This is a genomic window from Bradyrhizobium sp. cir1 (genome assembly GCF_014198245.1).
Classification (GTDB): Bacteria; Pseudomonadota; Alphaproteobacteria; order Rhizobiales; family Xanthobacteraceae; genus Bradyrhizobium.
Window position 1 is genome coordinate 168,174 of record NZ_JACIHE010000005.1, and the last position, 57,671, is coordinate 225,844.

The following is a 57,671-nucleotide window of genomic DNA, read 5'->3' on the forward strand; positions in this document are numbered from 1 at the left end:
ATTTCAGCGCCAGTCTCAACACGCCGGTGAAGGAGCTGGAAGCAACCGACTGGCCCCCGTTCCGCGAGGTGCTGGCGCATTCGCGTAGCGCCCTTATGGTCGGCCATGTCACGCTCACCGCCGTCGATCCCGATCGTGCTGCCTCGCATTCCAAGCGCGTTGTCGATGGGATTATCCGCGGCAAATGGGGTTACCAGGGCATCGTGATGACCGACGATCTCGTGATGGGCGCGATCTACCAGAACGACGTCTGCAAGGCCGTGGTCGAAGCGATCAATGCCGGCGTCGATTTGCTGCTGGTCGCCTATGACGGCGCGCAGTTCTACCTGGTTTTCGCCTGCGCCCTGGAGGGATCGCGGCAGGGCAGGCTCGACGCGGCGATGTTGCATGCGAGCGCGGCGCGGCTGGAGCGTGGCTTTCCGACCGCGCAGGCGCGCGTCTCATCAGGTGCAATCAGCGTCGCGCGTCGGAACTAGCTTTTCGCGAACTGGCGGTAGTCCGGCTCGCGGTGAAACCAGAATTCGTAGCCGCTCACGCTCTTCTGCATCGCGACGTCGTGGATCGGCTGGTTGAGCGGGATGACGGGAACGTCGCGCATGCAGAGCGCGATGAAATCCTTCACGCATCTGTCGTATTCCGCGGCATCCGTGGTGAAGCGCGCCTTGTCGATCAGCGCGTCCATCTCCTTGTTCTGATAGGAGGAGATGTTGAAGATCGAGTTGCGGCCGTGGAAGTTCCAGTAGAAGTAATATTCGGGATAATCCAGCCAGCCGCTGAAGCGGTTGAGCGCGAGCGGCAGCTCCTTCTTGTTCAGCGTCGTGCGCCAGTTCGCGCCGGGGATCTTTTCGATTCCCGCCTTGATGCCGATCTTGGCGAGGTTCTCCTGGATCAGGATCGCAGTCGGCTCGCCGACGGTGGCCGTGCCCGTGTCCAGCGACAGCGTCGTCTCCAGACCGGATTCGAAACCTGCTTCCTTCAGCAAGGCCTTGGCCTTGTCGATATCGGTGACATAGGGAAATGGCTGCGGCCAGACCGGTTTTGCGACTTCCGACGCTCCGCCGTACATGGGAACGGCGCGGCCGAAGAAGGCGCTGGTCTGGATCTGCTCGTAGGGCATCGCCCAGGCGATGGCCTGACGCAGTTTTGCATTGTCGAACGGCGGCTTCGCCGTGTTCAGCGCCACGTACCAGAGCGCGTTCGGGATCGGCACGCCCGAGACCTTGACCTTGCCTTCCTTGATGATCTGCTCGAAATCACGCGGTGCAAAGCCGCTGGAAATATCCGCATCTCCCCGCTCCAGCATGGCGCGGCGGGTGCCGGCGGAGGGGACGTCGCGCGCGATGACGCGCCGGACCTTCGGCAGCGGTCCGCTCTTCCAGTCGTCGAACCGCGTCAGCACGGTCTCGCTGCCAGGCTTCCAGCTCTCGATCTTGTAGGCGCCGCCGCCGGCCTCGTTGTTCTTCAGCCAAGCCAGCGCCCACGGGTCTTCTGCCGTCGCGTTCTTCTTCGCCAGCTCGGAGTTGATGATGAAGGGCACGACGACGGCGACGTTGAACAGCAGCATCTTGTCCTTGCGGACATAGTCGATGCGGAAGGTGTACTCGTCGACCACCACGAACTGCTCGGGCTTCTCCAGCGATCCCGCCGACATCTGGAAGGTCGGGAAGCCGCCAACCTTCACGGCGCGGTCGAACGACCATTTGACGTCCTTGGCGGTAACCGGCGTGCCGTCGTGAAATTTTGCGTCCTTGCGAAGCCTGAAGGTGCAGGACATGCCGTCAGCCGCGACCTCCCAGCTCTCGGCGAGCTCAGGCGCGAGTTTTTCTCGGTCGTACGACGTCGTCCCATCGGGCAGCGTCTTGGAGGCGTAGGTCAGCAGTCGGTCGTAGCAATTCCAGGACAGGCCGTTCACGGTCTGGTTGGAGCCGACGCCCTGCATGTCCAGCGAATTCGGCCCGAGCTCCTGCACCACCAGCAGTGTCTCCGCGCGGCTCTGCGCCCAGGCGAGACGTGGAGCAAATGCTGCCGTACCGGCGGCGCCGAGGCCGCCAAGTACCACGTCGCGCCGGGTCATATTATGGGGTGCATCGCTCATCGCCGCCTCCGTCAGAGAATTTCCTGATATCGAGAGGCAAGGCGTATGCCATCGGCGCGCTTCAAGGTGTCAGATGCCCTGCGCGACCGCGCTACGGCGTCACCGCGCCGCGTGCGACCGCGCGTGGGGCGGTCAATTCCTTCCAGGTCGAATTTGCCACATGCACCGGCGAGAAGGCGGGACGTTCGACGTAACGGCCATCGCCGGCCTCGGCGCGCAGATCGCCGTCCTTCCAGACGATACGGCCGCGCGAGAGCGTCGCGGTCGGTCCGCCCGTGCAGGCAAAGCCTTCGAACACGTTGTAATCGATCCGGCTCATCTGCCGCTTCGCGCTGATCGTCTTGCTCGCCTTGGGATCCCACACCACGACATCGGCATCCGAGCCGACGGCAACGGCGCCCTTGCGCGGATAGATGTTGAGGATGCGGGCGATGTTCGCCGAGGTCACCGCGACGAATTCTTCCTTGGTCAGCCTCCCCGTGGCGACGCCCGCGGTCCACAACAGTGCGAGCCGGTCTTCGAGGCCGCCGGTGCCGTTCGGGATCTTCGTGAAATCGTCGAGGCCGAACCGCTTCTGCTCCGTGGTGAAGGCGCAATGGTCGGTCGCGACCACCTGGAGCGAGCCGGCTTGCAGGCCGGCCCACAGGCTGTCCTGATGCGACTTGTCGCGGAACGGCGGCGACATCACGCGCTGTGCGGAATGGTCCCAGTCCTTGTTCTGGTATTCGCCGGCATCGAGCAGCAGATGCTGGATCAGCGGCTCGCCATAGACCCGTTTTCCCGCAGCCCGCGCGCGGGCGATCGCCTCGTGCGCCTCGCGGCAGCTGGTGTGCACGATATAGACCGGCGTGCCGGTCATGTCGGCGATCATGATGGCGCGGTTGGTGGCTTCGCCCTCGACCTCCGGCGGCCGTGAATAGGCGTGGCCTTCCGGGCCAGTGACGCCGCGCGCGATCAGCGCCTCCTGCATCAAGGCGACGACGTCGCCGTTCTCTGCATGCACCACCGGCATCGCGCCGAGATGGGCGCAGCGCGCGAACGAGTTGTAGAGCTCGTCATCGTTCACCATCAGCGCGCCCTTGTAGGCCATGAAATGCTTGAAGGTGTTGATGCCGTAGGTTTTGACCACGGTCTCCATCTCGTCATAGATCTGCTTCGACCACGACGTCACCGCCATGTGGAAGCCGTAGTCGCTGGCCGCCTTCTCGGATTTGTGCCGCCACTCCTGATAGGCCGCGAGCATGGACTGGCCCGGATCGGGCAGGCAGAAATCGACCACCATGGTGGTGCCGCCGACGAGCGCAGCCTTCGTTCCCGATTCGAAATCGTCGGCGGTCACCGTGCCCATGAACGGCATTTCGAGATGGGTGTGCGGATCGATCCCGCCCGGGATGACGTAGGCGCCGCCGGCATCGACGATCTCGGTGCCTGCCGGCGCCTCGATCGACGGGCCCACCGCGACGATGATCTCGCCGTCGATCAGCACGTCCGCGCGCCGCGAATGATCGTGATTGACGACGGTGCCGCCGCGGATGAGGAGGGGCATGAGAGGCTCCGGGGAAAGGTGAGGGAGGCGTTTCGCCGTAAAGGCTAAGCGCACCACTCGCGATGCGACAGGCGAAATTTTAGTCAGCCCGCGCGCGCGACCAGCCCGTCGATCATCGCGCGGACGAGGCCTGCGATCTCCTTGCGCAGCGCCGGCAGGGGCACGGCGACCAGCTTCTGCTCCAGCCCCAACGCCACCATGCCATGCACGGCCGAGAACAGGCTGCGCGCGGTGATGCTCAGCTCCTCCTGGCTGCGCTTGGGAAACAGCAGCGCCAGCGGATGATAGATGTGGCGGAAAAGCTGCAGCTGGTCGTTGACGGACCAGTCGGGGAGGATCTTGTTGGCCGCCATGCGGTGCTCGAACAGCGCACGCCAGAGCTCCAGGTTTTCGGCGGCGAAATCGCAATAGGCGATGGCGATGCGGACCAGCGTCTCCTGTGGCGAAGGTTCACCCGCGCTTTCCGCCGCGCTGAGCGCTTCGTCGAGGCGATGCAGCGTGCGTGAGCCGACCCGCAGGACGAGCTCGTCCACGTCGGTGACGAGATTGTAGACTGCGCCATTGGCGCAGCCGATCTCGCGGGCGAGATCCCGGGTTTTCAGGCCCGCCAGCCCGCGGCTCGCGATCATCTGCTCCGCCGCCTGGATCAGCTCTACCCGCAATTTCTCTCGACGTTCCAAGGTCTTAGTCATCCGCCGACCAAATTTTTGAGCATCGCTCAAATATTTATTGAACGATGTTCAAGATTCCTGCTACAAAGGATCTGTGAGCAACGCTCATAACAGGGAGCTGCAGATGTTCAAGACCGTCGTGACACTTTTCCGCGGCAGCGTGGCCGCCGCGGGTGAGGAGCTGGAGGACCGTACCGCCCTGCTGATCCTCGACCAGCAGATGCGCGATGCCGCCGCCGCCCTCGAGCGCAGCAAGCGCACGCTGGCGCTGGCGATTGCGCAGGACCAGCAGGAGGGCCGCAAGCTCGAGGCGACCCTGGCCCGCATCACCGATCTCGAGACCCGCGCAGTTGCCGCGCTCGACGGTGGCCGCGAGGATCTCGCCAAGGAAGCGGCCGAGGCGATCGCAGGCCTCGAAGCCGATCGTGATGCGGCGATGACAGCACGCGCGTTGTTCGCGACCGAGATCGCCCGGCTGAAGCGGCACGTGACCAACGCGCAGGCCCGCATCACCGAGCTCGATCGCGGCCGGCGCCTCGCCCGTGCCTCGGAAGCGGTGCGCTCGCTCCGCCGCAGCGGCATCGAGGCGGCGCGTCCCTACGAATCCACGCTGCCGGATGCCGACAGCACCTTGAGGCGCTTGCGGGAGCGCCAGCTGGAAGCCCAGGCCGCCGATGACGCGCTGGTCGAGCTCGATGCGGCGACCGGACCGCTCGCCACCGCCGAGCGACTCGCCGAGCAGGGCTTCGGCCCCCGGCTCAAGACGACAGCGGACGACGTGCTGGCGCGGCTGAAGTCCAGGCGCACTCAGACGGCCTGAACCCAGATCCATCATCATTCGAACCAACAGGAGACCATCATGAACCAGAACGGCCAACCGCATAGCAGCGCCTGGGTCACCTTCACCTACGTGTCCTTCGCAGCCTCCGCCTTCCTCATCGCCATCGGCATCTTCTTCCTGCCGATCGACCTCTGGATGAAGGGCTATCTCGCCATGGGCATCGTGATGCTGATCCAGACCTGCATCACGCTGACCAAGACCGTGCGCGACAATCACGAGAGCAGCCGGCTGGTGAACCGCATCGAGGATGCCAAAGCCGAGCGGCTGCTGATGGAGGTTTCCAAGGCGGCTTGAAGGCAGAATGTCTGGAAGAAGCGCAACGGTCTGCAATCTGACGCGGTGGGTGCCGGAGCATCCACCGCGCGCCTGATCCGCATATCGCGCCTGCGAAATGCAACCGAGCCATGACGGATCGTGCGGGCGTGCGGCCTTGCGCGGCGGCGCCGGCCGACGCACTCTCGTCCGGGCGGTGCGAAGAACGCCGCCAATAAGATTGCGCGAGGAAGCTCTATGGCGGCGACGCGGATCGACTGCGATATCCATCCGGCGGTTGGCGGCACGCGCACGACGCTGCTTCCCTATCTCAGCGACCACTGGAAAGAGCAGGTGGTGAGCCGCGCCATCGACGGGCTCGATCTCACCTCCTATCCGCCGAGCATGCCCCTTTCGGGCCGCGCCGACTGGCGGCCGGCGGGTGGTTCCAAGCCCGGCTCCGATCTCGCCATGGTGCAGAAGGGCGCGTTCGATCAGCTGGGTGCCAGCCACGCCATCCTCAACGTGCTCTACGGCGCACAGGCCGTGTTCGACGCTTACATGGCGGCCGACTTCTGCAGGGCCATCAACGACTGGATCGCCGCCGAGTGGCTGTCGCGCGATCCCCGCCTGCGTGCGTCCATCGTGGTGCCGATGCAGGCGCCGGATCTGGCGATCGAGGAGATCGAGCGCCGCGCCGGCGATCACCGCTTCGTCTCCATCCTGGTGCTGGCGCAGGGTGAGACGCTCCTGGGGCGGCGGCATTTCTGGCCGGTCTATCAGCTCGCCGAAAAATACAAGCTGCCGCTCGCAATCCATGCCGGCACGCAATACCGGCAAGCGCCGAGCTCGGCCGGCTGGCCGTCGCATCGCTATGAATATTACTTCGTCGAAGCGCAGGCGTTTCAGGCGCAGATCCTCAGCCTGATCTACGAGGGCGTGTTCGGCAAATTTCCTGATCTGAAGGTCGTGCTGATGGAGTCGGGCGTCAGCTGGCTGCCGGCCTTCATGTGGCGCGCCAACAAGACCTGGCGCGGCGTGCGGGTCGAAGTGCCCTGGGTCGAGCGCGAGCCGGCCGCGATCATTCGCGAAAATTTCCGCGTCACCATGCAGCCGTTCGATGCACCGGGCGATGCGACAAGCGTCGAGGAGATCATCGACCAGATCGGCTCGGAAAAGATGTTTCTGTTCGCGTCCGACTATCCGCACTGGCAGTTCGACGGCGACGATCCGATCCCGCCGAACCTGCCGAAGAGCTTGATCGCGAAGATGTGCGTCGACAATCCGCTGGAGACGTTTCCGCGGCTCAAACTGAATGCTTGAGCCATGTTGATGAGATCCGAATTCGAAGCCGCATCGCTGGTGCCACACCTCTCCCGATGGGGAGAGGTGAAACGACTGTCCAAAGAGCTTGGAGGTTCGCATGAGTGAGGTCATTGACCGTCCGCTGCGTGACGATGAGAAGCCCGCCGCATCAAAGCTCCGCATCGTGGATTGCGACGTGCATCCAAGCCTGCACTCGGTCGATGACCTCAACGCGTTCCTGCCGAAGCGCTGGCAGCAGCATCTGAGAGAATACGGCAGCCATCTGCGCACGCCCTATCTCTTCACCACGCCCTATCCACGCTCCTCGCCGCTGATCGCGCGGCGTGACGCATGGCCGCCGACCGGCGGGCCGCCGGGCTCCGATCTCGCCTTCATGCAGAAGCAGCATCTCGATCCGCTCGACGTCGAGTTCGGCATCCTGCAGGTGCTCGACCTTTTTATCTTCTCGCAGCAGAATCTCGAATTCGGCGCCGCGATCCAGCGCGCCATCAACGATTGGCAGCTGGCGTTCTGGTCGCATCGCGATCCGCGCCTGAAGGCGTCGATCCTGGTCGGGCAGGACGGCACGGATCTCGCCATCGCCGAGATCGAGCGCTGCGGCAGGATCGGCGAGTACATCCAGATCAACGTCTCGCCGCGCGCCAACGAGCCGCTCGGCCGGCGTCGCTACTGGCCGATCTACGAGCGTGCGCAGGCGCTGGACCTGCCGCTCGGCATCCATGTCGGCGGCTATGGCGGGCACGCGCCGACCGGCGGTGGCTGGCCATCTTATTATGTCGAAGAGCACCAGTCGAATGCGCACACCATCGCGGCGCAGCTTGCGAGCCTCGTCATCGAAGGCGTGCCGGAACGCTTTCCGAAGCTGAAGATCGTTTTCATCGAGGGTGGTTTCGGCTGGATCCCCTCGGCGGTGTGGCGCATGGACCAGCATTTCGAACGCTTCCGCAGCGAGGTGCCGCATCTCAAGCGCAAGCCGTCGGAATATGTCCGCGAGCATTTCTGGTTCACGACGCAGCCGATCGACGAGCCGGACGAGGCACGGCATCTGCGGTCGCTGATCGAATGGGTCGGCGTCGACCGTCTGCTGTTCTCGTCGGACTATCCGCACTGGGACTTTGACGACCCGCGCTTCGCCTTCAAGACGCCGCTGACCGAGGCCGAGCGGAAGAAGATCTTCAGCACCAATGCACGTGCGGTCTACAAGTTCTGAGACCCGCATGGCCCGTCACATCGTCGCCACCACCTCGGAGATTCCGCCCGGCGGCAACAAGGTCGTCGATATCGCCGGCCGCGACATCGTCGTGTTCCACGTCAATGGCGAGTTCTTCGCGCTGTTGAACCGCTGCCCGCATGAAGGCGCGCCGCTGGAGAAGGCGGCCTGCGTGGCGCGGCTGACCTCGCCCGAGCCAGGAGTCTATGAGCGCTCACGCGTCGGTGAGATGCTGCGCTGTCCCTGGCACGGCTGGGAGTTCGACATGCGCAACGGCCAGTCCTGGTTCGATCCGCAACGTGTCAAGATTCGGTCCTATCCGGTCGCGGTGGAGCGCGGCGAGGAACTGCAGAAGGGCCCATATGTTGCCGAGACGTTTCCGGTGCATGTCGAAGACAGCTACGTGATTGTCGAGGTCTGAGATCGCACGCGGTCCGGGGCATTCGCGTAGCCAATGAGCCCGGAATCTCGAGATTCCGGGTTCGATGCTGCGAATCGCCCCGGAATGACGCGTTGATGGGTCCGCGATCCTCATCACGCATTGAGATTTCAACGCAGGTGCGATATGGCTCTCGCGCTTTCAGAGGCGGAGACGAGCTTTGTCGAAACAATCCCTGCGTGAAGAGGCCGAGCGCCTGATCCGCGAATCGATGGAAAAGAAGACCATCGTCGTCAAGCAGGGCACGACCCGTATCGAGGCCGTCTGCGGCAAGTGCGGCGCGCCGAACCGGGTGCAGGCGGAAAAAGGCCAGACCCGCGTCAAGTTCGCCTGCAAGAACTGCGGACACCAGCAAGAGACGCTGTAGGTGTCCTAACCTCTCCCCGTAAGAACGGGGCGAGGGGGCGAGAGAGCGGTGCTGCACACTTATTCCCCCTTCACGAACCTCGCGAACGCATCCGCATAGTCCGGGTGCCAGCGCGAGAGCGGCGGGCGGTTCTCGACGATGTCGCCCGCGGCCCAGAGCATGCGCTTTTCGTCCAGCGCGCGCGGCACGTCGTTGTCCGGGCACAGGATGTAGAAATCGCCGGCCTCCAGACGGGTCAGCATGAAGTCCACGGTTTGCTCTGCCGTCCAGGCGCCTGCCGGTTTTTCGGTGCGGCCCTTCGCGGTGAGGCCGGTGAAGACGAAGCCCGGGATCAGCAAATGCGCCGTGATGTGACAATCTTCCGTGTTGCGCAGCTCGTGCTGGAGCGCCTCGGTAAACGCCTTCACGCCGGCCTTGGAGACATTGTAGGCGGGATCGCCCGGCGGCGTGGTGATGCCCTGTTTCGAGCCGGTGTTGATGATGAGGCCGCATTTGCCGCGTGCGATCATGTTGGGGGCGAAGATGCGGGAGCCGTTGATGATGCCCCACATGTTGACGCCGATGATGCGCTGCCAATGATCGGGCTCGCCGAACAGCGTGCTGCCAGGCTGGATCCCGGCATTGTTCATGAGGACATCGGTGCCGCCGTAATGCGCGCCCACGGCGCGTTCCAGTTCCATCACGCTTTCGGCACGGCTGACATCGACGGCGAACGTTATCACATGTGTGGCAGACGCGACGGATGACAGTTTTGTTGCGGCCTCTGCCAGCCGCGTCTCGTCGACGTCAGCGATGCACACCTTCATGCCGGCACGCGCGAAGGCCATGGCGGCGGCAAATCCGATTCCGGAGGCGCCACCGGTGATCACGGCAACATTGTCTTTGATGATGGCGGGATGTGGCATGGCTCGTCTCCGCAGGAAGGGGCTCGGTCGAGCTATAACATGGCGCTCGCGCGACCCTGCACAAGTCGGCATGGGTGGTCTTCGTTCCACGCCAGCTTTACGCCCCTCAGGCACCGCTGTATTCTTCCAGGCCTAACGGTCCCACCGAGATCGAGCCCAATCAATGACCTGACAGGGAGTGCAGCCATGGCTGTGTCGCAGGCTATTCCGATCACGCGCCACCCGTTCGCCAACGGGTCCTACAAGCAGATGTTGATCGACGGCAAGTGGGGCGACGCGGTCTCCGGCAAGCGCTTCGAGACCCGCAATCCCGCAACCGGCGAGCTGCTCGCAACGGTCGCCGAGGGCGACAAGGAGGACATCGACCGCGCGGTCGCGGCCGCCCGCCGCGCCTTCGAAGGTCCGTGGAGCAAGGTCAAGCCGTTCGAGCGGCAGAACCTGTTGCTCAGGCTCGCCGACCTCGTCGAGAAGAACTTCGACGAATTATCGCAGCTCGACACGCTCGACATGGGCGCGCCGCTCAGCCGCACCCGCGCCTATCGTCTGCGCGCCATCGGCATGCTGCGCTACTACGCCGGCCAGACCACGGCGATCCACGGCGAGACCATCGAGAACTCGCTGCCTGGCGAAATCTTCTCCTACACGCTGAAGGAGCCGATCGGCGTGGTCGGCGCCATCATTCCCTGGAACGGTCCGCTCTCCGCGACGATCTGGAAGATCGGTCCGGCGATCGCGACCGGCTGCACCGTGGTGCTCAAGCCTGCCGAAGAGGCGCCGCTCACCTCGCTGCGCATCGCCGAGCTGGCGATGGAAGCCGGCATTCCGCCCGGCATCATCAACGTCGTGCCCGGCTATGGCGAGACCGCCGGCGCCGCGCTGGCCTCGCATCACGACGTCGACAAGGTCGCCTTCACCGGCTCGCATGTCACGGGCCAGTCGATCATCCGGGCGTCGGCCGGCAACCTCAAGCGCGTCTCGCTCGAGCTCGGCGGCAAGTCGCCGGACATCGTGTTCGCCGATGCCGATCTCGATGCCGCTGTGCCGGGCGCGGCGATGGCGGTGTTCGCCAATTCGGGGCAGATCTGCAGCGCCGGCACGCGCCTGTTCGTCGAGCAGGCGATCTACGAAGAGTTCGTCGGCCGCGTCGCCGAGTTCGGCAAGAAGCTGCAGGTCGGCAATGGACTCGATCCCAACGTGCAGATCGGGCCGCTTGTCTCCGAGCAGCAGCTCGAGCGCGTCACCGGCTATCTCGACATCGGCCAGAAGGAAGGCGCGCGGGCGCTCGCCGGCGGCGGCCGCGTCACCGAAGGCGCGTTGTCAAAGGGCTTCTTCGTCTCGCCGACGGTGTTCGCCGGCGTCCAGGACAACATGCGGATCGCACAGGAAGAGATCTTCGGTCCCGTGATCTCCGCGATCGCGTTCAAGGACATGGACGAACTGGTCAAGCGTGCCAACAACACCACGTTCGGCCTTGGTTCCGGCCTGTGGACACGCGACGTCAGCAAGGCGCATGCGGTTGCCAAGCGCCTGCGTGCCGGCTCGGTGTGGGTGAACTGCTATCAGGCGATGGACCCCGCCGTTCCGTTCGGCGGCTACAAGATGAGCGGCTATGGCCGCGAGTCCGGCAAGCAGCACGTCGAGGAATATCTCAACGTGAAGGCCGTCTGGATCAAGACGGCGTAACATCCGTTCCTTTCCGCGTTCCGCGGGAGGGAATATCTGCTTTTATGGGGGCGGTGCCTTTTCGAGGCGCCGCCCCTCGCTATATGATCCGCGTCCTTCCATAGTCGTTCGGGGTCCACATGAAATTCGAGGCGTTGTTCAAACCGTTGCAGGTCGGTCCGTACAAGCTCGCGCATCGCGTCGCGATGGCGCCGCTGACGCGCATGCGCGCCGAGCGCGACAGCTTTTCCCCGCGGCCGCTCAACGCCAAATATTACGGCCAGCGTGCCACGAAAGGCGGCCTGATCATCGCCGAAGCCTCGCCGGTGCTCTCGCACGGCCGCGGCAATCCGGCGACGCCAGGCATCTATTCGGAGGGGCAGATTGCCGGCTGGCGTAAGGTGACGGATGCCGTGCACGCCAAGGGCGGCATCATCTTCCTCCAGCTCTGGCATGTCGGCCGCGTCTCGCATTCCTCGTTCCACGGCGGCGAGTTGCCGGTCTCGGCCTCGGCGATTGCGATCAAGGCCGAGGGCATGAAGGCGATGACGGCCGACGGCAAGATCGCCGATTACGAGACGCCGCGCGCGCTGGAGACGGAGGAGGTCAAGTGCGTCGTCGAGGCGTTCCGGCAAGGCGCGAAGAACGCGCTGGCCGCCGGCTTCGACGGCGTCGAGATCCACGGCGCCAACGGCTATCTGCTCGAGCAGTTCCTGCAATCGCGCAGCAACCAGCGCACCGATCAGTATGGCGGCGGAATCGAGAACCGCGCGCGGCTGCTGCTCGAGGTCACGCAGGCCGCGATCGACGTCTGGGGCGCCAATCGTGTCGCCGTGCGATTGTCACCGCACGGCATCGCCAATGATTCCGGCGAGCCCGATCCGATGCCGCTCTACACTTACGTGGTGAAGGCGCTGGACAAGCTTGGTCTGGCCTATCTGCATTTCATCGAGCCGCGCTCCAGCGGCGCCGGCCGCGCCGACGTCCACTGGGAGAACGTGCCCTCCGCCATGGTGCTGTTCCGCCCGCTCTATAGCGGCGTGCTGATGACCGCCGGCGGCTTTACCGGAGAGACCGCGAATGCGGCGATCGCCGATGGCCACGCCGACATCATCGCCTTCGGCCGCATCTTCATCTCCAACCCGGATCTGCCGCGGCGCCTGGAGCACGACTACCCCATCACGCCGTACAACCGCGCGACGTTCTATGGCGGCGAGGAGAAGGGGTACACGGACTATCCGGTGTATGACGAGCTGACGCCGGCGTGACCTCTCCTGTCATTCCGGGGCGATGCGCAGCATCGAACCCGGAATCCATCTAACGTCCTGGCTTGCCGCCCAATGGATTCCGGGCTCGCGACTTCGTCGCGCCCCGGAATGACAATCGTGTATTGTCGCCTCCATAACGACATTCAGGAAACACCATGGCCAAAGCCGCAGCCGCCGCAGGAATCGCCACCGGCCAATGCCTTTGCGGCAAGGTCACCTTCGAGATCGACGTGCCCGCGCGCTGGGCGTGGCATGATCACTCCGCTGCCAGCCGCCGCGCCCACGGCGCGGCTTACGCGACCTATATCGGCAGCTGGAAGAAGCGCTTTCGCATCACCTCCGGCAAGACTGCGTTGACCCGTTACGAGGACAAGGCGACGAAGACCGCACGCAGCTTCTGCTCGCATTGCGGCACGCCGATCATGTACGAACGTCCGCGCGGGCCGCACATGGTCAACATCCCGCGCGCGCTGTTCAGGGAACGCACCGGCCGCCAGCCGCTCTATCACATCGCGATCGAGGAACTGCAGGAATGGGCCTATACCGGCGAGCCCCTGGTGCCGCTGAAGGGTTTTCCCGGCGTCGTCTGGCAGCGCTCGAAAAAGAAGAGGCGGGGAAGCGGCGAGGATCCGTTCGAGCTCGGGCGCGAGGGGATGTAGCGCCGCTCCCGCGCAACGCAGCCATGACCGCGCTTCCTTGCGCCGCTCCCGCGACTTCGGCCATCATGCTTTCAGTCCTTGCGGCAACGCCCGCTCCTGGAGGAAACATGAAGAACAAGATCACCGGCCGCTCCGCCTTTCTCGCGCTGCTCAAGGACGAGGGCATCACGCACCTGTTCGGCAATCCCGGCACCACCGAATTGCCGATCATGCATGCGCTGAAGGACCATCCCGACCTCACCTATGTGATGGCGATGCAGGAGAGCCTGGTGGTCGCGATCGCCGATGGCTACAGCCGCGCCTCGGGAAAGCTCGTCGCCTGCAACGTTCACGTCGCGCCCGGCCTCGGCAACGCCATGGGCTCGCTCTACAACGCCCAGTTCACGGGCACGCCGATGATCCTGACCGCGGGCCAGCAGGAGCAGGGCCACGGCCTGATGGAGCCGGTGCTTTATGGCCCACTGGTGCGCATGGCCGAGCCGCTGGTGAAATGGGCGGTCGAGGTGACGCGGCTGGAGGACCTGCCGCGCATCGTGCGCCGCGCCGCCAAGGTTGCGATGACGCCGCCGACCGGGCCGGTGTTCATCTCGCTGCCCGGCGACATCCTCAACAGCGAAGCCGGCATCGACCTCGGGCGCTCCACCCGTATCGATGCGCGCACAAGGCCGTCGGAGGAAGCGCTGAAGGCCTTTGCCGCGCGGCTGCTGAAGGCCGAGCGTCCGGTGGTCGTTACCATGGACGAGGTGGTCAAGAGCGATGCGCTGAAGGAGGCTGCTGAATTGGCCGAGTTGCTCGGCGCGGCTGCTTACCAGTCCTCGACGCCCTATGGTGCGCACTTCCTCTCGGAGAGTCCGAGCTTCGTCGGCACGCTGGCACGCGTGCAGAAGGCCGCGCGCGATACGCTCGCGCCGTACGATCTGTTGATCGCACTCGGCGGCGATCCCTTGCGGATGTCTGTTTATAGCGAGGTCGACGCGCTGCCTGACGGGCTCGGCGTCGTGCAGATCGGCCTCGTCGATTGGGAGATCGCCAAGAACTATGGCGCAGAGATCGCGCTGAAGGCGGACGTTAGGGAAACGTTGCGCGCGCTGATCCCGGTGCTCAAGGAGATGGGCGGCGCGACACTGGCGAGCCGCGCGAAACAGCGCCTCGCCGAACTCGCGCCGAAGAACTGGACCGCGCGGCGCGCCGCGCTGGTCGAGCAGATCGGCAAGAGTGCGGGCCGCACCCCCATCGATCCGGACTTCCTGGTGCTGCAAATGGTCGAGGCCATGCCCGACCATGCGATCCTCGTCGACGAAGGCCTCACTTCCAGCCGCCAGGTCACGGCCCTGCGTCCGCACCGCGACCGCTACGGCTATCACGGCCTCGCCTCCGGCGGCATCGGCTGGGGCCTGCCGGCCTCCGTCGGCGCCAGCATTGCCAATCCGGATCGTCCCGTGGTGTGCTTCTCCGGCGACGGCAGTGCGATGTATTCGATCCAGTCGCTGTGGACCGCGGCGCATCACAAGCTGCCGCTCAACGTCGTCATCGCCAACAATGGCGGCTACCGCATCATCAAGCAACGCCTGCTCGCCTTCCACGGCGATGACAATTACGTCGGCATGGATTTTGTCGATCCACCCGTGGATTTCGCCGGTGTCGCCAAGGCGCTCGGCTGCGAGGCGATCAAAGTGAGCGATCCCGGCGAACTGAAGGCGACGCTGGCGTCGGCGTTTGGCCGGCCGGGGACGAAGCTGATCGAGGTGATGGTGGATGGGAAAGTCTGAGGCGGGATCGAGTTCCCGCACACTCGGTGTCTCGCCCGGCTTCGACCGGGCGATCCAGTATTCCAGAGACGGCTGTTGTCTACGGAGAAGCCGCGGCGTACTGGATGCCCCGGTCAAGCCGGGGCATGACAGCGTGTGTGTGGCGTAGTCCTACCCCTTCTTCCCCACCCGATATCCCGCCGCCGGATGCGGCGCGTCGAGCCGCGCGCGGCCCTGGCCGAACAGCTTTTCCCGCAGCGTGCCCTTGGCGTACTCGCTCTTGTACCGCCCGCGCCGGGTCAGCTCCGGCACCAGCATGTCGGCGATGTCCTCGAAATCGCCGGGCGAGATCGCGAAGGCGACATTGAGGCCGTCGACGTCGGTCTTCTCAAACCAGTCCTCGATTTTGTCAGCGACATTTTCGGGCGTTCCCACGACGACCGGCCCGGCGCCGCCGATGCCGACATGCTCGATGACGTCGCGCACGGTCCAGACGCGATCGGGGTCGGCGCGGGTGACGTTGTCCATCGCGCTGCGGCCGGCATCGTTCTGGACGTGGCGCACCTGCTGGTCGAGGTCGTAGCCGGAGAAGTCGACGCCGGTCCAACCCGACATCAGCGCCAGCGCCCCTTCGGGACTGATATGGCGGCGATAGTCGGCATACTTTTCCTTTGCCTCGGCTTCCGTCCGTCCGAGGATGATCGTCATCATCGAGAACATCAGGATCTCGGCCGGGTTGCGGCCGAGCGCGGCAGCTTCCTGGCGGATCGCGGAGACGCGCGGCGCGATCACCTTGGCCGATGGCCCCGACATGAACACGCATTCGGCGTGACGCGCCGCAAACTGCCGGCCGCGCGGCGAGGTGCCGGCCTGGTACAGCACCGGCGTGCGCTGCGGCGACGGCTCGCTGAGGTGAATGGTGTTGTTGATGCGGTAGTTCGCGCCCTCATGATTGACGCGATGAACTTTTGCGGGATCGGTGAAGATGCCTCGCGCCCGGTCGCGCAGCACGGCGTCGTCCTCCCAGCTGCCTTCCCAGAGCTTGTAGACGACTTCCATATATTCGTCGGCGATGTCGTAGCGGTCGTCATGTCCGGTCTGCTTGTCCTTGCCGGCACCGCGCGCGGCGCTGTCGAGATAGCCGGTGACGACGTTCCAGCCGATCCGCCCCTCGGTGAGATGGTCCAGCGTCGACATCCGCCGCGCGAAAGGGTAGGGCGGCTCGAAGGACAGATTGCTGGTGACGCCGAAGCCGAGATCTTTCGTCACTGCCGCCATCGCCGACAGCAGCAGCAGCGGCTCGTTCGACGGCGTTTGCGCTGCGTTGCGCAAGGCTGCGTCAGGACTGTTGCCATAGACGTCGTAGACGCCAAGCACGTCGGCCAGGAACAACCCGTCGAAACGGCCGCGCTCCAGGGTCCTGGCCAGATCGATCCAGTAGGGCAGGCGGTTATATTCGGCGGTGCGGTCGCGCGGATGAGTCCACAGGCCCGGTGACTGGTGTGCGACGCAATTCATCGCAAAGGCGTTGAGCCTGATCTCTTTGGCCATGCTGGTACCCCGGCGCCCTGTACTGAGCGCTCTTCGAATGATAGATGTGCGCCCCAACTTGGCGAAGTTCTTGCATATAATTGGCCCTTGGCAAGGGCCAAGAATAGAAAGGCTTGGGTATCGGCAAGGCCAAAATCAGCGGTGCTGCCGCGCTTGGCAAGCCAATCTCAAGAGAGCAAGAACGAAATCCCAAGAACTATCCAAGTCCCCGCCACTTTCGATGGCCAGCGTAGCCCGCTAGGTTCGCCCGCGTCGAAACCTTGAAAATGAAAGCAATGACCAGAGCCGACGCCATCGCCCGCGCCCGTGAAGATTTCAAGTCCGGCGCGTTCCTCGCTGAACTCGACCGCCGCGTCGCCTTCAAGACCGAAAGCCAGAATCCGTCGCGCGGCGCCGAGCTGCGCGCCTATCTGGAACAGGAGATGCAGCCGGCTTTCGCCGCGCTCGATTTCACCAGCCGCATCGTCGAATCCCCCAGCGGCAAGGCACCGTTCCTGCTCGCCGAGCACCACGAAAGTGCATCCGCGCCGACTGTGCTGGTCTACGGCCATGGCGACGTCGTCGACGGCATGGAAGGCGAGTGGCGCGAGGGCCGCGATCCCTGGCGCACGACGGTTTCGGGCACGCGCCTCTATGGCCGTGGCACCGCCGACAACAAGGGCCAGCACAGCATCAACATGGCCGCGCTCCGCGCGGTGCGCGATGCCCGCGGCGGCAAGCTCGGCTTCAATGCCAAGTTCATTATCGAGATGGGCGAGGAGATCGGCTCGCCCGATCTCGGCAAGGTCTGCGATCTCAATCGCGATGCGCTCAAGGCCGACCTGTTCATGGCCTCCGACGGGCCGCGCCTCTCCGCCGATCGTCCGACGCTGTTCCTGGGCTGCCGCGGCGGCATCCGCATCCATCTCGACGTCAATTTGCGCGATGGCGGTCACCATTCCGGCAATTGGGGCGGCGTGCTCGCCAACCCCGCGACCATTCTGGTCAACGCGATCTCGACGCTGGTCGACGGCCACGGCCGTCTGCAACTCGAGGCGCTGAAGCCGCCGCGGCTCACGAACCAGATCCGCAGCTATCTTGCCGACGTCGAGGTGGTGCCGACCGCGGACGAGCCGGCGCTCGCGGAGAACTGGGGCGAGGCGGGGCTGTCGGCGGCCGAACGGCTCTATGCCTGGAACACGCTCGAAGTGCTGGCGATGTCCTCGGGCAATATCGAGAAGCCGGCCAACGCCATTCCCGGCCATGCCAATGCCGTGCTGCAACTGCGTTTCGTGGTCGGCACCAAAATTGACGGCCTGATCGAGGCCGTCCGCGCACATCTGGTCCAGAAGGGCTTTCCGATGGTCGAGGTGCGGGCGGCGCAGAGCTTTGCTGCATCGCGCACCGATTTCGACAGTCCCTGGATCAAATGGGCCGCGGATTCGGTGCTGGCGACCACCGGCACGGCGCCGGCGGTGCTGCCGAATTTCGGCGGCTCTCTGCCCAACGACGTATTCTCGGAGATCCTGGGCCTGCCGACGATCTGGGTCCCGCATTCCTATCCCGGCTGCTCCCAACATGCGCCCAATGAGCACATCCTGCTGCCTTTGACCGAAGAGGCCTTGACGGTCATGGCCGGGCTGTTCTGGGATCTCGGGGAATTGCCAAAGCCGCTAGCCTGAGCCGTTAACCTGAGCCGCCATCCAGCCGAAAGTCACATTCTAATCCGGGCCGATTTGTGCTTGCATCCGGCCGCATCATCCTGAAAGGGGAAGAAAAAAGTGAAACATTTCCGTCACATCGGGCTCGCGCTCGCCGCGACCTTCGCCGTCAGCCAGGCCGGGGCCCAGGAGCTGACCGGCACGCTGAAGAACATCAAGGACACCGGCGCCATCACGCTGGGCTTCCGCGACTCCTCGATCCCGTTCTCCTATCTGGACGATAACCAGAAGCCGGTCGGGTTCGCGATGGACATCTGCTACAAGATCGTCGACGCCGTGAAGAAGGAGCTCAAGCTCGACAAGCTCGAGGTCAAGCTCAACCCGGTGACCTCCGCGACCCGCATCCCGCTGATGGCCAACGGCACCATCGACCTCGAATGCGGCTCGACCACCAACAATGCCGAGCGCCAGAAGCAGGTCGCCTTCACCAACACCCACTTCCTGACCGCCAGCCGCTACGTCTTCAAGAAGTCGAGCGGCCTGAAGTCGATCGACGACCTCAAGGGCAAGACGGTGGTCTCGACTGCCGGCACCACCAACATCAAGCAGCTCACCGAAGCCAACGTCGCCAAGGGCCTCGGCGCCAACATCATCCCGGCCAAGGATCACGCCGAAGCCTTCCTGATGGTCGAGACCGACCGCGCGGTCGCCTTCGTCATGGACGACATCCTGCTCGCGAGCCTTGTCGCCGGCTCGAAGTCGCCCGATGACTATGCGATCTCCAAGGACGCGTTCTCCAAGCCCGAGCCCTACGGCATCATGCTGCGCAAGGACGACGCGCCGTTCAAGAAGGTGGTCGATGCGGCAACCGCTGCGATCTATACCTCCGGTGAGGGCGAGAAGATCTACGCCAAGTGGTTCACGACCAAGATCCCGCCGAAGGGGCTGAACCTGAACACGCCGATCTCTTCCGAGCTGAAGAACGAGTTCGCCAAGCCGACGGACTCGCCGAACCCGGACGATTACAAGTAAGATATGTTGTTCGCCTCTCCCCGCTTGCGGGGGGAGGCCACCCTAGCCCTCTCCCCGCAAGCGGGGAGAGGGAAGAAATTCCAGCCATTCTGGAGGGAGTGGCCGGACATTTGCATAGGCTGCACAGGCGCCCGGGATACCTGTAACGGGCGCGTTCGCGCGGGGGACACGTGAACTACCACTGGAACTGGGGAATTTTCTTCGAGCCGAACCCGATGGGGACCGGCACCTATCTCGACATGCTGCTGTCGGGACTGGCGCTAACCATCAAGACGGCGCTGCTCGCCTGGATCATCGCGCTGATCTTCGGTTCGATCGTCGGCGTCATGCGCACGCTGCCCTCGCGGGGCGCGTACTGGTTCGGCTTCGGCTGGGTCGAATTCTTCCGCAACATGCCGCTGCTGGTGCAGCTCTTCCTGTGGTTCTTCGTGCTGCCGGAATTGCTGCCGAGGGCCGCCGGCCTGTGGCTGAAGCAATTGCCGAACGCGCCGTTCTGGACGGCGGCGATCGGCGTCGGCTTCTTCATGTCGGCGCGCGTTGCCGTGCAGTTGCAGGCCGGCATCGGTTCGCTGCCGCGCGGCCAGAAGATGGCGGCGACCGCGCTCGGGCTCACCACCGTGCAGGGCTATCGCTACGTGCTGCTGCCGATGGCGTTCCGCATCATCCTGCCGCCGCTGACCTCCGAGTTCCTCAACACCATCAAGAACACGGCGGTCGCCATCACCATCGGCCTGATCGAGCTGACCGGACAGGCGCGCTCGATGCAGGAATTCTCGTTCCAGGTGTTCGAGGCCTTCACGGCCGCGACCATCCTCTATCTCCTCGTCAACGCCGTCGTCGTGACCGCGATGCGCTTCCTCGAGCGCTACGTCGCGATCCCTGGCTACATCACGGGGAAATAGCGCCATGCTCGGAAGTTTCGATTTCGACGTCATCCGCCGGTCGCTGCCCTACCTGTTCTACGAGGGCATGACCTTCACGCTGACGCTGACCGGGCTCGCCGCGCTCGGCGGCCTGATCTTCGGCACGGCGATCGCCCTGATGCGGCTGTCCGGCTACAAGACCCTCGGGCGCATCGCCGGCCTCTATGTCGACTTCATGCGCTCGCTGCCGCTGGTGCTGGTCATCTTCTGGTTCTACTTCCTGGTGCCCTATATCGGGCAGTGGCTGACCGGCGCCTCGCGCCCGATCAGCGTCGGCGCGTTCGCGTCCTCGCTCATCACCTTCATCATGTTCGAGGCGGCGTATTTCTCGGAGATCATGCGCGCCGGCATCCAGTCGATCTCGCGCGGCCAGCCGGCCGCGGCCAGCGCGCTGGGACTGAGCTACGCCCAGACCATGCGCTACGTCGTGCTGCCGCAGGCGTTCCGCAACATGCTCCCCGTGCTGCTGACGCAGACCATCGTGCTGTTCCAGGACACCTCGCTGGTCTACGTGCTGTCGATCCCGGACTTCCTGGGGGCGGCCAGCAAGGTCGCGCAGCGCGACGGGCGCCTCGTCGAAATGTATCTGTTTGCCGCCGTCGTCTACTTCACCATTTCCTGTATCGCGTCCTTCGGCGTTCGTCGCCTGCAGTCGCGCATCGCCATCATTCGCTAGAGCGTGTCGGTCATGATCGAAATCAGCCACGTCAACAAATGGTATAGCCCCACCTTCCAGGTGCTGACCGACTGTACCACCAGCGTCACCAAGGGTGAGGTCGTCGTCGTCTGCGGCCCCTCGGGTTCGGGCAAGTCGACGCTGATCAAATGCGTCAACGCGCTGGAGCCGTTCCAGAGCGGCGACATCTCCGTCGACGGCACCAAGGTCAACGATCCCAAGACCAATCTGCCGAAGCTGCGCTCGCGCGTCGGCATGGTGTTCCAGCATTTCGAGCTGTTCCCGCACCTCAAGATCATCGACAATCTCTGCCTCGCGCAGGAGAAGGTGCTGGGCCGTGGGCACGACAAGTCGGTCACCAAGGGCATGCAGCTCTTGGAGCGCGTCGGCCTGAAGGAGCAGGCGCAGAAATTCCCGGCGCAGCTCTCCGGCGGCCAGCAGCAGCGCGTTGCGATTGCACGCGCGCTCGCGATGGATCCGATCGTCATGCTGTTCGACGAGCCGACCTCGGCGCTGGATCCCGAGATGGTCAGCGAGGTGCTCGACGTCATGGTCGACCTCGCCCGCGAGGGCATGACCATGATGGTCGTCACCCACGAGATGGGCTTCGCCCGCAAGGTCGCCAACCGCGTCATCTTCATGGACCGCGGCGAGATCGTCGAGGACGCCCCGAAGGACGACTTTTTCGGCAAGCCCCGCAGCGACCGCGCGCAGAAGTTCTTGTCGAAGATTCTGTCGCATTAATTGCTGTCGTCATTCCGGGGCGCCTCGCAGAGGCGAACTATGGTGCGCAATTGCGCACCTGAGAATCTCGAGATTCCGGGCTCATTCGCTTTGCGAATGCCCCGGAATGACGAATAGAGGGGTGATCGGCCCTCCCATTTCGCGTATACACGCGCAATTCCCCCTTTCCTCCCAGGAGACCTGCCTTGGACCCGCTCGCCTATGTCAACGGCTCATTCGTCCCGCTCTCGGAAGCCAAAATCTCGGTGCTCGATCGCGGCTTCCTGTTCGCCGACGGCATCTACGAGGTCTCGGCCGTGCTGGACGGCAAGCTGGTCGACAACGCCTCGCATCTGGCGCGACTGGAGCGGTCGGTCGGCGAGATCAAGCTGAAGCTGCCGGAGACGATCGAGCGCATTACCGAGCTGCAGAAGGAGCTGATTGCGCGCAACAAGCTCGAGAGCGGTCTCGTCTACCTCCAGGTCACGCGCGGCGCCGACAAGGGCCGCGACTTCCCGTTCCCCAAGGGTGACGTCAAGCCGAGCCTGGTGATGTTCACCTCGGAGAAGGACATCATCAACGCTCCGGTGGCAAAGACGGGCATCAACGTGATCACGGTGCCCGATATTCGCTGGGAACGCCGCGACATCAAGAGTGTCGCGCTGCTGGCCCAGGTGCTGGCGAAGCAGGCCGCGGCCGAAGCCGGCGCCGGCGAGGCCTGGATGCTGCAGGATGGCTACGTCACCGAAGGCGGCTCGTCGTCGGCATTCATCCTCACCAAGGACGACGTCATCGTCACCCGCAAGAACTCCAACGCGATCCTGCCGGGCTGCACCCGCAAGGCGGTGATTGCGCTTGCCGAGGAGCGCCAGCTCCGCGTCGAGGAACGTTCCTTCACGGTCGCCGAGGCGCTTGCTGCCAAGGAAGCGTTCATCACCAGCGCATCCTCCTTCGTGCAGCCGGTGATCGCAGTCGACGGCAAGAAGATCGGCGATGGCAAGCCGGGCCCGATGGCCACGCGCCTGCGCGAGATCTATGTAGAGTTCGCCAAGGCGACGGCGGTTTAGGCGGTACACTCCGCTATCGTAGGGTGGGCACGGCGCAAGTGCGCCGTGTCCACCATCTTTCCATGAATTAGACAGAAGAGGTGGCCACGCTTCGCTTGGCCCACCCTACGAGACTGTCATCGCCCGCGAAGGCGGGCGATCCAGTATTCCAGAGACGCTTGTTATTGAACCGAGAGGCCGCGGCGTACTGGATGCCCCGCCTTCGCGGGGCATGACAGTTGTGAATGTCTCACGCCACCGACGCCTTCACCTTCACCGGATGCACGGCGCGGAACGCGATCGCGATCCTGTTCCAGGCATTGATGGCCCCGATCAGCATGGTCAGGTTCACCGTGTCCGCGTCGGAGAATTGCGCGCGAACCTGCTCGTAGACGTCATCAGGCGCGTGCGTCTCGGAGATCAGCGTCACCGCTTCCGTCCAGGCCAGCGCGGCGCGCTCGCGGTCAGTGTAGAGCGGGGATTCGCGCCAGGCATTGAGCAGGTAGATGCGCTGCTCGGTCTCGCCGCGCTTGCGGGCGTCCTCGGTGTGCATGTTGATGCAGAAGGCGCAGCCGTTGATCTGCGACGCCCGAATCTTGACCAGCTCGATCAGCGATTTTTCCAGGCCGGTCGACTGGATCTGCTCTTCCAGCGCCATCAGCGCTTTGATCGTATCGGGCGCGGCCTGGTAATAGTTCATGCGGGGTTTCATGGTCGTTCTCCTTTTCTTTGGTTGGAATCAGTGGGCTCCGCCAGCTGAAGTCTGGCCGGGCTTCTTCAGAAAGAATACGGCGATGAGAGCGACGATCAGTGCCATGCCGAGCAGGTAGAACGTATCGCTGAAGGCGAAGATGTAAGCCTGCTTCTGCACGATATGGCCGATCGCAACATAGGCGCGATGCGACGCGTCCGCACGGTCGAGGATGCCGTGGTTGACGAAATATTGCGTGAGCTGCTCGAGCCGCGTGCGTGTGGCCTGCTCGAACACCGAAACCGACTGCATCAGCACGTTGGAGTGATACTGCTCGCGCTTGGTCAGCACGGTCTGGAGCAGCGCAATGCCGACGGCGCCGCCGAGATTGCGCATCATGTTGAACAGGCCGGAGGCCGAGCCCGCGTTCTCGGCTTCGATTCCAGCGGTCGCCACCGCCGACAACGGTGCCATCACCAGCGCCTGGCCGACGGCGCGAACGACATTGGGCCACAGCAACTGGTCGGCGGCGTAGTCGTTGGTCATGTAGATGTTCATGAAATTGGATGCCGCAAACAGCACGAAGCCGATGCCGATGATGATCCGCGCGTCGAACCGCTGCATCAGGCGCGGCACCAGCGGGATCAGCAGGAGCTGCGGCAGCCCGGTCCAGGCCAGCACCATGCCGATCTGCTCGGCATTGTAGCCCTGGATGCGCGACAGGTATTGCGGCAGGATGAACACCGAGCCGTACAGCGCGATGCCGAGCAGGAAATTCGCGAGCATGCCGAAGCCGAAATTGCGTCGCACCAGCAGGCGCAGGTTGAGCAGCGGCTTCTTCACGGTGAGCTCGATGACGAGAAACGCGGTCAGCGCCACGGTCGCGATCACGCTGAGCTTGACGATGAATGGCGAGCCGAACCAGTCGTCCTTGTTTCCTTCCTCCAGCACGGTCTGCAGCGCCGAGAGTCCGATCGCCATGGTGATGATGCCGGCCCAGTCGCCCTCACGCAGCAGTGACAGCCTCATCGGTCTTGCCTCGAGCGCGTACCAGAGCATGCCGACCATGATCGCGCCGGGCACGAGGTTGACGTAGAAGATGTACTGCCAGCCGAAATTCTCGGTGAGATAGCCGCCGATGGTCGGGCCGATCGCCGGCGCGAACGTTGCCGACAGCGCGAACAGCGCAAGTCCGACCGGCTGCTTGCCGCGCGGCAGCAGCGTGATGATCAGCGTGAAGGCCATCGGGATCAGCACGCCGCCGGTAAAGCCCTGCACGGCGCGCAGCACGATCATCTGCGGCAGGTCCTGCGCCAGCGCGCAGGCGGCCGACAGAACCAGGAACAGGACCGCATTGGTGAGCAGATAGATGCGGATCGAGAACACCTGCGCGAGCCAGCCCGACAGCGGGATCACCACGATTTCCGCGATCAGATAGGACGTCGAGATCCAGCCGCCGTCGTCGATGCCGGCGCCGATTGCGCCCTGGATGTCCGCGAGCGAGGCGTTGACGATCTGGATGTTCAGCACCGCCATGAAGGCGCCGAGCGTCGCGCCGATCACCGCGATCCAGGTTTTGGCGGACACCGCCGGTGCTGCGGCGGGCGCGGGAATGTTGGCGGCGGAGGTGGCGTTGAGGGTGGGTTGAAGCGTGCTCACGGAAGCCTCGTCTCAATTACGGAGACAGGATGTATTAGGCGGACGGTTTCGATCATCGGGGAAGTTCTGGAGGGATCATCCGGCAGGATTTGACGATCCCGCCGGAGCCTTCCTTGCCTTCAGCCGCCGTTCGGGCGTGTCGTATTGTCAGCAAGGCGCTTCGCCGTCTCGCGTTCGGCCAGCACCGTCGCCTTGGTGTCGACGGTCGGCACCGCCGACATGCCGGGCCGCAGCAGGCCGGTGAGGCTGTGGTCGTCGAGCACGATCTTCACCGGCACACGCTGCACGATCTTGGTGAAATTGCCGGTGGCATTGTCGGGTGGCAGCAGTGCGAATTCGAGTCCGCTGGCCGGCGACAGGCTGTCGACATGGCCCCGCAGGGTCTGGTTGCGAAAACTGTCGACGTGCAGCTCGACCGACTGGCCGGCGCGCACATGCGTCAGCTGCGTCTCCTTGAAATTGGCGACGACATAGACCGCATCGAGCGGCACCACCGCCATCAATTGCGTGCCGGCCTGCACATATTGGCCGACGCGCAAGCTGCGGGCGCCGACCGTGCCGTCCACCGGCGCGGTGATCTCGGTATAGGACAGGTTCAACGCCGCCTGCTGCGCGACCGCACGGGCGCGTTCGAGCTGGGCAGTGGCCTGGGCGCGCTGGGTGGTGAGCACGTCGACCTTGCGCTGCGCGGCGACAAGGCCCGATTTCGCGTGCTGCAATTGCGCGTTGCTGGCGCGCAGCGCTGCATCGGTCTGCTGTGCGCGCTGGATCGTGCCGGAGCCGGTCTTCATGAGGTCGTCGTAGCGGGCGCGCTCCTCCTGCGCGAATTTCAGATTGGCATCGGCTGCGGCGACATCGGCAGTGCTCTGCGCGATGACGGGCTGCTGCAGCTCGAGCTGGGCGTCGATGTTGCGCACCGAGGCTTCGCCGGCGGCGACGTCGGCGCGGGCCTGATCCAGCGCCGCCTTGAAGTCGCGGTCGTCGATCCTGGCGAGGAGCTGGCCCGCTCTGACCTTCTCGTTGTCGCCGACCAGCACCTTGGCGATGTAGCCGGAGACCCTTGGCGCGATGATCGTGGAGTCCGCCTTCACATAGGCGTCGTCGGTGGTCTCGAGGTAGCGGCCGTGGGTCCAGTAATCGTGGCCGTAGTAGGCCATGGTTGCCGTGCCTGCGAGGAGGGCGAGCACCAGGGCCGCACGCCGGACCCTGTTCCGGACCGGGATTGCCGGCGGCGCCTTGGCGTAATCTCTAGTAATTTCAATCGCTTGCTGGAAGGTCTCGGTGCGGGGCATCTCGGACATTGCGGTCTCCTGTCGGCTCGCTGAGACTATCGGTCTTGCCGGCCCCGGTGATAATTGGCAAAATTCTGGAAGGATTATCCACTAGGGGTGGATAATCGGAGCCGTTGCCTCGGTTCGTGATGTCTACCGGGCCGGGGCTGCGACTGCCCCAGAGCGATTGCCGCCTCTGTCGCGCGATTGCTGCTGAGGCGTGCGTCCCCTTCGGCGAAGCCGCAAGCGGGACGCGACGTGTGTGAACTGATGATCCGGGGTGATTTCTCGCGATTGTCGATCAGAAGCGGATAATCACGCGACCATGGATCGATTGACCAGCCTCGAAGTGTTCAGCCGGGTGGTCGAGACCGGCGGCTTCTCCGCAGCAGCCCGCAAGCTCAACATGTCGACCACCATGGTGAGCAATCACGTGCAGGCACTGGAAGACCGGCTCGGGGTCAGGCTGCTTCACCGCACCACGCGCAAGGTCAGCCTGACCGAGATCGGCAAGGCCTATTACGACCGCGCCACGCAGATCCTCGCCGACATCGAACAGGCCGACGACATCGCAAGCGAATTGCAGTCGGTGCCCCGCGGCACGCTGCGCATCCACGTCGCCACTCACATGGTGCCGTTCGTGACGCCGGTGGTGGCGAAGCTCCTGTCGGCCTATCCGGAGCTCAAGATCGATCTGCGCATGGGCGAGGCCGATGTCGATCTCATCGAGGAAGGCTACGACGTTGCCCTGCGCATGACTCCGCCGCCGGATTCGAGCCTGATCGTGCGGAGCCTCGCCACCTGGCGTCACGTGCTGTGCTGCTCGCACGATTACATCGAGAAGCACGGCCGCGTGCAGAAGCTCGATGAGCTCACCGCGCACAATTGCGCCCGGCACTTGAACTATCCTTTCGGGGACGAATGGCGCTTCTTCGACCGCAAGGGCGCACCGGCCTCGGTCCGCATCTCCGGCAGCTTCGTTACCAACAGCGGCGAAGCACTGCGGAAGGTCGCGCTTGGGGGTGCTGCCGTCTGCCTGATGGCAGGGTTTCTCATTCAGGACGACCTCGAAGCCGGCCGCCTCGTGCGCCTGTTGCCGGAATATCGGACGGTCGAGCTGTCCATGAACGCGGTCTATCCGCATCGCCATCATCTGTCAGCGAAGGTCAGGACCTTCATCGACATGCTCGTGCATCACAGCGCCGAGCAACAGAAGCTAATCAACCCGTATTCGTGAGTTGGCGCATCACGCCGTAGGGTGGGCAAAGGCGCCCTTGCGCCGTGCCCACCATTTCTTCGTCATTGCGAGCGAAGCAATCCAGAATCCCGCCGCAGAAAGACTCTGGATTGCTTTGTCGCAAGCGCTCCTCGCAATGACGAGGGGGCGTAACGTTGGCCACGATTCCGTCAACGTGGCGACGGCAGTCTCCCAAACACGCTGTCGAGCGCGATGCCGATCGCAAGCAGCCGACGATCGCTTCCCGCGGGACCATCCAGCTCGAGCCCGATCGGCAATTTGCTGCTGGCGCCAAGCGCGATCGGGATCTGGATGCCGGGAATGCCGGCATTGCTGCCGGGGTCGGTGTTCTGGATGAACAGGCCGAAATTCTCGAGGCTGCTGGACTCGGGGTTGGAGGGAATGGCGACGCGCGGCGTGGTCGGAAAGGCGATCGCATCGAGCTGGTTGCCGGCAAAGGTCCTGGCATACAGCGCCTGCAGCGCTGGCCGTGCAGTCCCGATCGCGGCGTCATAGATCGGCCTGGCGTCCACCAGCGTACCATCGGGAGCCGGCAGCTTGCGCGGGATCACCAGGCCATCATAGGTGCCCTTCACGTCGGCGCTGGCGATCTCCTCCGCCACTGTCTCGATGCTGAGCCCGGTTCCAGTGCGCTTGAGATAGGCGACCAGATCGTCATAGGCCTCGTACAGCGCGACGGGAAAGCTGACCTGGCCGTCGAGCTCTGCCAGTTGCGGCATCTCGATCTCGACCACGACGATGCCTCGGGCTTTCATCTGCGCGACTGCCGCATGGAAGGCGGCCTCGGTGTCGGCATCGAGATTGGTCAGCATCGACCTCACGATGCCGACGCGGACCTGCGTCAGATCAGCCGCCACAATCGTATCGCCGCCCGCAATGACGCGATCGAGCAGCGCGACGTCGGCCATGGTTGCGGCCATCGGACCTGCGGTATCGCGGGTGTGCGAGATCGGCGCGATGCCGTCCTGCGGATAGCGGCCGACGGTCGGGCGCAGCGAGGCGCATCCGTTCAGGGCTGCGGGGACCCGCACCGATCCGCCGGTGTCGGTGCCAAGCCCGCCGGCGACGATCCGCGCGCCGATCGCCGCGCCCGTGCCTGACGAGGAGCCGCCGGCGATCAAGGCGCGATCATAGGCGTTGCGCACACCGAACTCGGCGCCGGTCTTGAACGCGGTGTTGTAGCCGGAGATGCCGAAGGCGAGTTCGTGCATGCTGGTCTTGCCGATGATGACCGCTCCGGCGTCGCGCAGCTTTGCCACAACAGGCGCATCGGCCTTCGGAATGTAATTCTTCAGCGCCGGTGTGCCGGCGCTACAGGGCAGCCCCGCGACCTCGATATTGTCCTTGATCACGATGGGCACGCCGCCGAGCGGCTTTGTCTTGTCGCCTGCCGCGTCGAACGCGGCCGCGGCCTTCAAGGCGCCGGCTTCATCCAGAGTGACGAAGGCGTTGAGATCGGCATTGGCTTTGGCGCGGGAAAGAGCTTCCGTCGTGAGCGCGGTGCTCGTCACCTTGCCGACGCGGAGGTCAGCTGCGGCCTGGGTCAGGGTCAACTGGTCGAAATCCATGATGCGTCACCTGATTGCGGAGGCGCCAACAGGGCGCCACTTAAAGTTCGGAGGCTGAGGCCTCACTGGTGCCGCGTCAACCGTGGGCGTGCATCTTTTGCGTCACCGATGTCGTCAAATTCGCAAGTAGCCGCTCGACCTCGGGCTTCACCTTGGCGATCGCTGTATCCTTCACCGGGCCGTAGCCACGGATATCCATCGGCGCCTTTGCGATGGCAACGAGGTCAGGCAGATGCGTCGCGTCGAGCTCCCGGAGCATCCGTTCGATCAGGCCTTCATACCAGGTGATCAGCTCCCGCTCGGTGCGCCGCTCGTTCGTATAGCCGAACGGATCGAACGGCGTTCCGCGCAATGCTTTCAACCGCGCCAGCATGGCGAGTGGCATCTGGATCCACTGGCCGAAGGCAAGCTTGCGCGGCCGGCCGCGGGCATCGTGCTTCGACGGCAGGAACGGCGGGGCGAGGTGATACTGGATGCCAAAACCGTCCTCGAACTCGCCCTTCAACTCGTCGAGGAAGCCGCTTCTCATGTGCAGGCGCGCCACCTCGTATTCGTCCTTGTAGGCCATCAGCTTGAACAGCGCGCGGGCGACCGCCACGGTCAGCGCCTGGCTGTTCAGGCCGGCTTCGGCATTGCGGACCTTTGCGACGATCGTCCGGTATCGTGCCGCATAGGCTTCGTTTTGATAGGCCGTGAGGAACTCGGCTCGCCCCGCAATGAGCTGGTCGAGTGTCTCGGCTTCGGGAGCATCGTCCGCCTTCGGCAAAAAGTCCGGATCGGCAGCTGCGATCCGGCCCCAGGCAAATGCCTGCTTGTTGCGGTCGACCGCGACGCCGTTGAGCTCGATCGCGCGCAGCAGCGCCTGCAGCGAGACGGGGATGAGGCCGTGCTGCCAGGCAAAGCCCAGCATGATGATGTTGGCATAGACGGCATCGCCGAGCAGGCGTTCGGCCAGCGTATTGGCGTTGATCGTGCCGAGATTGTCATTGCCGATGACCTGACGGATCGCGCGCAGGCGGGCTGGCGAAGCGAGATCGGCGTCGCGGAAGCGGACGATATCGCCGGTCGGCATCTCCGCAGTGTTGACGGCCGCACGCGTGCCGCGGCGATAGGTGCCTGACGCCTTAGGCGACGAACTGACGACGAGGTCGCAACCGATCAACGCATCGGCCGCGCCCTGGTCGATACGGACTTGATGCAACGCTTCGGGTGAGGCGGCGAGGCGGATATAGCTCAGCACCGGGCCGAACTTCTGCGCGAAGCCGGTGAAGTCGAGCACCGAGACGCCAAAGCGTTCGAGATGCGCGGCCATGCCGATCAGCGCGCCGACCGTGATCACGCCGGTGCCGCCGACGCCGGTCACCAGCAGGTCGTAGGGCCGGTCAAGTGTGGCGGGGGCGGGCAAGGGAAGCTTGGCGGCGTGGCCGGCCGCGTCGATCTGGCTTGCGCTCTTCTTCCGCCGCGTCGCGCCTTCGACGGTCACGAAACTCGGGCAGAAACCGTTGAGGCAGGAGAAATCCTTGTTGCAGGCCGACAGGTTGATCTGGCGCTTGCGGCCGAACGGCGTCTCCTTCGGCTCGACGCTGAGGCAGTTTGATTCGACCGAGCAGTCGCCGCAGCCTTCGCAGACGAGATCGTTGATGTAGGCAAAGCGCCTGGGATCGGCCATCTGCCCGCGCTTGCGGCGCCGCCGCTTCTCGGTGGCGCAGGTCTGCTGGTAGATCAGGACGGAGACGCCGGGGATGTCGCGCAGCTCGCGCTGCACGGCGTCCATCTCCTCGCGGGGATGAATGGTCACGCCGATGGGCAGGTCCGCCGGTGAAAACTGCGCGGGATCGTCCGAGACCAGTGCGATGCGTGCCACGCCTTCGGCGCGGACGCTGTGCGCGATGGCATGCACGCTGATCGGGCCGTCGACCGGCTGGCCGCCGGTCATGGCGACGGCGTCGTTGAACAGGATCTTGTAGGTGATATTGGCCTTGGCGGCGATCGCCTGCCGGATCGCCATCGAGCCCGAATGATAATAGGTGCCTTCGCCGAGGTTCTGGAACACGTGCTTGTGGCCGGTAAATCGCGATGAAGCAGCCCAGTTCACGCCCTCGCCGCCCATCTGGATCAGCGACGATGTCTCCCGGTCCATCCAGCTCGCCATGAAGTGGCAGCCGATGCCGGCCAGCGCCTTCGATCCCTCAGGCACTTTCGTCGACGTGTTGTGCGGGCAGCCGGAGCAGAAATAGGGCGTGCGCGTTGCGCCCGGGACGTTGATCGTGCGTGCGGCCTCCGGCATCAAGGCGGCGGCGCGTGCGGCGAGATTGAGGCCTGGAAACATCGGATCGAGCCGCCGTGCCAGCACGCCAGCGAGCGCGCGCGGCGACAATTCACCAATCCAGGAGATTAATCTTGCGCCGGTTTCGTCATGCTTGCCAACCATGCGTTCGGGCTTGCTGCCGGGATAGTCGTAAAAGTATTCCTTGAACTGGCTCTCGATGATGCCGCGCTTCTCCTCGACCACGAGGATCTCGCGCTTGCCTTTCACGAAATCCATGGCGTCATGCAACGCCAGCGGCCAGACCATGCCGACCTTGTAGACATCGATGCCGATGCTGCGGCAGGCCGTTTCATCGAGGCCCATCAGCCGCAACGCTTCCATCAAATCGAGATGAGCCTTGCCGGTCGTGACGATGCCGTAGGTCGCGCTAGGGATGTCGTAGATGTGGCGGTCGATCGGATTGGCTTTTGCGAAGGCATAGACCGCATGCTTCTTCGCTTCCAGCCGCTCCTCGATCTGCGGACCCGGCAGGTCGGGCCAGCGATAGTGCAGGCCGCCCGGCGGCGGCGTGAAGTCGGGCGTGCGGAAGAGGCGCGGCGGGCGCAGCGCGACGGATGCGCCTGATTCCACGATCTCCGAGATCGCCTTGAAGCCGACCCACATGCCGGAGAAGCGGCTCAGCGCGTAGCCATACTCGCCGAACGCCAGATATTCGCCGACATCGGCCGGATGCAGCGTCGGCATGAACCAGCTCATGAAGGCAACGTCGGACTGGTGCGGCATCGACGAGGAGACGCAACCATGGTCGTCGCCGGCGACCACCAGCACGCCGCCATGCGGCGAGGAGCCGTAGGCGTTGCCGTGCTTGAGCGCATCGCCGGAACGATCGACGCCGGGACCCTTGCCGTACCACAGGCCGAACACGCCATCGACCTCGCGATCTCCTTGCGTCTCGACCTGCTGCGAGCCCAGCACCGCCGTCGCCGCGAGGTCCTCGTTCACAGCGGGAAGGAATTCGATGCGGTCTTGCTTGAGGCGCTCCTGGATGCGCCACAGCTCGAGATCGATGCCGCCGAGCGGCGAGCCGCGATAGCCGGAGATGAAACCCGCGGTGTTGAGGCCGCTCGCCCGGTCGCGCCTCGCCTGGTCGAGCGCGATGCGAACGATGGCCTGCGTGCCCGTGAGGAAGACACGGCCCTCGTCGCGGTCGTAGCGGTCGGAGAGCTCGTAAGTGTCGAGTGATGGAATAGCGTCCATGGCGGACCTCGCACGGCATCCTGCCTGATGATGGAAGGGTATGCCTGGAAGGCTGGTAGGTCTTACCTATTTATCCCGTGAATGTCACAAATTCGGTAGAATTTTGCGCGAGGCCATCAAATTTGGTAGAGGTTCCCAAACTGGGAGGCTTCCATGATCGAAGAGCAGGACACCCGGATTCTCGCCCATCTCCAGAGGGATGGCCGCGCCACCAATCAGCAACTCGCGGACGAGGTCGGCATGTCCACCTCGGCCTGCTGGCGCCGGGTGCGGGCGCTGGAGGAGAGCGGCGTCATCCAGGGCTATGCGGCGCTGGTCGCGCGCGAGCAGGCGGGATTTACGATGTCGGCCATCCTCCACGTCTCGCTGGAGCGGCACGATGCGAAGTTCGTGGACGAGTTCGTGACGCGGGTGACCAAGCGCCGCGAGGTGCTGGAGTGCTTCGCGACCACGGGCGATGCCGATTATCACCTCCGCGTCGTCGTGCAGGACATGGCCGCCTACAACCGCTTCCTCGACGAGTTCATGTTCCGCATTCCCGGCATCCGCTACGTCCGCAGCAACGTGGTGCTGAAGGAGATCAAGACCAGCGTGGCGCTGCCGTTTTGAGACACGGGAAGTGCTGTGGGCTCGCACCGCTCTCGTAGGGTGGGCAAAGGCGCGTAGCGCCGTGCCCACCATTTTTCCGCAACCGAGATAGAACTTGTGAATACGCTGACGCTTCCCCGTCATTGCGAGCGCAGCGAAGCAATCCAGAGTCTTTCCGCAGAGGCAGTCTGGATTGCTTCGCTGCGCTCGCAATGACGTTGTGGGTGCACCGCATTCATACGGGGCGCATGTGATGGTGGGCACGCTTCGCTTTGCCCACTCTACGGCACCTTCGTTACCGCTGCTCCCGCACGAACCTGTTCCGCAACGTCCCGACCCCGGTGATCTCGATCTCCACGACATCGCCGTGCTTGATGTCGGGCGAGGCGCCGTCGGTCCCCATCCAGATCACGTCGCCCGGCCATAGCGTAAAATACTTGGTCAGCTCGACCAGGAACGGCACCACGCCGAAGATCATGTCGTTGGTGTAGAAGCGGTTGGTCTCCTTGCCATTGACCCGGACAATCGTTTGCATTTTGGCGAGATTGGCATCGGTCTCGATCCACGGGCCCATCGGCTTGAACGTATCGGCGTTCTTCGAGCGCCACAGGCTGCGATCGGCCTTCTGCCAGCTGCGTTCGCTGACATCGTTGCCGATGGTGTAGCCGAACACGCAGTCCATCGCGTTCTCTTTGGTGAGGTGCTTCACCTTCTTGCCGATGACGACGACGAGTTCGCCTTCATAGTGGATCTTGTCCGTCGCCAAGGGCGGGATCACGACCTCCTCGTCATGCGCGATCAGCGCGTTCTGCGCGCGATAGCCGATCTCGGGCCTATCAGGCACGGCCGGCACCTCGCCGCGCTTGTCGGCGGCTTCCTTCAGGTGCTTCAGATAGTTCAGGCCGACACAATAGAAGGTACGCGGGATCAGCGGCAGCTCGATCTTGACGTCGCCAAGCGGATGCGTGCGCGAGGTGCGCTGCCATTCGCCGAATGGATCGCCGTCGATCGCGGTGACCTGATCGCCTTCGATGATCCCCCAGGAGGTCTTGTCCGCGGCGGTGAATTTCAGCCAGCGCATGGTGTCTCCTCGTCGTTATTCCGCGGCATCGCGCGGCTGCACCTTCCAGGCCCCGGCCGCCGGCCGCTTGAGCCCGAGATTTTCCCGCAACGTCTTGCCGCGATAGTCCTTCTGGAACAACCCGCGGCGTTGCAGCTCCGGCACGACGTGTTGCACAAAGTCCGCGTAGGAGCCGGGCACATAGGTCGCGGCGATGACAAAACCGTCGCAGCCGCGCTCGACGAACATTTCCTCTAACTTGTCGGCGATCTCCTTGGGGCCGCCGACCATGGCGTCCTGCACCTGGCCGCGGCCGGAGAAGGTGACGAAGTCGCGCGCGCTCGGGTTGCTCTTGCCTGAATTCTTCAGCACGCCGTCGCGGATGCCCAGTATGCCCTGCAAGCTCTTGAGCTCTTCTGTCGTCAGGGGCTCGTCGAGATCCTTGGAGGCGAAATCGTAATTGAGCGCTTCGGCGAGCAGCGACAGCGCGTCGATCTGCAGCGGCAGCTTGTTGATCAGCGCCATCTTGTCCTCGGCTTCGGCCTTGGTCGCGGCGCAGACCGGCGTCGTCAGGTTGCAGAGGAACATCTGGTCGGGATCGCGGCCGACCTTGGCGGCTTCGTTGCGTACGGCCGCATAGCCATCCTTGGCGGCGGCGAGGTTGCGCGCGGCGGTGAAGATCACCTCGCCCCAGCGGCCGGCAAAGCGCTGGCCACGGCCCGATGCGCCGGCCTGGATGATCACGGGGTGACCCTGCTGCGATCGCGGCACGGTGAACGGGCCGCGGGATTTGAACGCCGGCCCCTTATGATCGAGCCGCTTCACCTTGGTGGGATCGGCAAAGCGGCCGCTTGTCTTGTCCATGATGAGCGCGCTGTCCTCCCAGGTGTCCCAATGGCCGAGCACGACCTCCATGAACTCGTCGGCGCGGTCATAGCGGGAATCATGTTCGGGATGGGAGTCGCGCCCCATATTGAGGGCTTCACCGTCATTGAGCGAGGTGACGACGTTCCATCCCGCGCGCCCGCCCGACATCAGATCGAGCGTTGCGAAGCGGCGGGCGACGTCGAAGGGCTCGTAATAGGTGGTCGAGCAGGTTGCGCCAAGGCCGAGCCTCTCGGTGACCATGCTCATCGTGGTCAGCACGATCAGCGGGTCCATCTTCACGCAGCGGATGCCGTATTCGACGGTGTGGGCGTGGTCGTTGCCATAACGGTCCGGCATCGCCAGGCGATCGTCGAAGAAAGCCATGTGGAACTTGCCGGCTTCGAGGATCCTGGCGATCTCCTGATAGTAATCCGCGGACATGGAGTCGTCGCGCGAGTCCGGATGCCGCCACGAGCTCGGCAAGTTGGTGCAGTTTTGCGCCTGGAGGAAGCCGACCAGTACCATCTGCCGCGTCATGCTGCTGTTCTCCGAATTGCATCAGGCCAGATTGAGGACCGTGTCGAGCCGGTAGTCGCGCGCCAGCGTGCGCAGCTTCTCCCAGGTGGCATCCTCGACATCGATGCCGTCGCGCAGCCGCTGCTGTTCGCGCAGGCCCTCGATCTCGCCGGGATAGTAGACGCCCTTGCTGCCTTCGGACGGCGGCGTCGATTTCAGATAGCGTGCGAACTCGGCGACCTCGCGCTTGAACTCCTGCAGCGGGCGGAATGCAGCGACGTTGAACACGGCCATGAAGCAGCCGTCATTGTGCCGTCCCGTCGGCTCGACGCCGAAGCCGAGGCCGGTAAGCAGGCCGCAGAGCACCTCGACCATGGCGGCGAGGCCGCTGCCCTTGTAGCCCTCGGTGCCGCCGAGCGGCAGCAGGGCGCCGCCCTTGCGATATTGGCTGGGGTCGGTGGTGTGCCGCCCCTCGGCATCGATGATCCATCCGGTGGGGATTTCCTCGCCACGCGCGACCGCGAGCTGGATCTTGCCGGCCGCGACCGCCGAGGTCGCCATATCCAGGTAGAAGGGTGTATCAAGATCGCACGGCACCGCGATCGAGATCGGATTGGTGCCGAGCCGCGCCTCCTTGCCGCCGAACGGGGCCACGTGTTTCGGCGAGCGGCCGGAATCCGCCGTCGCAATCCCGATCATGCCCTCGCGCATTGCCATCAAGGGGTAGGCCGCGAGGCGGCCGACATGACTTTGCCGGAATACGGTGCAGGCCGCGACGTTCGCCGTCTTCGCCTTCTCGATCGTCAGCGCCATGGCTTTGGCGTTGACGTGGAAGCCGAAGCCCCAATGGCCGTCGATCACCGTCGTGGTCGGCGATTCCTGGACGATGGTCCATTTTGCGCCGGGCACGATGTGCCCTGCCTTGATGCGATCGATATAGGTGGGAACGGCGATCACGCCGTGGGAATCGTGGCCGGCGAGATTGGCGTTGACGCAGCCGATCGCGACGGCGTCGGCCTCTTCCTCGGAAGCTCCGGCCGCCTGGAGCAGCGCGGCGCTGATGCGCGTGAGGCGGTCGGCCCTGACGATTGGCATGACGTTTCCCCGGCTTGGTGCCCTTAACGGGCTGCTTGTTGGGCGCCATCGTCTCAAAGCGCGGGAGCGATATCAATCTCCCGTAAACCAACACAGGGCTGCAAATTCGTAAACGGAACACGCCTTTCGTCGAAGATTCGTCCCGTGCGGCGGTATTCCCGACAGTTTTGTGGCGATCGTTCGCAGCTCGTTCACTTTGATCGACGGTTTGCAACAGGCAATAACGACCACTTAGGCGATCGCCGCTGATAAAGGCACCGGGAGAAATAGGCAGAAATGCCCGGGAGCTGAGATCGTGCCGACGACACTCGCGCGCACATTTGCGGCGCTGAGCGCCATCAATGAAGCGATCCTCTACGCGAGATCGCCGGACGAGCTGTACCAGAAGGTCTGCGACGCCGGATTTTCGAGCGGGGACTTTTTGGCCGTGGCCGTGTTCCTGGTGGGCCCCGATGGCCGGCGGCTGCGCTTTGCGGCCGGCAGCGGCGACGATATCCCGCGGCTGCGCTCGCTCGAGGTCACGACGGACGCCGGCACGCCGGAGGGATCGGGTGTCGGCGGCGAGGCATTTCGCGATCAGAAGCTGTGCATCAGCAACGACTATCTGAACGATCCGCGCTCGCTGGCGTGGCGTGAGGGCGCCACCAAGGCGCACATCGGTGCGGCCGCGGCGTTGCCGCTGCTCTGCAACGGCAAGAGCGTCGGCGTGTTGTACGTGACGCGGAGCGAGGCGAACTCGCTGAACGAGCAGATGGTGTCGCTGTTCGAGCGCATGTCGGCCAACATCTCCTACGCGCTGGACAATTTTGCGCGCGAGACCGCGCGGCAGACCAGCGAACGGGCGACACGGCGGCTCAACCGCATGTTCGGCGCCATCAGCGCCACCAACGAGGCGATCCTGCGGGCCAAGACCGAGCAGGAGCTGTACCAGCTCGTCTGCGACGCCTCCGTGCACAGCGGCAAGTCGCTGGCGACCATCGTGCTGCTCCGTGAACCGGATTCGCACTGGATGAAGCCGGTTGCCGCCACCGGGCAGAACCTCGAGCTCGTCACCCAGGCGCGCTATTCGGTCGATCCGGAAAACCCCTATGGCAAGGGCATCTCCGGCGAGGTGTTCCGGACCCAGAGAGCCGTCATCGAGGACGATCTCGCCAGCCGCACCAAGGGCTCGCCGTGGGAGCAGGCCAACGTCAACACCGGCGTCGCCGCCTGCGTGGTCGCGCCGCTGATCAAGCGTGGCGAAAGCGTCGGCGTGCTTCTGTTCTTCATCAGCCGCTCCTGGGCCAAGGACGATGAGATTGTCGCGCTGCTGCTGCGGATGACGGAGAACGTCTCGTTCGCGATCGAGAACTTCGGCCGGGAGGCCGAGAAGGCCAGGATCGCCGCGGAAGAAGAGCGCCTGGCGCGCATGTATGCCGCGCTCAGTGCCACCAACGAGGCGATCCTGCGCGCGCGGTCGCGGTCCGAGCTGTTCGAGCTCGTCTGCGAGGCGACGGCCAAAGGCGCCAAGTTCACCTCGGCCAGCATCGCGCTGGTCGACCAGCGCGCCGAGCTGCTGCGCGTGGTCGCCAGCTACGGACCGAATGCCGGCCAGGTTCGCAACTTCAAGTTCTCGATCTCCGAGCAGGTGGCGGAGGGACGCGGGCTGACCGGCACCGCATTCCGCACGCGCCAGCCTGCCGTCAGCAACGACGTGCTCGCCGACGACCGCATCGCGCCCTGGCACGCCAGCGCCCGCCGCAACGGGATCGCGTCCTCCGCGGCGCTGCCGCTGTTCAACGGCGACCGGGTCGAGGGCGTGTTTCTGTTCAACTCGCCGGAGTGCGGCACCTTCACGCCCGAACTGGTCGAGCTGCTGCGCAGGCTCCAGGCCAACGTCTCTTTTGCGCTGGAGAATTTCGACCGTGCCGAGGCGAAGGCGCAAGTGGACAAGCAGCGCAATCGCCTGAGCGGAATGTTCGAGGCGCTGAGCGCAACCAATGAAGCCATCATGCGCGCCAAGACGCGTGAGGATCTGTTCGAGGCGGCATGCCAGGCGGCGGTCCTCGGCGACGTGTTCGCTTCGGCGACGATTGGCATCATAGACAAGGAAGATGAGCTCGTTCGCGTCGTTGCAGTAAAGGGACGCCTGCAGGAGCAGATGGTCGGACGGACCTGTATCATTTCCGCCGGGCATCCCGAGGGCCAGGGGATCATCGGCACCTCGCTCCGGACCCGTCGGCCCAGTGTCATGAACGACTATCTGAACCAGCCGCGTTCGGCATACTGGCGGGCAAAGGCGATCGAGGATGGAACGCGGGCAGCCGCTAGCTTTCCGCTTCTAAAGGCAGGCCAGGAGCCGATCGGCATCCTGCTTTTCCTCGCGCCCGAAGAGAACACATTCACGCCGGATCTGGTCGAATTGCTCGGACGCCTCGCCGAGAACGTCTCCTTCGCGCTCGACAATTTCGACCGGGCGGAGGAAAAGGCCCGCACCGAGGCGCAGAAGGAACGCCTGACGCGCATGTTCGCAGCGCTGAGCGCCACCAACGAGGCGATCATGCGGGCCAAGTCGCGTGCAGAGCTGTTCGACCTCGTCTGCCTCGCCGCCTCGAACGGCGCGAAATTCACCTCGACGACGATCGCGCTGGCAATGGAGGGCAGCGATCAGCTCGAGATCGTGGCGGCGGCCGGGCCGTCCGCGGACACCACGCGCAACATCCGCCTCTCCATCGACCCCGAGCGTCCCGAGGGGCGCGGCATGAGCGGCACGGCGTTCCGCTCGCGCCAGCCGTGCATCAGCAACGACTACCTCAACGACGATCGCGTCCGTGTCTTCCATGCCATCGTGCGCGGCGACGGGGCGCGGTCGGGCGCGGCGTTTCCGCTCGTCGTGCACGATCGTGCCGTCGGCGTCATGATCTACATGTCGACCGAGCCCGGAACCTTCACGGAAGAGTTCGTCGAGCTGCTGCAGCGCCTGGCCGACAACGTCTCCTTCGCGATGGAGAATTTCGATCGGGCCGACGAGAAGAACAAGGCGGACGAGCGGATCGAATATCTCGCCTCGCACGACAGCCTGACCGACCTGCCGAACCGCGAGACCTTCAACGGGCTGCTGCGCGCGGCAATCGACACCGCGCAGCGCCACGACCACCGGTTTGCGGTCCTGTTCATCGATCTCGACCGCTTCAAGGTCATCAACGACTCGCTGGGGCACGAGGCCGGCGACCTGCTGCTGCTCGAAGTGGCGAACCGCTTGTGCGGCGCGCTGCGGGCTAGCGACGTGGTGGCGCGTCTCGGCGGCGACGAGTTCGTGGTCATCCTCGACCAGTGCGGCGAGATCGACGACGTCCAGCGCATCGCGACCGGGCTGCTCGCGGCGCTCGCCGAGCCCATGGAGCTCGCCGGTCACGAGTGCCATACCACGGCCTCGATCGGCATCGCGATGTATCCGGCCAACGGCTCCGACGCGCAGACGCTGACCAAGAACGCCGACATGGCAATGTATCTGGCCAAGGAGGACGGCAAGAACGGCTACCGCTTCTTCTCCAAGGAGGTGAAGACTCAGTCGATCGAGCGCCTGTCGCTGGAGAGCGCGCTTCGCCGGGCGCTGGAGCGCGAGCAGTTCTCGCTGAACTACCAGCCCAAGGTGGACATGGAGACCGGCCAGATCACCGGCGTGGAAGCGCTGCTGCGCTGGACCCATCCCGATCTCGGCAGCGTCTCGCCCGCACAATTCATTCCGCTTGCGGAGGAAACCGGGTTGATCGTGCCGATCGGCCGCTGGGTGCTGAATGAGGCCTGCGCGCAGGCCATGGCCTGGCAGCGCCGCGGATTGCTGCCGCTGTCGATGGCCGTCAACCTGTCGCCCCGGCAGTTCGCCGACGAGCATCTGTTGCAGGATGTCGACGAGGCGTTGGCGGCCTCAGGCATGTCGCCGGTGCTGCTCCAGCTCGAGGTCACCGAGAGCATGATGATGCGCAATGTCGGACGTGCGCTCAAGGTGCTCGACGCCATCCAGAGCCGCGGCATCCGCCTTGCGATCGACGATTTCGGCACCGGCTATTCGTCGATGTCGCTGATGAAGCACTTTCCGATCGACACCATCAAGATCGACCGCTCCTTCGTGCGCGACCTGCCGCAGGATTCCGAGGATCAGGCGATTGCGCAGGCGATCATCAGCATGGGTAAGGCGCTCGGCATGACGGTCGTCGCCGAAGGCGTCGAGAACGCCGAGCAGGAGGCGTTCCTGCGCAGCCACGGCTGCGACGAGATGCAGGGCTTCCTGATCTCGAAGCCGCTGCCGGCCAAGCAGATGGCCGAACTGCTGCGGCCGATGGTCCTGCCTGTGGCACCGCCGCTCCAGCCCGAGCCGGATCCGGTTGCCACTGCGGCTGCGGCGTTACGGCTGAAACGCGCTGTCGTCTGACGGCTGCGGGTGCAGCTCGCGGACGTCGTGATCCGCACTCTCGGCCATGCTCGGAAAATCCTGGGGGCTCGTCAGCGACGTCTGCTCGACGAACAGCGCCAGAATCGTGCGCGCGCCGGCCGCGAAGCTCGTGCCCTCGTCTAGGCCGAGCTCGGCGCACCATGTGCGGCTCATCGGCTCCTGATCGTCGACCACCGCCATGGCGGGCCCCCACCACCAGGCAGGCGCGGGCGAACGCTCGTCCTCGGGCACGACATGCCAGCGGACGAACTCATCCATCACGCGCTCGAACTCCAGGCGTTCAGCCTGATGCATTGGATCGATACTCCTGGAATCCGCGCCTGATGACAGGCCGTCACGCAGATTCGATTGTGGTCCTGACGCCCGGAAAAATCGGCTCGCGCCAAATTGGCCGAACCATGCATCCCGACCTCATCGTCGGTGATGCCCAAAATGCGGCCGTCGACGATACGCCAACGGCGGCAGCGAATATGCATTCTAGCCGTTTGGAGGCACGGCAGGCAAGGTACGGATGCTACGGTTGCTTAACGCGCCTTGAGCGGATGGGCCTTCTGGTGCCAGGCCCAGGCGGTGCGGATCACCGTCGGCAAATCGGAATGACGCGGCACGAAGTTCAGGACTTTTCGCGCGGCAGAGGCGTCGGCGACGAGATAAGTGGGGTCGCCGGCGCGGCGCGGCTTGACGGTGTGCGGCACCTCGCGCCCGGTCTCCTGCTCGATGGCGTCGAGGATCTCGCGCACCGAGAAGCCCGAGCCGGTGCCGAGGTTGAAGCTGCCGCCGGCATGTCCGGTTTCCAGAAGCTTCAGTGCCGCCACATGCGCGGCGGCGAGGTCGGTGACATGGATGTAGTCGCGGATCGCGGTGCCGTCGGGTGTGTCGTAATCGTCGCCGAACACGGCGAAGTCGACATGGCCCTGCAGCGCCATCATCGCGCGCGGAATGAGATGGGTCTCGTTGTCGCGCAACTCGCCGATGCCGCCGGCGGGATCGGCACCGCTGGCGTTGAAATAGCGCAGGCAGAAGGCACCGAAGCCGTAGGCCGAGCGATAATCGGCGAGCATGCGCTCGATCATCCATTTCGATGCGCCGTAGGGGTTGATCGGCGCGCAGGGGAAGTCTTCCGGCAGTTCCTTGGAATCGGCATTGCCGTAGACGGCGCCGGTCGAGGAGAACACGATGCGACGGCAGCCGGCGTTGCGCATCGCCTGCAACAGCGACAGCGTGCCTTGCACGTTGTTGACGTAATATTTCTGCGGATCGGTCATGGATTCGCCGACGAGGCTGGCGGCCGCGAAATGCATCACCGCGGTGACCTTGTGCTCGGCGAAGGCGCGCGCCAGCGCCGCGCCGTCGAGCAGATCGCCCGTCACGAGGGGACCGGCGACGAAACTGCGGTGACCTGTCGAGAGATTGTCATAAACGACGGGCTGATAGCCGGCGGCGGTCAGTGCGCGGCAGGCATGCGAGCCAATATAGCCTGCGCCTCCTGTGACGAGGACAGTCGGTCGATCGGTCATGTCGTATGCTACTCTTCTCTCAGCGATTGAAGGGCCGTTTGCGGCTGAAGAGAAGATAGAGCGCGCGGGGGTTGGTGGTCAAATAGCGCCAGAGCAGGCGGCGGGGCTCAAGCCATGTGCGCCAGGCCCATTCGAGTCCGAATTTCTGCATCCATTGCGGCGCGCGGGACCGGCTGCCCGACAAAAAGTTGAATAAGCCGCCGGATGTCTTGATAACGCCAACATTGGTGAGCAGCGGTGTGAATTCCTCGACGAATGCCTGCTCGTTGGGCACGCCGAGCGCGACCCAGAGATAATCGGGCGCGAGCGCATTGATCTCCTCGACTTTCGCGCGCAGGGCTTCGCCGCGCAGATAGCCGTGGCTGTGCCCTACGATCTTCAGGTTCGGATACAGGTCGCGGACGTTGGCGACCGCCGCGGCGTTCTCGGCCTCGCTGGCGCCGAACATGTAGAAGGTGCGGCCGACCGCTTCGGCCTTGCGCGCGACGACATGGAACAGGTCCGTGGTCGCGACGCGCTCGGGCAGCGGAAACCAGGATTGCAGTTTCGAGGCCGCCACCAGCGGCTGGCCGTCGGCATTGATCAAATCGGCGATGCGGAACAGGCGCTCGGTCTGCGGCTCGGTCGAGCAGCGCGCCAGCACCTCGCCATTGGCCGAGGTCAGGTACAGCGGCCGGCCGATGCGATGTTGCGGATCGGTGGCCTCGATCATGAAATCGGCGGTCGCTTCCAGGTCGAGCGCGGCCATGCGGAGGCCGCCGACGGTGATCCGCGGCACGTCGGCGGTTGCGGCCCGTCCGTCCAGGTTGACGCGGCGCTCAAGCATATTGTCTGCCTCGCTGGCGCGCTTGGGTTGCGGGGGTGAGCTCATCGAGCACGACGCCGACGAGCTTGCGCTCGGCGCGGCCGAGCGTGCTCAGGATCTCTTCCAGGCTGTCGTTGATGTCCATGCTGGTCGGCAGCACCGCCACCAGCGCATCGACGTCTTCGAGCAGCTTGCGGCAGCCGGCCGCGAGCGGCATTGCGGGCCCGTCGAGGATCACGAGGTCGTAGCCGCCGGAGGTGCGCGCCTGCGCGATCGCCTTGCGGATGGCCTCGGTCGCCTTGCCGGCGTCGCCTTCGGCGGCAGGCAGCACCGAGATGCCGTTGACCGTCTTGATCTCGCGTGCGGCCTTGCTGCCGTTCGAGAGCCAGCCGAGCCTGCTCGGCTCGCTCTTGCCGGGGCGATTGACCTTGTTCGAGAGTGAATGGGCCAGATGGTCGGCGTCGATCATCAGCACGCGGGCGCCGTCGCGCGCGGCCGCGAGCGCGAAGTTCAGCGCGGTCACGCTGCGTCCGGTGGTCTCGCCGGTGCCGAGCAGCGCGACAACCGGCATCGCCTTGCCGCCGGCGCGCCGGGCCACTGCCGCGCGCATGTCGCGCCAGGCATTGAGCAGGCTCGTCAGGGGGAAGCCGGGGCGCAGCGTCGGCCAGCCCAGCCGTGTCAGGTCGACGCCGCCGCCGGTGGCGAGAATGGCGCCGAGCGTGTGGATGACGTCGGCTTCCTGGAGGCGCGCAATCAGCGGCTTTTCGATCAGGGGCTTGTCGGCCATCGAAGGTTGCAGCGGCGGCGCGGCAAGTTCCGGCAGAGCCTGCGCAACTTCCGGAGTGCGCGAGACCTGCTGCGGCTGCGCGGTTTCCGGAGCTCGTGCGACCTGTGGCGCTCGCGCAGGATCCGGGGCCGGCGTGCGCTGGGGACGGGCCGGCGTCGGCGCTGGTGCGGTCGCGCCGGCGAACAGCAGTTCGGCCGCGGCAAACCAGCCCGATGCAGCGATGGCGCCGAGGATGAAGCCGATCATGGCGAACAGGCTCATGGCCGGCGGGAACGAACGCCGCTGCGGCACGGTGGCCTCGCCGATGACGCGGGCGGCCGACGTGTTCAGGCTCTCCTGCTCCTCGGTCTCGCGCGAGCGCTTGAGGAAGGATTGATAGACGTCGCGGCTGGCATCGGCCTCGCGCTCGAGCTCGCGCAGGCGCACGGCGGCCTGGCTGAGCTGCACGCTCTGCCGCTTCTGCGCTTCCAGCGCCCGGTTCAGCGATGCCTCGTAGTCGCGGGCCCGCGTCAAATCGTTCTTGGCCGACTGGGCGAAGCGGTCGATCTCCTCGCTGATGGTGCGCTTGAGGTCCTCGACCTGCTTCTCGGTCTGGCGCAGCGCCGGATGGCGCGGGCCGAGCTCGCCGGCCTGCTCCGCATATTTCTTGCGGGCCTCGGCATATTGCGCGCGCAGGTTCGCAATGGTCGGCGATTGCAGCGCTTCGGGAATTGCACCGGCATCTGCCGCCGTGCGCCGGCTTGCCTCGATCTGGTCGAGCCGGGCCTGCGCGTCCATCGTCGCCGCCCGTGCTGCGGAAAGCCGCTGGTTGCTGGAAGAGAGCTGCTGGTCGCTGATCAACGCGTCCTGGGTGCCGACAAAATTGTTCTGCGCCTTGTAGGTCGCAAGCGCGGTCTCGGCATTACGCAGCCGCTCGCGCAGCTCCTTCAGGCGGCTGGAGAGATCGCTGGTGGCGCGGCGTGCCGCCGAGGCCTGCGAATTGCGCGACTCCGCGAGGTAGACGTTGGTCAGCGTGTTGGCGAGCATCGCCGCCTTCGCCGGATCGGTCGACCAGACCTCGATGTCGACGATGAAGCTCTTCTCGGTCTTGCGAATCGTGATGTGCCGGTTCAGCGCGTCGAGCGCCGCGAGCTGCACTTCCTTCGTCTCGGCCGCGGAGGGCGCGCGGGGCTGGAGGCCGATCAGCCCGAGCAGCGACGACATCAGGCTCTTGCCGTCGCCGCCGCCGAATTCGGGATCCTTGTCGAGACCCGCCTGCTGGATCACCTGGAGCAGCACGCTGTTGGAGGTGATCAGGCGCGCCTGGCTCTCCACCACCATGGACATGCCGGAGACGTCCTGCGCGCGGGGCGTGAGCTCGCGATCGACGAGCTGGAGTTCGCGCGGGTCGACATAGAGCTGGGCTGTGGCGGTGTAGCGGGGCGTCAGGCTCTTGCCGACCGTGACCGCAAGCGTCGCGCCGAGCAGGGCGGCGGCTGCAATTGCGACCTTGCGCCGCCAAAGCAGGTTGACCAGCTCCAGCACGTTGAAGCCGGCCTGAAGCCTCTGCTGCGGGGCCTCTGGTCTGGCCCGATCTATCGGCTGGTTATAGTCCAGCATCGTCCCCAGCTTTCATTCCAACGGCCGCGGGCTGAGGGGCTACTCTTCGCTTTACGCCACGCACCCGGGATATAGGTGCCCAATCAACGCAACAGGGAAAATTAACCATACTCATTGAGGGACTATTCACCGAAATGGCAAACAAAGCGTTTAAGCGCATGCCACGCCTCGACGCGTCGCAGCGACGCGGAAGCCCCCGAGAGATTAACCGTTCGTTACCGCGCGCAGCGTGGCCACGAGGCTCCGCTCCTCCCGCAATGGATTGCGCGCGCATGATCGTCAGCTTTTCCGCAGGATGACGTGATAATCGCCGCGGCGGACGTCGGTGCCGCGCGGGAGCACGGCGTTCAGCACGGCGGTGCCGGCATCGACGAGCGCCGCGAACAACGGCTTGCGCCGGCGCATCTCGGGATAGCGCGGACTCTCGACCTCACGGCGATAGATCATCTCGAGGCCGTTGGCGGCTGCGAACGTTTCGAGCCGCGGCAGCGTCACCAGTGGATGGAAGAAGGTGGGGAACGGCGGCTCGCCAGGCAGGCCGGCGTCCTTGATGCCGCGGACGTGCCGGTAGAACCAGACGTGGAACCAGTGCGGCGAATATTTGGTGACGACGCCGGACAGCGAACGCGGATTGGGCGCACCGATCAGGATCATCCCGCCGCGCTTGAGCGCATCGCGGAAATTCAGGAGTGCAGCATCGACATGGGGCAGATGTTCGATCACGTTGTAGCAGATCACGAGATCGAAGGTTTCGCTCCCAAAGCTGTAGGTCTGCACATCGCCGAGGATGGCCTCGTCCGCGTAGGTGTTGTTGCGGACCTGGTCCTCGTCGATGTCGACGACGGTGACCCTGCTGCGGCTCAGCAATTCCGGTGGCAGAACGCTGCACGAGCCGCCGCCGGCTTCATAGATGGCGAGCCGTCCCTGCGGCAGTTCGCGACGCAGCACGTCGTGAACGGCGAGCAGGCTGTCGCGCGCTTCGCCGGGGACCAGATCATGCAGCGCCTGGACGTGTGTGGTCGCGGGGGCGTCGATCGCCGTGGCTGTCGCGAAATCGATCGTGGCTGGCTTGTTCATATTTTCTGACCGCGCTTGTTCTATTCAAATTTACAGGAAAAAACTCGCATGCCCGAAGAGCAAATCTGATGCCGCACCACCTCACCGGTCGTGGTGCTTACGGGCGGGTTAATGCACATGGGCGTTAACTACGGCATCTTCCGTATCGCGGCGCCGGCGCACGATGGACTACGAATTGCAGTACCACGGACGCATGTAGTTGCCGGGGAAACACGTGAAAACGGTTAAGTGCATGGCGTCCGGTCTGCATCGTCGGAATATCCGCGGCGTGGTGCCGTCTCGCGCCTCGAGCCGGTTGTCCACTTCGACACGCAACTGTCCCGCGATACTGTATCGTCGCGGGACGACGCTGGCGCATGCGACCGGCGCAGGGCTTTTTCAACATATCTCGGGCATCTAGAGCGCCATGACACTGATCCCGACAGACCTGTCTGCCAGCCGGATATCGGATGCCGTGCGCGATCCCAAGCGCCAGATCGCGGCGAGCTCCCGCGTCATCGACCTGTCAGTCGGCATCGTCGTCTGCATTCCCTGCTTCCGCCGCCCGCAGCATCTGCGGCTGACGCTGGACTCGCTCGTGAGCCAGCGCACCCCGCGTTCCTTTGCCGTCGTCATGGTCGAGAACGACGCTGCAAAGCGCGAGAGCGCGCCGGTCGCCGCGGAATATCTCGCCGACGGCAGGCTCCAGGGCATCTGCCTCGTCGAGCAGCGGCAGGGCAACTGCCAGGCGATCAACGCCGCGTTCGAGACGGCGCAGGCGCTGTTTCCCGCCGCGACCCGCTTCCTGATGATCGACGACGACGAGATTGCCTCGCCCGACTGGCTCGAGCTGATGGTTCGCACCGCGGAGGCGACCGGCGCCGACGTCGTCGGTGGCCCGGTGCTGCCGGTCTTCGACGACGACAGCAAGCCGTGGCTTGCGCGTCATCCCGCCTTCCGCCCGGCCTATGATTACAGCGGCGCAGTGCCGCTGATCTATGGCTGCGGCAATTGCCTGATCACCCGCGCCGCGTTCGAGCGGTTCGACAAGCCCGCGTTCGATCTGCGCTTCAATTTCCTCGGCGGCGGCGACTGCGATTTCTTCGTGCGGTGCCGCGACGCCGGCATGGTCTTCCACTGGACGGCGGAGGCGGTCATCACCGAGACCGTGCCGCAGAGCCGCATCAGCTTCAGTTGGATCGCCAAGCGGGGCCTGCGCATCGGCGCGATCAATTATCGCGTGCAGTACAAGGCCGCGCAGAGCGCGGCGGCGCGGGCGCGGGTGTTCGCGCAGATGCTCGGTCGGCTGCCGCTGTCGCTGCTGCGCGCGGCGCGTCTGCTGACGACGTCGAAGTCCGTCGTCGCGATGCATCCGGTGATGGTGGCGTTCGGTTCTGCGCTCGCGGCCTTCGGCTTCGATCCGAAGCCCTATGAGGCCTCGAAGATCGTGTCCTGACGCTGCAGAGAAGAGTTAGATGCCGAAGCCGGCGAGAGCTGTCCTGGCCGCGGCGCGCGGCAGCGCCTTGAGCGAGCGCCTGCCAACCATCGCGAGATAGCCAAGAGCGTCGCGATATCTGCCGAAGCGGACCGCCTGCATCGCCGAATAGGTGACGAGATGAATCTCCGCGGCAAGGCGCAGCCCGGCTGCCGTGCCTTCGGGCAATCTCGCCAGGATCAGACCGTCGTCGAAGACACGCGCGATCGCCGGAAAGAAATCCTTCGGCGTCCGCACCGCCGCGTTCATGGTGTTGGCGGTGTGCAGGCGGTAGTCGAGCAGCAGCTTCGGCGCGAACTCGAACTCGCCGATCGCGGCAAGGCGGCACCAGCAATGCCAGTCCTCGCAATATCTGAGCGAGGTGTCGAAGCCGCCGATGGCGCGGAAGGCCTCGGCACGGGCGAGCGCGATGCCGCCATTGACGATGAAATTACCGCCGGCGAGGCGTGCGAGCACGTCGCCGGAGGGCTTGCGACGTCCCTTCAGCAGGTCGCGCCGGCCGATCTGCCGTCCCTCGCTGTCGATCGTGTTGTAGTCGCCGTAGACGAGAACCGCGCGTGGAGCGTCGCGCGCCGTTGCAAGCAGTGCCGCCACCGCGCCGGGGCGCAGGCGGTCGTCGGCATCGAGGAAGAGCAGCCAATCGCCGCCCGCATGCCGCGCGCCGAGATTGCGCGCGGCCGACACGCCTGAGGAGTCGTTGCTCATCAGGCGCAGCCGCGGGTCACGGATAGCGCGAATGATCGCGACGGTCTCGTCGATCGAGCCGTCGTCCACGACGATGACTTCGGTCACCTCAGTTTGCGTCAGCGCGCTGGCAAGAGTTTCGCCGACATAGGCCGCGACGTTCTTGGCGGGGATGACCACGGATACCGACCCGGCCGAGCCGGGTTGCAGCGGGAGACGCGCCGGCGCCGCCACGCGTGAGCTGGCCGGCAATTCGAGAACGTCTTCGGCGGTGATCAAGCTGCGGCTCGTCTTTAATGATCTGTTAACCGGGGCGCATCGGGCGAGCTGGCAGAACCAGCGATCGAAAACTCGCGGCGGATGATACCCGCATTACCGGCAAATCATTGTGGGCAAGGCCTGCGCGGCGCCGGTTTCGTCAAGTAACGTTAAGCCGGCGGCATTGAGCCTGCGGAAATAGGGAGGCGTGCGACAGGGTAGTGTGGCTGCAGAGGTCCGTGCTGGTTGACGATCGGTTAATGGGGATGAGGTAGGCGTAAGCTTCCGCCGGCTTCACCACCTGCCTTGAGCCATGGATCGCAGCGCCGCTGACATGACTGACGTCGAGGTCCCATCGCTCGGCCACCTCCTGCGCGGCGGCCTTGCGGGGCTGAATGCCGTGCGGGCGACGCGCTGTCTCGTCGCGATTGCGGCCCTGCTTCTCGTCCTGGTGACGCTCGATCCGTTTCCCGACCTGCGCAGCGAGGACGCGGCCACCGTCGTCGGCGGGCGAATGGCGCTCACCTACGTCTCCTGGGGTCTGCTGGCTGCAGTTGCGGTGCTGCTCGTCGCGGTCACGGATGCACCCGCGTTGAAGAGCCTCGTGACACCGCTGCATTTATGTCTCGTCGGCTGGCTGTTGATCAACATCGTCTTCTCCGAGAGCCGCGGCGTCTCGATCCAGCGTTTCGTGCTCGCCGCCAGCGTGACCTCGCTCGCCGTCCTGCTGCCGCTGTTGCCGCCGACGCAGCGGAGCTTCAATTTGTGCCTCGGCGCCGCCGCGCTCGCGCTGCTCGCGCTGTGCTATCTCGGCGTTGTCCTCGCCCCGCAATATTCGATCCACACCGCGCTCGACGTCAGCGAGCCGCAGCTCGCCGGCGACTGGCGCGGCAGCTTCGGCCACAAGAACGTCGCTTCGCCGGTGATGACCATCCTGGTCTATGTCGGTATTTACCTTTGCGCCGCCGGATCGTTCGTGATGGGGCCGGCAATCGCTGCGCTCGCCGGCATCTTCCTGATCTTCACCGGCGGCAAGACCTCCTCGGTGCTGTGCCTTGCGATCTACGTGCTGGCCTCGCTCGTCTATGTCACGCGAAGCCTGTGGCTGAAGCGGCTCATCTGCTTCGTGCCGCTGATCGTGATGAACCTGCTGACGGTCGGCAGCGTGCTGAGCCCGGCGCTCGGGGCGATGACGCGGCTGCTTCCGCTCGATCCCACCTTCACCGGCCGTTCCGCGATCTGGGAGTTCGCGCTCGCGGCGGTGTCCGAAAAGCCGATCATCGGTCACGGCTATGCGGCGTTCTGGGACGACGTCACCGCGCGGCAGACCGCCCAGGGCGCCGAATGGGCGACGTCGGCGGCGCACAGCCACAACTCCTATCTCGACCTCGCGGTCACCATCGGCCTTCCGGGGCTGGCGCTGGTGATCCTCGTCTTCGTGCTCGCGCCGCTCGGCAATTTCCAGGCGGCCCAGTCTCACAACCGAAGCAGCGCACTGGCAAAACTGTTCCTGACTGTCTGGCTGTTCGGCCTGTACTACGGCGCCACCGAGACCTTCCTGCTCGAACGGCAGAATCCGATCTGGTTCATGTTCGCCCTCGCGGTCGCGGGCCTGCACTTCCTCGCAAGGTTCCAATGCGTTGACCGGACGGAGCCCCAGCGCTGACAGCTTGTCGCAGTCGCGGCGCCGTGGTTGCGCCGGCTTAACGATAAGCAGCGACGTTACTTGTGGTCTGCGGCAAAACATCATCTATGGAAACATTCAGCAATCATATGTCCCAGGGATGACGTTTCTCAGCGTCGAGCAACCAGATGGTCTTGTGTCCAGCACGTCGGCAATCGCAGTCGATTTCATGCGTGACTGGCGGCAGGCGGCATCGCGCCTGAGTGCCGGCCATCGCACCGCTTTCCAGCATGATTACTGGCTCGGCGCCTGGTACGAGGCATTTGGCGACGTTGCGCCGCTGATCGCCGTGATCTCCGATGTCGCGACCGGCAAGAACATCGCTGTCGTGCCGATGATCAGCCATGTCAGGCGCGGCATCCGCATCGTCGAATTCGCCGATCTCGGCGTCTCCGACAACAATGCGCCGATCCTGGCGCTCGATGCGGCATTGGATGCGGCGACGATGGACGCGATCGGCAAGGCGCTGGTCGAGGCGTTGCGCGCCTTGCCCGACGACTTCGACCTGCTGCGCCTGAAGAAGATGCCGGCGCAGGTCGCCGGCAAGCCGAACCCGCTGGTGTCGCTCGGCCGTGCCGGATCCTGCTCGGTCAACGGCAACCTCGTGCTCATCGGCGACGACTATGAGGATTATCGGGCGTCAATCAGGCGCCTGCAGATGCCGCGGTGCTGGCGCGTCTTCAGCCGCCTTGGCAATGCTCGGTTCGAGATCGCCACGGATGCCGGGCGCGCGCGCGAATTTATCGATGTGATGGACCAGCAGCAGGCGGAGCGGATGAGGCAGCTTGGCTCGCCGTTCGTTCTGAACGACGATGTTCACGCCCGCTTCTATCGCGAGGTGGCGCGCCAGGGTGTCGCCGAAGGTTATGCCGTCATCTCGGCCCTGCTCTGTGACCAGGGCATCGCAGCGACCGCGCTCGGTATCCGATACGGTGCGACCTACTTCCTGCTGCGCATCAGTCACAGCGGCAAGACCTGGGCGAACTTTTCTCCCGGACTGCTCGTGACCGAGCGCACCATGGCGGCGCTGCATGCAGAGGGCGTGCGCCGCTTCGATCTCAGCGTCGGCAATCAGGATTACAAGCGCCGGCTAGGCGCTGAGCGGGTGCCGCTGACCGACGCCAGCGTCGCGCTGTCCTGGCGTGGACTGCCTTTTGCCTGGCGCGATCACGCCGCGCAGGGCCTGCGACGTCACCCCAGGCTCGCCGCCCTTGCCGCGCGGGCGATGGGCAAGGGGGCGCGCTGACGGGCGCCGCCCGTTTCGCCGTCACCTTGGAAGGCCCGCGCGAAAGGCGTCCAGCAATGCGTGCCCTTGCAGCCAGTCGCCGAGCCCGCTCGCGGCATTGATGTGGCCGAGCGCACCCGCCACGATCAAGCCGGACTGCCAGTCCTGTGCCCGTCGCCGTGTCACCTCGAGCGCTCCATAGGGATCATTCGTGCTCGCGATGACCAGCGCGGGAAAGCGCAGCGGGCGGTCCGGGACCGGCTTGAACGCCATGGCCTCCGCGGGAAAATTGCCGCCATCCGGATCGGGCACGGCGACCAGAAAGGTGCCCGCGATCGCGGACGGGAAGCGCGCGGCCCAATGCGCCACCAGCAGGCAGGCGAGGCTGTGGGCGACCAGGACAGGCGGCTTGGCGCAGCGCGCGACCGCGCGATCCAGGGCCTGCTCCCAGTCGTCGAGGACCGGCTGGTCCCAGCTCGCCGGCTGGAATCGCGTGAAGCGCGGCTCAGTGCGCTCCCACAGCGTCTGCCAATGGGTGTCTCCGGAGCCGCCGAGGCCGGGCAATGTGATGATGTCGTGCATGAACGTCCCGTGATATCTGAGGTTACGTCGCAGTGTGACCGGACGTGGTCCTGCATCACATGGCAAGTCATCGGCGAAATCGACCATCTGCCGATGATCTCAAGGTGGAAGGGAGAATTTTGTTGGATCGCTTCGGAAGCATCGATGCCAAGGATTTGAAGATCCTCGAGGCGCTGCAAGCCAATGCGCGCGTGCCGCTGTCCGAACTGGGCCGCTCCGTCGGATTGTCCCAGCCGGCGATCTCCGAGCGCGTCAAGCGGCTCGAGGAAGCCGGCATCATCGAAGGCTACGGCGCCCGTATCAACCCGCGCGCCCTCGGGCTCGGCCTGATGGCGCTGGTGCGCCTGCGCACCTCGCATGAGCATATCAAGACCTGCCTCAAGCGGTTCAGCGAGATTCCCCACATTATCGAAGTCCATCGCGTGACCGGCGACGACTGCTTCGTGCTCAAGGTGCTCGTTCCTGCCCCGGAGGACCTCGAGACGATCGTGGATCGCATTGCCGGTTTCGGTGCGGTCACGACCTCGCTGGTGCTGCGGAGCGAACCCGTGCGGCCGATCGGCAAAGACCTCGTCAGGAGGAAAGCCGAACGCAGTTGAGGCGTGGCCTGCGCGATCGGCTCGTCACCGCGCCGTCACAAAGCCCGTGATTGCGCAAAGCTTCCGATTATCGCGCGCGTTGTGTTATCGTCGCCTTGGTTTCCCGGAGGCGACATGGAAGATCGTTCGGCAAAATATCGCGCATTCTTTGCGCAGTTGATCTGCGCCGCGGCGAAGTCTGCGGATCCCCGACTTGAAGAGGCCTTTCGGACCGTCAGGCGTGAACCTTTCGTCGGGCCCGGGCCGTGGTCGATCTGTCTCGGCGGTCATCCCTATGTCGTGACGCCCGATGACGATCCCGCCTTCATCTACCAGAACGCGCTGCTCGCGCTGGATCCGGCGCGCGGCCTCAATATAGGCATGCCCAGCGCACACGCTTATTGGCTCACCGGCTGCGCTGTCAGGGAGGGTGAGACCGTGATCCAGATCGGCGCGGGCAGCGGCTACTACACCGCGATCCTCGCGCATCTCGTGGGACCCGGCGGCCGCGTTCATGCCTACGAGATCGACGAGCGCCTGGCGGCACTCGCGCGCGACAATCTGAAGGACATCGCCCGTGTCGACCTGCGCGACCGTTCGGGCATCGCGTCGGACCTGCCTGCCGCAGATGTGATCTATGTCTGCGCGGGCGCGGCGCAGCCGGCCACGCAATGGCTCGAGGCGCTGCGGCCCGGCGGGCGGCTGGTGTTTCCGTTGGCGCCCGAAGGCACGCTCGGCGGCATGTTGATGATCACCCGCCCGGATGACGGCGCGATCTGGCCGGCGAAATTCCTCAGCCGTGCCCAGTTCATCGGCTGCGCGGGATTGCAGGATGAAGATGCCGCCCGGCGGTTGGCCGACGCGTTCGCGAAAGGATGGGAGGGCGTGCAGTCGTTGCAGAGAGAGGGCGCTCCCGACGAGACATGCTGGTTTGCCGGTGAGGGCTGGTGGCTGTCGACGGCGCTGGCGCCCATCCCAGTGGCGTCAGTTCAGCCTCACGCCGACATCACGCAGGCCTAGCGATCACGATCCCGTGCACCCGGCGCAGTGAAACCGGCCGCGCGAGGCACGAAACAGGCTGCGGCAATACCACCGCCGCGCCAGCGCCTGTGCGGGCTTGCGGATCATCTGCGCGATCAACAAGAGTTCGAAAGCCATTCGTATCGCTTTTGGTGAAATATTCCGTGCACCAAAGATGGGGCGGCATTCCCGAATGAGAATGCCGCCCACGTCGCATCAGCCATGCAGCTTCTTGGCGGTCTCCGCGATCTGCCGTCCCTGATAGCGCGCGCCGGCGAGCTCGTTGGCGCTGGGCTGGCGGCTGCCGTCGCCGCCGGTGATCGTGGTGGCGCCGTAGGGCGCACCGCCCGTGACCTCGTCGAGCTTCATCTGGCCGGCAAAGCCGTAGTTCATGCCGACCACGACCATGCCGAAATGCAGCAAGTTGGTGATGATCGAAAACAGCGTCGTCTCCTGGCCGCCATGCTGGGTCGCGCTGGACGTGAAGGCGCCGCCGACCTTGCCGTGCAGCGCGCCCTTGGCCCAGAGCCCGCCGGCCTGGTCGAGGAAGTTCGCCATCTGCGAGGCCATGCGGCCGAAGCGGGTGCCGGTGCCGACGATGATCGCGTCGTAATTGGCGAGGTCCTCGATCCTGGCGACCGGCGCAGCCTGGTCGAGCTTGTAGTAGGAGGCCTTCGCGACCTCGGCCGGCACAAGCTCCGGCACGCGCTTGATGTCGACGGTGACGCCGGCCTCGCGCGCGCCCTCGGCGACGGCATTGGCCATCGCCTCGATGTGGCCATAGGCGGAATAATAGAGAACGAGAACTTTGGTCATGGTGGTCTCCGTTGTGATTGGTGAGGTGATTGGTCGTTTGGATCGTTAAGCCGCGTCGACGAGCACGAGTTCGGAGTCTTCGAGCGCCGTGATCCTCAAGCTGGCCTCATCGCGGATCGCGGCTCCGTCGCGCGCATTGACGCGCACGCCGTTGACCTCGACGGAGCCCGCCGCAGGCACAAGGTAGAGATGCCGCGACTTCTGCGGCGCGTACTCGGCGCTCTCGCCCGCCTTCAGTGTAGTGGCGAGCACCCGCGCATCGGCGCGGATCGGCAGCGCGTCCGTGTCATCCGCAAAGCCGCTCGCGATGGTGACAAGCTTCCCGGAGCGGTCAGCCTTGGGGAACGGCTTCGAGCCCCAGGTCGGCTGTCCGCCGCGCGCCGTCGGCTCGATCCAGATCTGGAAGATCCGCGTCTTGCTCGGCTCGAGATTGTATTCGGAGTGGCGGATGCCGCTGCCCGCGCTCATCACCTGCACGTCGCCGGCTTCAGTTCGCCCCTCGTTGCCGAGGCTGTCCTGGTGCGTGATCGCACCCTCGCGCACATAGGTGATGATCTCCATGTTGGCGTGGGGATGGGCGGGAAAGCCGGTGTTCGGCGCGATCTCGTCGTCGTTCCAGACGCGCAGCGCACCATGTCCCATGTTGTTCGGGTCATAATGGCTGGCGAAGGAGAAATGATGCTTGGCCTTGAGCCAGCCGTGATCGGCGCCGCCGAGCTTTGCGAAAGGTCTGAGTTCGATCATCTTCGTAATTCCTTGGGTTGGACGAGTGGCGCCTTGATCAGGCGCCAAACCCGCCGTCGACGTTGAGCACAGTGCCGGTGACGAAGGAGGCTTCCGGACTTGCGAGGAAGACCACGCCGGCGGCGACCTCCTCGGGACGGCCGAAGCGCTGCAGCGCGTGCTGCTTGCGCTGGGCTTCCGCGAAGTCGCGGTCGTCATCCGGGTTCATGTCGGTGTTGATCGAGCCGGGCTGCACCACGTTGACGGTGATGCCGCGCGGACCCAAGTCGCGTGCCGCGCCCTTGGTGTAGCCGACGACCGCCGCCTTGGTGGCGACGTAATCGGCAAGGCCCGGGAACGAGGCGCGGTCTGCGAGCATCGAGCCCACGGTGACGATGCGGCCGCCTTCGCCCATCAGCTGCGAGGCGGCGCGGATCGCCGCGATCACGCCATGCACGTTGACCTGGTCCTGGCGGGCGAGGGCATCGAGGTCGGCCTTGGCATCGTCGGTCGCGCCGCCGGCGGCAACGCCGGCATTGTTGACGAGGATGTCGAGATGGCCGAATTCCTTGGCGACATCGCTCACGAGCTTCGTCACGTCCTTCGCCGAAGCCTGGTCGGCCTTGAAGGCACGCGCCCTGACGCCCTTGGCCTTCAGCTCGGCGACGACGGCTTCGGCCTTGTCGGGCGAAGCGACGTAGCTGATGGCGACATCGGCGCCTTCATCGGCGAGCGCGCGGGCAGAGGCCGCGCCGATGCCGCGCGATCCGCCGGTGACGAGGGCAACCTTGCCTGAGAGCTTCTTGGTCATTGGATTTCTCCATTCCGTGGGTTTGCGATTGACCCTTGGATAAGCCTCCGCCTGTGGTATAGAAATAGAAACTGTCGAAACGCATTGTTTCCTCAAATATCCCGATTGGATCCGCTCGCATGGCAAAACTCCCCGATTTCGAGGCGCTCGCGATCTTCGCAAAAGTCGTGGAATTACGGTCGTTTGCGGGGGCCGCGAGCGAGCTTGCGATGTCCAAGGCGACGGTCTCGAAGGCCGTGACCCGGCTGGAGGAGCGGCTCGGCGCCCGCCTGTTCAACCGCACCTCGCGCCGGCTCGCGCTGACCGATGCCGGCCACAAGCTTGCGGACCGGGCAACGCGTCTTCTCGCCGACGGCGAGGCGGCGGAGAACGAGGCGCTGGCGCAATCGGTGGCGCCGCGCGGTCTGGTGCGGCTCGCCGTGCCCATGACGTTCGGCATCAAGGCCGTGGCGCCGCTGCTGCCGGAGTTCTTCGAGGCCTATCCGGAAGTCTCGGTCGATCTGCATCTGAGCGATGCGACGGTGGATCTGATCGGAGAGGGCTTTGACATGGCGGTGCGGATCGCGCGGCTGCCGGATTCGTCCCTGATCGCGCGCCGGCTCTTCACCATGCCGCGCTTCACGGTGGCAGCGCCGTCCTATCTCAAGCGTCACGGCCGCCCGACGCATCCGATGCATCTGGCCGAGCACAGGTGCTTCAGCTACGCCTATCTCTCGACGCCCAACATCTGGCACTACACCAATTCCGCCGGCGAGCAGGCCAGCGTACGTCCGGGCGGACCGCTTCGTGTCAACAATGGCGAAGCCGTGATGCCGTCATTGATCGCAGGCCTCGGCATCGCCGAGCTTCCCGAATTCATCGTCGGCGAGGCGATCTCCTCTGGCGCCGTCGAAGTGATCCTGAAGGATTGGAAGCAGGCC

At 64.9% G+C, this 57,671-nt stretch carries 49 protein-coding genes (2 of these 49 cut by a window edge); 26 read left to right on the plus strand and 23 right to left on the minus strand.

Annotated features, from left to right (window positions below):
• Positions 1-476: the final stretch of a glycoside hydrolase family 3 protein gene (locus tag GGD63_RS13520; protein WP_183242662.1), read on the plus strand. 868 nt of this gene lie to the left of the window's left edge; the window shows 476 of its 1,344 coding nt (coding positions 869-1,344); the start codon falls outside the window, past its left edge; its stop codon occupies positions 474-476.
• Here GGD63_RS13520 and GGD63_RS13525 read toward each other — a convergent pair.
• From GGD63_RS13525 to GGD63_RS13535, 3 genes are all read right to left on the minus strand, one after another.
• Complete coding sequence (locus GGD63_RS13525; protein WP_183242664.1) at positions 473-2,095, minus strand: ABC transporter substrate-binding protein; 1,623 nt, start codon at positions 2,093-2,095, stop codon at positions 473-475. The genes GGD63_RS13520 and GGD63_RS13525 overlap by 4 nt on opposite strands.
• A 91-nt stretch (positions 2,096-2,186) precedes the next feature.
• Positions 2,187-3,641: a dihydropyrimidinase gene (gene hydA / locus GGD63_RS13530; RefSeq protein ID WP_183242666.1), complete on the minus strand. Its 1,455-nt coding sequence runs from the start codon at positions 3,639-3,641 to the stop codon at positions 2,187-2,189.
• A gap of 83 nt (positions 3,642-3,724) precedes the next feature.
• Positions 3,725-4,333 (minus strand): TetR/AcrR family transcriptional regulator, encoded by a 609-nt coding sequence (locus tag GGD63_RS13535; RefSeq protein WP_183242668.1) that lies wholly within the window; start codon positions 4,331-4,333, stop codon positions 3,725-3,727.
• A 103-nt stretch (positions 4,334-4,436) separates the two neighbouring features.
• On the opposite strand from GGD63_RS13535, the gene GGD63_RS13540 reads away from it, so the two are divergent.
• The 6 genes from GGD63_RS13540 (at position 4,437) to GGD63_RS13565 (ending at position 8,747) form a co-directional block, all read left to right on the plus strand.
• Complete coding sequence (locus tag GGD63_RS13540) at positions 4,437-5,132, plus strand: PspA/IM30 family protein (protein ID WP_183242670.1); 696 nt, start codon at positions 4,437-4,439, stop codon at positions 5,130-5,132.
• A gap of 39 nt (positions 5,133-5,171) precedes the next feature.
• The gene (locus GGD63_RS13545; RefSeq protein ID WP_183242672.1) at positions 5,172-5,447 is read left to right on the plus strand and encodes a YiaA/YiaB family inner membrane protein; all 276 of its coding nucleotides are present in this window, start codon (positions 5,172-5,174) and stop codon (positions 5,445-5,447) included.
• A gap of 216 nt (positions 5,448-5,663) precedes the next feature.
• On the plus strand, positions 5,664-6,728 hold the full coding sequence (locus GGD63_RS13550; protein WP_183242674.1) for an amidohydrolase family protein: 1,065 nt from the start codon (positions 5,664-5,666) through the stop codon (positions 6,726-6,728).
• A 100-nt stretch (positions 6,729-6,828) separates the two neighbouring features.
• The gene (locus GGD63_RS13555) at positions 6,829-7,941 is read left to right on the plus strand and encodes an amidohydrolase family protein (RefSeq protein WP_183242676.1); all 1,113 of its coding nucleotides are present in this window, start codon (positions 6,829-6,831) and stop codon (positions 7,939-7,941) included.
• 7 nt (positions 7,942-7,948) lie between these two features.
• Positions 7,949-8,362 carry a Rieske (2Fe-2S) protein gene (locus GGD63_RS13560; RefSeq protein ID WP_183242678.1) on the plus strand — a complete coding sequence of 138 codons (414 nt, stop codon included), beginning with the start codon at positions 7,949-7,951 and terminating at the stop codon, positions 8,360-8,362.
• Between the two features lie 178 nt (positions 8,363-8,540).
• Positions 8,541-8,747: a hypothetical protein gene (locus tag GGD63_RS13565; protein ID WP_183242680.1), complete on the plus strand. Its 207-nt coding sequence runs from the start codon at positions 8,541-8,543 to the stop codon at positions 8,745-8,747.
• Between the two features lie 59 nt (positions 8,748-8,806).
• On the opposite strand, the gene GGD63_RS13570 is transcribed toward GGD63_RS13565, so the two are convergent.
• Entirely contained in the window at positions 8,807-9,652 is an 846-nt protein-coding gene (locus GGD63_RS13570) for an SDR family oxidoreductase (RefSeq protein WP_183242682.1), read from the minus strand.
• A 186-nt stretch (positions 9,653-9,838) separates the two neighbouring features.
• On the opposite strand from GGD63_RS13570, the gene GGD63_RS13575 reads away from it, so the two are divergent.
• The 4 genes from GGD63_RS13575 (at position 9,839) to GGD63_RS13590 (ending at position 15,010) form a co-directional block, all read left to right on the plus strand.
• Positions 9,839-11,335 carry an aldehyde dehydrogenase family protein gene (locus tag GGD63_RS13575; RefSeq protein ID WP_183242683.1) on the plus strand — a complete coding sequence of 499 codons (1,497 nt, stop codon included), beginning with the start codon at positions 9,839-9,841 and terminating at the stop codon, positions 11,333-11,335.
• 119 nt (positions 11,336-11,454) lie between these two features.
• Positions 11,455-12,582 carry an alkene reductase gene (locus GGD63_RS13580; protein ID WP_183242685.1) on the plus strand — a complete coding sequence of 376 codons (1,128 nt, stop codon included), beginning with the start codon at positions 11,455-11,457 and terminating at the stop codon, positions 12,580-12,582.
• A 155-nt stretch (positions 12,583-12,737) separates the two neighbouring features.
• The gene (locus tag GGD63_RS13585; protein ID WP_183242687.1) at positions 12,738-13,241 is read left to right on the plus strand and encodes a GFA family protein; all 504 of its coding nucleotides are present in this window, start codon (positions 12,738-12,740) and stop codon (positions 13,239-13,241) included.
• 107 nt (positions 13,242-13,348) lie between these two features.
• Positions 13,349-15,010 (plus strand): thiamine pyrophosphate-binding protein, encoded by a 1,662-nt coding sequence (locus tag GGD63_RS13590; protein ID WP_183242689.1) that lies wholly within the window; start codon positions 13,349-13,351, stop codon positions 15,008-15,010.
• 150 nt (positions 15,011-15,160) lie between these two features.
• On the opposite strand, the gene GGD63_RS13595 is transcribed toward GGD63_RS13590, so the two are convergent.
• Positions 15,161-16,540 (minus strand): LLM class flavin-dependent oxidoreductase, encoded by a 1,380-nt coding sequence (locus GGD63_RS13595; protein ID WP_183242691.1) that lies wholly within the window; start codon positions 16,538-16,540, stop codon positions 15,161-15,163.
• 275 nt (positions 16,541-16,815) lie between these two features.
• On the opposite strand from GGD63_RS13595, the gene GGD63_RS13600 reads away from it, so the two are divergent.
• The 6 genes from GGD63_RS13600 to GGD63_RS13625 all read left to right on the plus strand — a co-directional run bounded on the left by GGD63_RS13600 (position 16,816) and on the right by GGD63_RS13625 (position 22,601).
• Entirely contained in the window at positions 16,816-18,201 is a 1,386-nt protein-coding gene (locus GGD63_RS13600) for a M20 family metallopeptidase (RefSeq protein WP_183242693.1), read from the plus strand.
• Between the two features lie 99 nt (positions 18,202-18,300).
• Entirely contained in the window at positions 18,301-19,212 is a 912-nt protein-coding gene (locus tag GGD63_RS13605) for an amino acid ABC transporter substrate-binding protein (RefSeq protein WP_183242695.1), read from the plus strand.
• A gap of 170 nt (positions 19,213-19,382) precedes the next feature.
• The gene (locus GGD63_RS13610; RefSeq protein WP_183242697.1) at positions 19,383-20,114 is read left to right on the plus strand and encodes an amino acid ABC transporter permease; all 732 of its coding nucleotides are present in this window, start codon (positions 19,383-19,385) and stop codon (positions 20,112-20,114) included.
• A 4-nt stretch (positions 20,115-20,118) separates the two neighbouring features.
• A complete protein-coding gene (locus GGD63_RS13615; protein ID WP_183242699.1) occupies positions 20,119-20,811 on the plus strand; it encodes an amino acid ABC transporter permease in 693 nt (230 codons plus the stop codon).
• A 12-nt stretch (positions 20,812-20,823) separates the two neighbouring features.
• Positions 20,824-21,555, plus strand: coding sequence for an amino acid ABC transporter ATP-binding protein (locus GGD63_RS13620; RefSeq protein WP_018648485.1), 732 nt, complete (start codon positions 20,824-20,826; stop codon positions 21,553-21,555).
• Between the two features lie 185 nt (positions 21,556-21,740).
• Positions 21,741-22,601 carry a D-amino-acid transaminase gene (locus tag GGD63_RS13625; protein ID WP_183242701.1) on the plus strand — a complete coding sequence of 287 codons (861 nt, stop codon included), beginning with the start codon at positions 21,741-21,743 and terminating at the stop codon, positions 22,599-22,601.
• A 229-nt stretch (positions 22,602-22,830) separates the two neighbouring features.
• Here the strand turns inward: GGD63_RS13625 and GGD63_RS13630 are convergent, their stop codons facing one another.
• The 3 genes from GGD63_RS13630 to GGD63_RS13640 all read right to left on the minus strand — a co-directional run bounded on the left by GGD63_RS13630 (position 22,831) and on the right by GGD63_RS13640 (position 26,231).
• Entirely contained in the window at positions 22,831-23,292 is a 462-nt protein-coding gene (locus tag GGD63_RS13630; protein ID WP_183242703.1) for a carboxymuconolactone decarboxylase family protein, read from the minus strand.
• A gap of 27 nt (positions 23,293-23,319) precedes the next feature.
• Positions 23,320-24,930 carry an MDR family MFS transporter gene (locus GGD63_RS13635; RefSeq protein WP_183242704.1) on the minus strand — a complete coding sequence of 537 codons (1,611 nt, stop codon included), beginning with the start codon at positions 24,928-24,930 and terminating at the stop codon, positions 23,320-23,322.
• Between the two features lie 119 nt (positions 24,931-25,049).
• Positions 25,050-26,231, minus strand: coding sequence for an HlyD family secretion protein (locus GGD63_RS13640; protein ID WP_183242707.1), 1,182 nt, complete (start codon positions 26,229-26,231; stop codon positions 25,050-25,052).
• A gap of 295 nt (positions 26,232-26,526) precedes the next feature.
• Here GGD63_RS13640 and GGD63_RS13645 point away from each other — a divergent pair, with 295 nt between their 5' ends.
• Positions 26,527-27,438, plus strand: coding sequence for a LysR family transcriptional regulator (locus GGD63_RS13645; RefSeq protein WP_183242709.1), 912 nt, complete (start codon positions 26,527-26,529; stop codon positions 27,436-27,438).
• A 170-nt stretch (positions 27,439-27,608) separates the two neighbouring features.
• On the opposite strand, the gene iaaH is transcribed toward GGD63_RS13645, so the two are convergent.
• Together iaaH and GGD63_RS13655 are read right to left on the minus strand one after the other, a co-directional pair.
• On the minus strand, positions 27,609-29,027 hold the full coding sequence (iaaH, locus tag GGD63_RS13650) for an indoleacetamide hydrolase (protein ID WP_183242711.1): 1,419 nt from the start codon (positions 29,025-29,027) through the stop codon (positions 27,609-27,611).
• Positions 29,028-29,103: 76 nt separating this feature from the next.
• Complete coding sequence (locus tag GGD63_RS13655; protein ID WP_183242713.1) at positions 29,104-32,553, minus strand: indolepyruvate ferredoxin oxidoreductase family protein; 3,450 nt, start codon at positions 32,551-32,553, stop codon at positions 29,104-29,106.
• Between the two features lie 153 nt (positions 32,554-32,706).
• Here GGD63_RS13655 and GGD63_RS13660 point away from each other — a divergent pair, with 153 nt between their 5' ends.
• Positions 32,707-33,162 carry an Lrp/AsnC family transcriptional regulator gene (locus GGD63_RS13660; RefSeq protein ID WP_183242715.1) on the plus strand — a complete coding sequence of 152 codons (456 nt, stop codon included), beginning with the start codon at positions 32,707-32,709 and terminating at the stop codon, positions 33,160-33,162.
• Between the two features lie 274 nt (positions 33,163-33,436).
• Here GGD63_RS13660 and GGD63_RS13665 read toward each other — a convergent pair whose 3' ends face one another.
• The 3 genes from GGD63_RS13665 to GGD63_RS13675 are packed head-to-tail and all read right to left on the minus strand — an operon-like array spanning position 33,437 to position 36,679.
• Positions 33,437-34,222 (minus strand): fumarylacetoacetate hydrolase family protein, encoded by a 786-nt coding sequence (locus GGD63_RS13665; RefSeq protein WP_183242717.1) that lies wholly within the window; start codon positions 34,220-34,222, stop codon positions 33,437-33,439.
• Between the two features lie 15 nt (positions 34,223-34,237).
• Positions 34,238-35,605, minus strand: coding sequence for an LLM class flavin-dependent oxidoreductase (locus tag GGD63_RS13670; RefSeq protein ID WP_183242718.1), 1,368 nt, complete (start codon positions 35,603-35,605; stop codon positions 34,238-34,240).
• A 21-nt stretch (positions 35,606-35,626) separates the two neighbouring features.
• Entirely contained in the window at positions 35,627-36,679 is a 1,053-nt protein-coding gene (locus GGD63_RS13675; protein WP_183242720.1) for an Ldh family oxidoreductase, read from the minus strand.
• Between the two features lie 295 nt (positions 36,680-36,974).
• Between GGD63_RS13675 and GGD63_RS13680 the strand changes: the two genes are divergently transcribed.
• Positions 36,975-41,090 carry a GAF domain-containing protein gene (locus GGD63_RS13680; protein ID WP_183242722.1) on the plus strand — a complete coding sequence of 1,372 codons (4,116 nt, stop codon included), beginning with the start codon at positions 36,975-36,977 and terminating at the stop codon, positions 41,088-41,090.
• Here GGD63_RS13680 and GGD63_RS13685 read toward each other — a convergent pair.
• The 5 genes from GGD63_RS13685 to GGD63_RS13705 form a co-directional block, all read right to left on the minus strand.
• Positions 41,064-41,405, minus strand: coding sequence for a hypothetical protein (locus GGD63_RS13685; protein ID WP_183242724.1), 342 nt, complete (start codon positions 41,403-41,405; stop codon positions 41,064-41,066). The genes GGD63_RS13680 and GGD63_RS13685 overlap by 27 nt on opposite strands.
• Before the next feature lie 230 nt (positions 41,406-41,635).
• Entirely contained in the window at positions 41,636-42,628 is a 993-nt protein-coding gene (gene galE / locus GGD63_RS13690; RefSeq protein WP_183242726.1) for a UDP-glucose 4-epimerase GalE, read from the minus strand.
• Positions 42,629-42,647: 19 nt separating this feature from the next.
• A complete protein-coding gene (locus tag GGD63_RS13695) occupies positions 42,648-43,454 on the minus strand; it encodes a WecB/TagA/CpsF family glycosyltransferase (RefSeq protein WP_183242728.1) in 807 nt (268 codons plus the stop codon).
• A complete protein-coding gene (locus GGD63_RS13700) occupies positions 43,447-45,819 on the minus strand; it encodes an exopolysaccharide transport family protein (protein WP_183242729.1) in 2,373 nt (790 codons plus the stop codon). The genes GGD63_RS13695 and GGD63_RS13700 overlap by 8 nt, the downstream gene beginning before the upstream one ends.
• Before the next feature lie 279 nt (positions 45,820-46,098).
• Positions 46,099-46,896 carry a bifunctional 2-polyprenyl-6-hydroxyphenol methylase/3-demethylubiquinol 3-O-methyltransferase UbiG gene (locus GGD63_RS13705; RefSeq protein ID WP_183242731.1) on the minus strand — a complete coding sequence of 266 codons (798 nt, stop codon included), beginning with the start codon at positions 46,894-46,896 and terminating at the stop codon, positions 46,099-46,101.
• 406 nt (positions 46,897-47,302) lie between these two features.
• Between GGD63_RS13705 and GGD63_RS13710 the strand changes: the two genes are divergently transcribed.
• Complete coding sequence (locus tag GGD63_RS13710) at positions 47,303-48,331, plus strand: glycosyltransferase family 2 protein (RefSeq protein ID WP_183242733.1); 1,029 nt, start codon at positions 47,303-47,305, stop codon at positions 48,329-48,331.
• Between the two features lie 15 nt (positions 48,332-48,346).
• On the opposite strand, the gene GGD63_RS13715 is transcribed toward GGD63_RS13710, so the two are convergent.
• Positions 48,347-49,333, minus strand: a complete 987-nt coding sequence (locus tag GGD63_RS13715) for a glycosyltransferase (RefSeq protein WP_183242735.1) — start codon at positions 49,331-49,333, stop codon at positions 48,347-48,349.
• A 292-nt stretch (positions 49,334-49,625) separates the two neighbouring features.
• Between GGD63_RS13715 and GGD63_RS13720 the strand changes: the two genes are divergently transcribed.
• Positions 49,626-50,978, plus strand: a complete 1,353-nt coding sequence (locus tag GGD63_RS13720; protein WP_183242737.1) for an O-antigen ligase — start codon at positions 49,626-49,628, stop codon at positions 50,976-50,978.
• A 118-nt stretch (positions 50,979-51,096) separates the two neighbouring features.
• Positions 51,097-52,242, plus strand: coding sequence for a GNAT family N-acetyltransferase (locus GGD63_RS13725; protein ID WP_183242739.1), 1,146 nt, complete (start codon positions 51,097-51,099; stop codon positions 52,240-52,242).
• A 21-nt stretch (positions 52,243-52,263) separates the two neighbouring features.
• Here GGD63_RS13725 and GGD63_RS13730 read toward each other — a convergent pair whose 3' ends face one another.
• Positions 52,264-52,803, minus strand: a complete 540-nt coding sequence (locus tag GGD63_RS13730) for an alpha/beta hydrolase (protein ID WP_183242741.1) — start codon at positions 52,801-52,803, stop codon at positions 52,264-52,266.
• 122 nt (positions 52,804-52,925) lie between these two features.
• Here GGD63_RS13730 and GGD63_RS13735 point away from each other — a divergent pair, with 122 nt between their 5' ends.
• Entirely contained in the window at positions 52,926-53,402 is a 477-nt protein-coding gene (locus GGD63_RS13735; protein ID WP_183242743.1) for an Lrp/AsnC family transcriptional regulator, read from the plus strand.
• A gap of 114 nt (positions 53,403-53,516) precedes the next feature.
• Positions 53,517-54,401, plus strand: coding sequence for a protein-L-isoaspartate O-methyltransferase (locus GGD63_RS13740; RefSeq protein ID WP_183243075.1), 885 nt, complete (start codon positions 53,517-53,519; stop codon positions 54,399-54,401).
• Between the two features lie 216 nt (positions 54,402-54,617).
• On the opposite strand, the gene wrbA is transcribed toward GGD63_RS13740, so the two are convergent.
• The 3 genes from wrbA to GGD63_RS13755 are packed head-to-tail and all read right to left on the minus strand — an operon-like array spanning position 54,618 to position 56,751.
• The gene (gene wrbA, locus GGD63_RS13745) at positions 54,618-55,217 is read right to left on the minus strand and encodes an NAD(P)H:quinone oxidoreductase (RefSeq protein WP_183242745.1); all 600 of its coding nucleotides are present in this window, start codon (positions 55,215-55,217) and stop codon (positions 54,618-54,620) included.
• Positions 55,218-55,262: 45 nt separating this feature from the next.
• Positions 55,263-55,961, minus strand: coding sequence for a pirin family protein (locus tag GGD63_RS13750; protein WP_183242747.1), 699 nt, complete (start codon positions 55,959-55,961; stop codon positions 55,263-55,265).
• Positions 55,962-55,998: 37 nt separating this feature from the next.
• On the minus strand, positions 55,999-56,751 hold the full coding sequence (locus GGD63_RS13755; RefSeq protein ID WP_183242749.1) for an SDR family NAD(P)-dependent oxidoreductase: 753 nt from the start codon (positions 56,749-56,751) through the stop codon (positions 55,999-56,001).
• Positions 56,752-56,870: 119 nt separating this feature from the next.
• On the opposite strand from GGD63_RS13755, the gene GGD63_RS13760 reads away from it, so the two are divergent.
• On the plus strand, positions 56,871-57,671 hold the 5' portion of the coding sequence (locus GGD63_RS13760) for a LysR family transcriptional regulator (protein WP_183242751.1). Its footprint extends 135 nt past the window's final position; 801 of the gene's 936 nt are visible here — the first part of the coding sequence; the start codon lies at positions 56,871-56,873; the stop codon falls past the right edge of the window.

Coding starts and splice junctions, on each gene's coding strand:
- GGD63_RS13630 (WP_183242703.1), bottom strand. CDS start 23,292: ATGAAACCCCGCATGAACTATTACCAGGCCGCGCCCGATACGATCAAA.
- GGD63_RS13710 (WP_183242733.1), top strand. CDS start 47,303: ATGACACTGATCCCGACAGACCTGTCTGCCAGCCGGATATCGGATGCC.
- GGD63_RS13755 (WP_183242749.1), bottom strand. CDS start 56,751: ATGACCAAGAAGCTCTCAGGCAAGGTTGCCCTCGTCACCGGCGGATCG.
- GGD63_RS13655 (WP_183242713.1), bottom strand. CDS start 32,553: ATGGACGCTATTCCATCACTCGACACTTACGAGCTCTCCGACCGCTAC.
- GGD63_RS13725 (WP_183242739.1), top strand. CDS start 51,097: ATGACGTTTCTCAGCGTCGAGCAACCAGATGGTCTTGTGTCCAGCACG.
- GGD63_RS13535 (WP_183242668.1), bottom strand. CDS start 4,333: ATGACTAAGACCTTGGAACGTCGAGAGAAATTGCGGGTAGAGCTGATC.
- wrbA (WP_183242745.1), bottom strand. CDS start 55,217: ATGACCAAAGTTCTCGTTCTCTATTATTCCGCCTATGGCCACATCGAG.
- GGD63_RS13685 (WP_183242724.1), bottom strand. CDS start 41,405: ATGCATCAGGCTGAACGCCTGGAGTTCGAGCGCGTGATGGATGAGTTC.
- GGD63_RS13720 (WP_183242737.1), top strand. CDS start 49,626: ATGGATCGCAGCGCCGCTGACATGACTGACGTCGAGGTCCCATCGCTC.
- GGD63_RS13620 (WP_018648485.1), top strand. CDS start 20,824: ATGATCGAAATCAGCCACGTCAACAAATGGTATAGCCCCACCTTCCAG.
- GGD63_RS13540 (WP_183242670.1), top strand. CDS start 4,437: ATGTTCAAGACCGTCGTGACACTTTTCCGCGGCAGCGTGGCCGCCGCG.
- GGD63_RS13665 (WP_183242717.1), bottom strand. CDS start 34,222: ATGCGCTGGCTGAAATTCACCGCCGCGGACAAGACCTCCTGGGGGATC.
- GGD63_RS13670 (WP_183242718.1), bottom strand. CDS start 35,605: ATGACGCGGCAGATGGTACTGGTCGGCTTCCTCCAGGCGCAAAACTGC.
- GGD63_RS13575 (WP_183242683.1), top strand. CDS start 9,839: ATGGCTGTGTCGCAGGCTATTCCGATCACGCGCCACCCGTTCGCCAAC.
- GGD63_RS13695 (WP_183242728.1), bottom strand. CDS start 43,454: ATGCTTGAGCGCCGCGTCAACCTGGACGGACGGGCCGCAACCGCCGAC.
- GGD63_RS13675 (WP_183242720.1), bottom strand. CDS start 36,679: ATGCCAATCGTCAGGGCCGACCGCCTCACGCGCATCAGCGCCGCGCTG.
- GGD63_RS13595 (WP_183242691.1), bottom strand. CDS start 16,540: ATGGCCAAAGAGATCAGGCTCAACGCCTTTGCGATGAATTGCGTCGCA.
- hydA (WP_183242666.1), bottom strand. CDS start 3,641: ATGCCCCTCCTCATCCGCGGCGGCACCGTCGTCAATCACGATCATTCG.
- GGD63_RS13545 (WP_183242672.1), top strand. CDS start 5,172: ATGAACCAGAACGGCCAACCGCATAGCAGCGCCTGGGTCACCTTCACC.
- GGD63_RS13645 (WP_183242709.1), top strand. CDS start 26,527: ATGGATCGATTGACCAGCCTCGAAGTGTTCAGCCGGGTGGTCGAGACC.
- GGD63_RS13730 (WP_183242741.1), bottom strand. CDS start 52,803: ATGCACGACATCATCACATTGCCCGGCCTCGGCGGCTCCGGAGACACC.
- GGD63_RS13555 (WP_183242676.1), top strand. CDS start 6,829: ATGAGTGAGGTCATTGACCGTCCGCTGCGTGACGATGAGAAGCCCGCC.
- GGD63_RS13580 (WP_183242685.1), top strand. CDS start 11,455: ATGAAATTCGAGGCGTTGTTCAAACCGTTGCAGGTCGGTCCGTACAAG.
- GGD63_RS13660 (WP_183242715.1), top strand. CDS start 32,707: ATGATCGAAGAGCAGGACACCCGGATTCTCGCCCATCTCCAGAGGGAT.
- GGD63_RS13700 (WP_183242729.1), bottom strand. CDS start 45,819: ATGCTGGACTATAACCAGCCGATAGATCGGGCCAGACCAGAGGCCCCG.
- GGD63_RS13600 (WP_183242693.1), top strand. CDS start 16,816: ATGACCAGAGCCGACGCCATCGCCCGCGCCCGTGAAGATTTCAAGTCC.
- GGD63_RS13740 (WP_183243075.1), top strand. CDS start 53,517: ATGGAAGATCGTTCGGCAAAATATCGCGCATTCTTTGCGCAGTTGATC.
- GGD63_RS13560 (WP_183242678.1), top strand. CDS start 7,949: ATGGCCCGTCACATCGTCGCCACCACCTCGGAGATTCCGCCCGGCGGC.
- GGD63_RS13525 (WP_183242664.1), bottom strand. CDS start 2,095: ATGAGCGATGCACCCCATAATATGACCCGGCGCGACGTGGTACTTGGC.
- GGD63_RS13750 (WP_183242747.1), bottom strand. CDS start 55,961: ATGATCGAACTCAGACCTTTCGCAAAGCTCGGCGGCGCCGATCACGGC.
- GGD63_RS13615 (WP_183242699.1), top strand. CDS start 20,119: ATGCTCGGAAGTTTCGATTTCGACGTCATCCGCCGGTCGCTGCCCTAC.
- GGD63_RS13585 (WP_183242687.1), top strand. CDS start 12,738: ATGGCCAAAGCCGCAGCCGCCGCAGGAATCGCCACCGGCCAATGCCTT.
- GGD63_RS13590 (WP_183242689.1), top strand. CDS start 13,349: ATGAAGAACAAGATCACCGGCCGCTCCGCCTTTCTCGCGCTGCTCAAG.
- GGD63_RS13570 (WP_183242682.1), bottom strand. CDS start 9,652: ATGCCACATCCCGCCATCATCAAAGACAATGTTGCCGTGATCACCGGT.
- GGD63_RS13705 (WP_183242731.1), bottom strand. CDS start 46,896: ATGAACAAGCCAGCCACGATCGATTTCGCGACAGCCACGGCGATCGAC.
- GGD63_RS13550 (WP_183242674.1), top strand. CDS start 5,664: ATGGCGGCGACGCGGATCGACTGCGATATCCATCCGGCGGTTGGCGGC.
- galE (WP_183242726.1), bottom strand. CDS start 42,628: ATGACCGATCGACCGACTGTCCTCGTCACAGGAGGCGCAGGCTATATT.
- GGD63_RS13640 (WP_183242707.1), bottom strand. CDS start 26,231: ATGTCCGAGATGCCCCGCACCGAGACCTTCCAGCAAGCGATTGAAATT.
- iaaH (WP_183242711.1), bottom strand. CDS start 29,027: ATGGATTTCGACCAGTTGACCCTGACCCAGGCCGCAGCTGACCTCCGC.